This window comes from Streptomyces sp. NPDC058001, from assembly GCF_042886315.1.
In the GTDB taxonomy this organism is placed as follows: domain Bacteria; phylum Actinomycetota; class Actinomycetes; order Streptomycetales; family Streptomycetaceae; genus Streptomyces.
In genome coordinates this window covers 340,462-396,502 of record NZ_JBHVQT010000001.1, presented here as the reverse complement: position 1 = coordinate 396,502, position 56,041 = coordinate 340,462, and the positions used below count along the sequence as shown (strand labels likewise).

Sequence of the window (56,041 nt, the reverse complement as noted above, 5' to 3'; positions counted from 1 at the left end):
AAGATCAGCTTGGGCCGTTCGGCGAGGGCGAGATCGCGGACCTGGTCGAAGTCGATGAGGCCGGTGTCCTGGCGGACGCCGTACTGGACGCCCCGGAACCACTTGCCGGTGGCCGAGACGCCCCAGCCGTGGGTGAGGTGGCCGCCCATCGGCAGGGCCATGCCCATGATGGTGTCGCCGGGCGCGGCGAAGGCGAGGTAGACGGCGAGGTTGGCCGGGGAGCCGGAGTAGGGCTGGACATTGGCGTGGTCGACGCCGAAGAGGGCCTTGGCGCGGGTCGCGGCGAGGCGTTCGACCTGGTCGATGACCTGTTGGCCCTCGTAGTAGCGGCGGCCGGGGTAGCCCTCGCTGTACTTGTTCTGGAGGACGGTGCCGCCGGCTTCGAGGACGGCGGTGGAGACGTAGTTCTCGCTGGGGATCAGGCGCAGCGTGTCGGCCTGGAGCTGTTCCTCGGCGGCGACGAGGGAGGCGAGTTCGGGGTCGGTCGCGGCGAGTGCGGGATGCGAGAGGGGAAGAGACATGGCGTCCTCCGGGGCGAGCGGTCAGTGTCCGGTCGTGGTCCCGGGGTGCCCAGGCGGGCGGCACCTCGAAGGCGGGCGGGCGTCGGGACGCCCGTACCGCGTACGGCTTCCCCAGGGTCGCTTCCCTGCGCGCCAGTCGCCGCACGTGAAACCCACCCTAGCCCGACCTTCGGCGGGGAAGGTTTCGTTGTCCGGCATTCGAGCGACCATAGAAAGACGTCCGATCGACGTGAGGAAGGCGATAGAAAGGGGCGCCACCCCGCCCGCCCACCGCAGGATGAACGGAGAACCCGTGTCCACCACCGAAAATCCGACCGCACAGGTCATCGCATCGGCCGATGCGCACAGCGCGCACAACTACCACCCGCTGCCCGTCGTGGTCGCCACCGCGGAGGGCGCGTGGATGACGGACATCGAGGGGCGCCGTTATCTCGACATGCTGGCGGGCTATTCGGCGCTGAACTTCGGCCATGGTCACCGGCGTCTGATCGATGCCGCGAAGGCGCAGCTGGACCGGGTGACGCTGACGTCGCGGGCGTTCCACCACGACCGGTTCGCCGACTTCTGTACCCGGCTCGCCGAACTGTGCGGGATGGAGACGGTGCTGCCGATGAACACCGGCGCGGAGGCCGTCGAGACGGCGGTGAAGACCGCGCGGAAGTGGGGGTATCGGGTCAAGGGCGTCCCGGACAACATGGCGAAGATCGTGGTCGCGGCGGGCAACTTCCACGGGCGTACGACGACGATCGTCAGCTTCTCGACGGATCCGGAGGCACGGGCGGACTTCGGCCCGTACACGCCGGGTTTCGAGATCGTTCCGTACGGCGACGCGACCGCGATGCGTAACGCGCTCACGGAGAACACGGTCGCCGTGCTGATCGAGCCGATCCAGGGCGAGGCGGGGGTACTGGTGCCGCCGACGGGCTATCTCCGGACGGTCCGGGAACTGACCCGCGAGCGGAACGTGCTGTTCATCGCCGACGAGATCCAGTCGGGGCTCGGCCGGACGGGTCAGACGTTCGCGTGCGAGTACGAGGGCGTGGTGCCGGACATGTACGTGCTGGGCAAGGCGCTCGGCGGTGGTGTCGTACCGGTGTCGGCGGTGGTGTCGAGCGAGGCGGTGCTCGGGGTGTTCCGGCCCGGTGAGCACGGGTCGACGTTCGGCGGGAACCCGCTGGCGTGCGCGGTGGCCCTTGAGGTGATCGACATGCTGAGCACCGGCGAGTACCAGCAGCGGGCGGCCGAGCTGGGCGATCACCTCCACCATGAGCTGCGGCTGATGGCGGCAGGTCCGGGCAGCGCGGTGCGGGAGGTGCGCGGACGGGGTCTGTGGGCGGGCGTCGACATCGACCCGGCGCGCGGTACAGGTCGGGAGATCTCGGAGCGGCTGATGGACAAGGGGGTGCTGGTGAAGGACACGCACGGTTCGACGATCCGGATCGCGCCGCCGCTGGTCATCAGCAAGGAGGACCTGGACTGGGGCCTGGACCGGCTGCGGGAGGTGCTGACCGCCTAGAGTCCCTTCGTGCCTCTTGGAATGATTTGCGCGCTCGGTGCGGCGGTCTGCTTCGGTACGGCGTCGGTGTTGCAGGCCGTCGCCGCGCGGGCGGCGGAGCCGGGGACCGGGTCCGGGGTGGATCCGGCGCTGCTGCTGCGGGCGTTGCGGCAGTGGCGCTATCTCGCCGGACTCGCCCTGGACGGGATGGGGTTCGTGCTCCAGATCGTGGCGCTGCGCTCCATCCCGATCTACGCGGTCGGCGCGGCGCTCGCCGCGAGTCTCGCCGTCACCGCGGTGGTCGCGGCGCGTCTGCTCGGCGTACGGCTGAGCGGGCGTGAGTGGGGTGCGGTGGCGATGGTCTGCGCGGGTCTGGCGATGCTGGGCCTGGCGTCGGGGGCGGAGGGGACGCGTACGGGCTCGGACGCCCTGCGGTACGCGATGCTCGGCACCGCCGTGGCCGTGCTCGGGCTCGGTGTGGCGGCGGGGCGGCTGCCGGACCGGGTGCGGGCGGCGGCGCTGGGGCTCGGGGCGGGGGTGGGGTTCGGGGTGGTCGAGGTCGCGGTGCGGCTGATCGATGATGTGGCGCCGGTGGCGTTGCTGACGAATCCGGCGACGTATGCGCTGCTGATCGGTGGGGGTGCCGCTTTCCTGCTGCTCACCTCGGCGTTGCAGCGGGGTTCCGTGACGACGGCGACCGCCGGGATGGTCATCGGCGAGACGATCGGCCCGGCGCTCGTGGGTATCGCCTGGCTCGGTGACCGTACCCGCCCCGGTCTCGCCTGGCTGGCGGCCGTCGGCTTCGCGGTGGCGGTCTCGGGCGCCCTGGCCCTGACCCGCTTCGGCGAACCCCCCGCACCCCCGGCCCCCACGGAACCCGCCGAGCCCGCCGAACCGCTTCCGCGCTGACCCACTGGCCCACTGACCCCAACCGTCCGAGAAGTGGCCAGATAGTTGCGGCACTGGCCGATCGCGCCATTTTCCGTAACAACCTCCCGACCCCCTCGCCCACGCGGCTCCCGCGTCGGCCGCGTGCGGGCTTGTTCGGGAATGGGGTGATGTAGGCGTGCGCTGGGGCGACTTGTCGACATGTGGTGCGGTGGCTGAAGATCGACCAGTGCGGGGTGGGCGCGTGGACGGACTTGATCAACAGGGCGCGTCACCCGCTAAGCTCCTTTGTGGTGCGCCTAGTTGACGCGATGCAAACCCTGTCGTGTCCCGCAGCGCGGGCCATGCCTGTCGTGCAGGGGGATCACATCCGGTGGTCCGAAACGTGCCGCCGAACCGCGCGCCGGTAACACGACAGGGGCCCCACACGCTTCTCCCTCTGTTTCGATTGTTCGATCGCGTTGGTTTTGAGGATGCTGATGGAACTTGCCACTCCGCCACCGGCGGTCAGGACTCCGGCTGCCTGGCACGCCTGGTGGCTCCTGCCGCTGGGACTCGCCGCGGGCACGGTCACGACCGTGGTCGCGGGCCCCGACGGGGCACGAATACCCGGGCTCGTCGCGGGGGTGGTGGCGACCGCGGCGGCGGCCTTCTGCGTCCGGCTCCTGCTCCGTTCGCGGGCCGAGCTGCGCCGCGCGGCGGCCGGATTCCAGACAACGCAGGCACATCAGCTCCACCAGTGGCAGCAGCGTGCCGCCGCCCAGGATCAGCAGTGGCAGGAGCGACTGGCCACGCTGGAAGGCACGTTGGAGGCGGAGCGATCGGCGCATGAGGCGCGGATCGCGGAGGCCGCCCGGGGCGGGCAGGACGTGGCGGAGCGTCAGCGGGTCCTCACCGCCCGGCTGAGCGGTGACTATCTCCCCAAGGCGCTGGAGCGGTTGCGGGCGGGCGACGCCATCGACGACGTGCTCGCGCCGTTGGGTGAGGACGCGGACGCGGCGGCGACGCCGGAGTTCCGCGCCGAGTTGCGCAAGGTGTTGCGTGCGGCGCTGATCTCGGTCGAGCAGGAACTCGACCGCAGTACGTCGGCGGAGCAGGCGGTCATCAGTATCGGCAGCCGTATTCATGTCCTCACCAGCAAGATCCGGGGTCGGCTGCACGAAATGCAGGGTGAGCACGGCCGGTTGCCGGCGGTGGCGCGCGGACTGATGGAGCTGGACCAGGCGATCGGCCCGGCGGACTGTCTCGCGGCGAGTATCGGCGTCCTCGGCGGCTCGGACCGGCCCGGACGGCAGTGGCAGGAGCCGCAGCGGCTGCTGAGCGTGGTGCGCGGCGGTATCGGCCGGATCAAGGACTTCGACCGGGTCCAGGTGCGTCATCTGCCCGAACTCGGCGTCGACGGCGGCCTCGTGGACCACCTCACGCTGGTGTTCGCGCAGCTCCTCGACAACGCGGCGCGTTACTCGCCGCCGAGTGAGCCGGTGGTCGTCTCCGGCAAGGAGGTGCCCAACGGTGTGGGCATCGAGATCCAGGACGCCGGCAAGGGCCTGACCGAGGAGAAGAAGCGGCAGGCCGAGCAGGCGCTGCAAGGGATCGCGGAGGGCCCGGGTCTCGGCGGCCTGTCCGAGGACGCCCATCTGGGTCTGCGCGTGGTGGGGGCCCTGGCGCAGAAGTACGGGATCCGGGTGACGTTCGCGGACTCACCGTGGCTCGGTACGTCGGTGGTGGTGGTCGTCCCGCACAAGTACTTCACGCCGCTGCCCGTACTGCGCCCTTCAGGTGCGTCCCAGGTCCTGGACGACGACCTTTCCGTCAGCGCGGCGTCCCTCACCGCCCCGGACGTCCTTCCCGCCGACTGGCGCACCGACCGCACCGACATCACCGCGGACGACCTCTCCGTCGACGCCCTCGCGCATCACACCGAGCCCCACACCCAGCCGTTCCCCGGCACCCGTACCTTCACGGAGACCAACGCCGGTACGGACACCACCCCCGGCGGCCTGCCCAGGCGCCGCAGCAAGCGGGACACGTACGAGGCCGCGGACGCCGACCAGCAGCCGGCACCCGTGACCGCGGCGACCGCCGCGACCACCACGGCCACCGTCGCTGTACCACCCGACGCGTCCTTCACCGGCCTGGCCGCGTTCGCGACCGCCGGAAGAGAGACCGACGAGCCCCGTAACGAAGAGAGCGACTAGCCACAATGACGCAACACGGAACCGACGTGAGCTGGGCGCTCCGCGATCTCGTCGACAGCATCGAGGAGATCCGTTTCGCGCTCGTGGCCTCCAGCGACGGCAAGGCGATCACGTCCTTCGGCGCCGACGACCCGGACGACGTGGACCGTTTCGCGGCCGTCGTGGCGGGGCTCCAGGCGCTGGCGCAGCCCGTGGCGGAACAGTTCCCCCAGTTCGGCGGGCAGTTGCGCCTCGCGATGATCGAGGTCGACGGCGGCCATCTGTTCGTGGTCCGCGCCGGTCTGGAGACCTACCTCGGTGTGATCGCCCGGGAAGGGCTCGACCAAGGACTCCTCGGCCATCAGATGCGCGATCTGGCCCGCAGGATGGGCGAGTTGCTCGGCACCACACCCCGTCTGGAAGAGCATCCTGGATGACTGACCCCCACCGGCCCACGGAACCGTCAGGTCTTGAGCGGTACTACGTCCTCACCGGAGGTCGCAGCGGACCGGGCGGTTCGGCGTTCAGCCTGGACGTGGCGACCCTCATCGTGTCCCGTACCGCCCCGGTCGCGGGAATGCAGCGCGAGCACGAGGAGATCCTCCGGTGGTGTCGCGATCCGCTGTCGGTGGCCGAACTCGGTGCCCATCTCGGATTGCCGTTCAACATTCTCGCGGTGCTCGTGACCGACCTGCTGGACGCGGGCCGGGTGGAAGCGCGTAACCCGCTGTCGGCGTCCGCCGGTCACGGGTCGGATCTCGCGCTGCTTGAGGAGGTACTCAGTGGACTTCAACGGCTTTGACCGCCCGGACCTGCCGTCGGCGGTGGGCGGCGTGGACGCCGCGACCCGCTCGGTCAAGATAATGATCGCCGGCGGTTTCGGCACCGGTAAGACGACCATGGTCCGTGCGGTGAGCGACATCAGACCGCTCACCACCGAGGAGACGCTGACGCAGGCGAGCGCCGACGTCGACGACCTCATCGGTGTCGCGGACAAGCAGGAGACGACGGTCAGCCTCGACTTCGGACGCATCGCGATCAACGAGCGCCTGATGTTGTACTTGTTCGGTACGCCGGGCCAGGAGCGGTTCTGGTTCCTGTGGAACGGGCTGTTCAAGGGCGCGCTCGGCGCGATCGTCCTGGTGGACACCCGCCGGCTGGCGTCGAGTTTCCGGGCGATCGAGGAGATGGAGCGGCAGAAGGTGCCGTTCGTCATCGCCCTCAACGTGTTCCCGGACTCGCAGCACCATCCGGTCGAGGAGATCCGCGACGCGCTCGACATCTCCCCGCACACACCGGTCGTGGCCTGCGACGCACGCGACCGGGCGTCCAGCCGCGATGTGCTCATCGCCCTGATCCAGCACCTCAAGGATCGCTCTGCTCTCGCCCTGGAGCCCCGATGACTGACGCGCCCTCCCTCACGGACGCCCCGGCGAGCGGCGGGCGGTGCCCGGTGTCGACCGGTCCCGACGGCCTGGTCCGGCTCTACGGTCCGGGCGCGGCGACCGACCCGCACGGCATCTACGCCCGCCTGCGCAAGCAGTACGGGTCGGTCGCACCGGTCCTGCTCGAAGGCGACGTACCGGCGTGGCTGGTCCTGGGGTACCGGGAGAACCGGCGGGTCCTGGACAACCCGCGCCAGTTCGCCCGGGACTCCCGTATCTGGCGGGACTGGAAGGAGGGGCGGATCGACACCATGTCGCCGCTCATCCCGATGGTGGGCTGGCGCCCCGACTGCGTGTCGCAGGACGGCGAACCGCACCGGCGGCTGCGCGGCGCGGTGACGGACAGCCTCCAGGCGGTGGCGGGCCGGGGCATCCGGCGGCATGTCACGCACTTCGCGAACAAGCAGATCGACGCGTTCGCGGACGAGGGCCGCACGGATCTGGTGAGCGAGTACGCCGAGTACCTCCCGATGCTCGTCCTCACCAGGATGTTCGGGCTCGGTGAGGACCAGGGCCGTCGACTCGCCGCGTCCTGCGCGGAGTTGATCAAGGGTGGCGCGGACGCCGTCAAGCACGACCGGCTGATCGGCGAGGTCCTGACGGAACTCGCCGCGCGCAAACGCGCCGAACCGGGCTCCGACTTCACCACCGGTCTGATCGAGCACCACGCGGACCTGGACGACGACGAGATCATCAGCCATCTGCGGCTCGTCCTGATCGCCGCGCACACCACCACCAGCAATCTGCTGGCGCGGGTGCTGCAACTCGTCCTCACCGACGCGGACCGGCTCGCGGGCCTGGTGAGCGGGCAGTTGAACGTCTCCTCGGTGGTCGAGGAGGTCATGTGGAACACACCGCCGCTCGCGGTCTGCCCCGGACGGTTCGCGACCGCCGACCTCGAACTCGGCGGTCAGCGCGTCAAGGAGGGCGACCTCCTGGTACTCGGCCTCACGGCGGGCAACCTCGACCCCGAGGTACGCCCCGACGCGGCCGTCGCCCTGCACGGCAACAAGGCCCACCTGGCCTTCAGCGGCGGCGCCCACGAATGCCCAGGCCAGGGCGTAGGCCAATCCATCATCGAAACAGCGGTGGACGTCCTACTCCACCGCCTCCCGGGCCTACGCCTCTCCGTCCCGACAACGGGCCTGACATCAACAGCGTCAACGTGGGAATCCCGCCTGGACACATTGCCGGCAGAATGGACAACAACGCCATAGTTCCCGCTGCGACAGCGCCCCGTAAGGGGCGCGGGGAACTGCGCGACCAGCCACCGACAACCCGCACCTTTTCCACCGACCTTCCCGCGCAGCGGAAAGGCCCCGCGCAGCGGAAAAGGGCGGGCGGGTGAGGATATCAGACGGTCAGCAAATCATCCGGCGCCGAACGGCTCGCGGCTCCGGAGGAATACCGCCCCGTGGTCAAGGCCCACTCATAGTTCCCGTTGATCCAATGCCGCGCCGCCTCCACCCCCATCCACACCCGCTGCCGTTCCTCCACGCCGAGGCCCAACTCCTCGCACATCAAGGGAACCCGCGCCTCGAACTCCACGTACCGCCGAAGGCCCTCCGTAGTCATGGCCACCGCCTCATCCACGGCCGACTCCCAGGAGAGCCCCCGCTCCCGGCGCAGCACTACGATCAGGTTGTGCCCGTCGCCTCGGCGCTTCTCGCGCTCGAAGGAGTGGATGTCGTTCATGAACCCGATCGTGTCGGCGGCGGCATCCCGCAACCCGATCATCACGGGATGCGCCTGCGCCTGCGCGGGCACCTCGAACCGCCGGCTCCGCTCCCCCGCGTCGATGCTGTGGTGAATCCCGACGGTACGGCGCCGGAACGCCGCGTACTCCTCGACCCCCAACTCCACGCCCCCGCCCCCCGCCGCGAGGTCGACCTCCTCGCAGTGGGCCACCAGGAACCGCCCCCAGGACGTCGCGAACCGGCCGACCCACGTCGGTGACATCCCGTCGGAAAGCTGATCCCACACCTCGGCCCAGGCCAGCGTGATGGGGCAGACCACCCGGGGAGCGCTACTGGGGGGCCGCAAGGGCGTCGCGACGAGTTCCCGGGCGACCTCCAGGACCCGATCCGCCCGGTCCGGTATCTCCGCGTCGAACTGGTCGTCGAAGAGAAAGGCCAGCGAGAACCAGTTCATCAGGACGACCATGTCGTCGGCCGAGGCGTACGGATAAGTACGGACGGCGGCCTGCGCCAGATCCCAGGACTCGTACTCCTCGAACCCTGCCTGGCTGCGCACGAGCCCCATCTCCCGTACCCACCGCAGATGTTGCTCGCGCGCCGGCGCCAGATGTGCGCTGACCGGGGTGCTGAACGGGATGTCGAAGCGCATGTCCTGCGGCATCTTGTGTCTCCTCGGGAGGGCCCACAGGGCCCCGCTCCCCGCAAGCAGTTGATCAGTCAAACATGCGGCAGAAGGCTGCCCGAGGAACGATCAATCTATGCGCGTGGACGATCAACTCCCGCCTTCGGCACACGTGTTCAGCAACACACCCACACAACCTCCAACACCCTTACGAAGATCACCGAATCGTGCTAATCGCACCCGTCATCCACATCAAGGCAGTACCCGCGTCAACGCGTCCAACGCCCCCGCCCAAGCACTGTCCGAAGGCGTCCCGTAGCCCACCACCAGCGCGTCCGGCGACTCCGCCATCGCCTCCGGATGCCGGAACCTCCGCAACCCGTGCACCGCGAGCCCTTGCCAGACCGCCGCCCGAACCACCGACTCCTCGGTACCGGGCGGGAGTTCGAGTACGGCGTGCAACCCGGCGGCGATCCCGGAGACCCGAATCCCGGGCGCGCGGTCGGCGAGCGCGGCCACCAGCAGGTCCCGGCGCCGCCGATACCGCAGCCGCATCGCCCGTACATGCCGGTCATAGGCGCCCGAGGTGAGGAACTCCGCCAGCGTGAGCTGGTCGAGGGCGCCGGACGGCCGGACGGTCCGCGCCTCGGCGACCTCGGCCGCGAGCCGCGCGGGCAGCACCATCCAGCCGAGCCGCAGTCCGGGCGCGAGGGATTTGCTGGCGGTACCGAGGTAGACGACGTGCTCCGGGTCGAGCCCTTGCAGTGCCCCGACGGGCTGGCGGTCGTAACGGAACTCGCCGTCGTAGTCGTCCTCCAGGATCAGCCCGCCGGTGCGCCGCGCCCAGTCGACGGCCGCCGCCCGCCGGTCGGGCCGCAAGGGCACCCCCATCGGGAACTGGTGGGCGGGCGTGAGCAGCACGGCACCGGGCGCGAGATCCGCCAACTCACCGGTATCGGTGCCGAGTTGGTCGAAGGGCAGCGCCCGCGTACGGAGTCCGGCTTCGCCGAGCACATTCCAGTGGAAGTCGAGCCCGTACGACTCGACGGCCACGTCCCGTACACCGCGCCGGCGCAGCACCTTGCCGAGCAGCGCGAGCCCTTCGAGGAAGCCCGCGCAGACGAGGATCCGGTCGGGATCGGCCCGTACGCCCCGGGCGCGGGCGAGATACCCGGAGAGTGCGGTACGCAGCTCGACGCGGCCACGCGGGTCGCCGTAGCCGAAGGCGTCGTTGGGGGCGTCGGTCAGGGCGCGGCGGGCCGCCTTGAGCCAGGCGGCGCGCGGGAACGACGCGAGGTCGGGGGTGCCGGGCGTGAAATCGTGGGTGGGGCCCGAGTCGGCGGGTCGGCGGCGGGCGGGGGTCTCGGGGCGCGGTACGGCGCGTTCGGTGACACGGGTGCCGGAGCCCTGCCGGGCGGTGAGCCACCCTTCGGCGACGAGGTCCGCGTAGGCGTCGGCGACGGTGTTACGGGCGATGCCCAGGTCGACGGCGAGCGTACGGGACGACGGCAGCCGGGTCCCGGGCGCGAGGCGTCCTCCGCGCACGGCGTCCCGCAACGCGTCCGTGAGCCCTTTCCGCACCCCGGCCCCACGGGCGTCCACATGCAGATCGAACCCGGAAGTGGCCCAAGATTCCTCCATGGAAATGGACCATACCTCTGGGTGACCCCGCGCCTAGGCTCGGCAGCATGACGACGGAGACCAAGCACGAGACGAAGAGCGACACGAAGCACGAGACTACGAACGAATCGAGGTATGCCCCCGAGCACACCCCCCGCCTGGCCTGGGCCGAGCACGCCCCGGAGGTCTTCAAGGCGATGGTCCGCCTGGACGCGGCGTCCCGGAAGGGCGTCGACCCGGTGATCCTCGAACTGGTCAAGATCCGCGCCTCGCAGCTGAACCACTGCGCCTTCTGTCTCGACATGCACACGAAGGACGCGATCGCGGCCGGCGAGAGCGTGGAGCGGATCATCCAGCTCAGCGCGTGGGAGGAGTCCCGGCACTTCTACACCGAGCGGGAGCTGGCGGCGATCGGGCTGACCGAGGCGGTCACGGTCCTCACGGACGGCTTTGTCCCGGACGAGGTCTGGGACACGGCGGCGAAGCACTTCGACGAGCCGGAGCTGGCGGCCCTGCTCGCGTCGATCACGGTCATCAACGCCTGGAACCGCTTCGGTGTGACCTGCCGCAATGTCCCGGGCCACTACCGCGCGGGCGACCACCGGTGACCCGTACCGCCCCACCGGTGACCCGTACCGCCACGTTCCGCGCCCTGCACGACACGAGCAGCCCCGCCGCACCCCTCGTACTCCCGGGCCCCTGGGACGCGGCGAGCGCACGCGTCTTCGCGGAGAGCGGTTACCCCGCGCTCGCCACCCCGAGCGCGGGAGTGGCCGCGTCCCTCGGCTACGAGGACGGCCACACCCCGCCAGAGGAGATGTTCGCGGCGGTGGCGCGGATCGTACGGTCCGTGGACGTGCCGGTGTCGGCGGACATCGAGGGCGGCTACGGGTTCGCGCCGAAGGAGTTGGTGGACCGGCTCCTGGACACCGGCGCGGTCGGCTGCAACCTGGAGGATTCCGGGCCCGACAAGGTCCTCAAGGACCCGCACCGGCACGCCGACTGGCTGGCGGAGGTACGGGCGGCGGCCGGGGACCGGGTGTTCCTGAACGCCCGCGTGGACACGTTCATCCGGGGTGTCACGGACCCGGAGGCGGCCGTCGAGCGGGCCCGCCTGTATGTGGCGGCGGGCGCCGACTGCGTCTACCCGATCGGCGCCCCACCCGAGGCGGTCGCGGTCCTGCGGGCGGCGATCAAGGCCCCGATCAACGCGGGCGCCCGCCCCGAAGCGGCCTCGATTCGGGAGCTGGCCGCATCGGGCGCCACCCGCATCACCTTCGGCCCCGGCCTCCTGCACCGTACGACAGCGGCCCTGACCGGGATCACGAGGGAACTCCGCCCCTGATCAACCGGGATCTCTGCCCCCTGATCCGGGCGCTCTCAGGTCCCCAACCACCCCCGCCATGTCTCCTCATGCTCACCGACCCACTTCTCGGCCGCCTCCTGCGGGCTGAGTTTCCGGTCGGCGATCAGGAGGGAGACCTCGTTCTGGTCCTCGGTGGTCCACCGGAAGTTCTTCAGGAGGGCAGCCGCCTCGCCGCCCGCCTTCGCGAAGTCGGCGTTGAGGTATTTCTGGAGCGGTGTCTCCGGATAGGCGCAGGCCACCGCGTCCGGGTCGGCGTCGCACCCCTCCTTGTACGCGGGGAGCTTCACCTCCGTCATCGGCACCTTCTCGAACAGCCACTGCGGGGTGTACCAGTACGTGAGGAAGGGCTTGTGCTCCTTCGCGAACTGTTTGATCTGCGTGATCTGCGCCGCCTCCGAACCGGAGAACACCACCTGGTAATCGAGGTCCAGGTTCTTCACGAGCGCCTTGTCATTGGTGACGTACGACGGTGAGCCGTCCAGGAGTTGGCCCTTGCCGCCGCTCTCCGGCGTACGGAACCGGTCCGCGTACTTGTTGAGGTTCTTCCAGTCCGTGACGTCCGGGTGCTCCTTCACGAAGTACGTCGGTACGAACCATCCGATGTGTCCGGTGACGCCGAGGTCACCGGCGCCCACGATGGTCTTCTTGTCCTTGACGTACCGCTGTTCCTGGTCGGGGTGGCCCCAGTCCTCCAGGATCGCGTCGACCCGGCCCTGACTGAGCGCGTCCCACGCGGGCACCTCGTCCACCTGCACGGTGTCCACGCGATAGCCCAGCTCGTGTTCCAACAGGTACTGCGCCACGGCGACGTTCGCCTGCGCGCCCACCCACGACTGCACGGACAGCGTCACCGTCTTCGCGCCCCGGGCGTTCGCGAACGGCGACGCCTCCTTCGTCATGTCGGCGGCCCCGCACCCGGACACCGCGACCAGCGCCAGGGCGGCGAGGACCGAACCGGCCACCCGAACTCGCGAACCGGTCACCCGTACTCGCGAACCGATTACCCGTACTCGCGAACCGATTACCCGTACACCCGAACCGGTCACCCGTACTGGCATGTCACGCGCCCTTCTTCGTACGGCGTTCCGTCGGCTGGGTCACCCGGTCGAGCATCAGCCCGAGGCACACGATCGCGGCACCGGCCACCAGTCCGGTCGCCAAGTCGCCCTGCGCGAGCCCGAACACGACGTCGTACCCGAGTGCGCCCCCGCCGACCAGGCCGCCGATGATGACGACGGCGAGGACCAGGACGACTCCCTGGTTGACGGCGAGCAGCAGCGCGGGACGCGCCAACGGCAGCTGAACCTGCCGGAGTTGCTGCCCGGTACTCGCCCCGAGCGACCGCGCCGACTCCAGCGCCGCCGGGTCGACCTGCCGCAGCCCCTGCGTGGTGATACGGACGACGGCGGGCAGCGCGTACACGACGGCCGCCGCGACGGCGGGTGCCCGGCCGACCCCGAACAGCGCGACGACGGGGATCAGATACACGAACTGCGGCATGGTCTGGAACACGTCCAGGACCGGCCGGAGCACCCGTTCCACGCGTGTGCTCCGGGCCGCCGCGATCCCGACCCCGAACCCGATGACCAGCGTGACCGCGACCGCCGCGAGCACCTGGGACAAGGTGTCCAGGGACGGCTTCCACACGCCGAGTACCCCGATCGCGGCCATCGCCAGGACGGCCGTGAGCGCGGTGCGCCAGGTGCCGATCAGCCAGGCGAGCGCGGCGACGATCAGCAGCACGGACCACCAGGGCAAGACGTGCAGCCCGTCCCGCAGCGGATCGAGCACCCACGTCGTGAACCGGCCCGCCCAGTCCGCCGTGCCGCCCACATAGGGCACCCCGGAATACAGGTGGTCGGTCATCCAGTCGACGGCTCGGTTGACGGGCTCGGCGATGTTCACGTCCCAGGAGCCGGGCCATTCGAGCCGGCCCGCGAACCGCGCGGCGAGCGCGACGGCGACGGTGCCCACGGCCGCGACCGCCCACCCCCACACGCCTCCCCTGGACAGCCCCGAACCGAGCCGCGCCCCGGCGGCTCCGGTGGTCCGGTCGAGGACGACGGCGAGCAGCACGATCGGGATGCCGGCGGCGAGCGCGGCGCCGACATCGACCGAGGCGAGCGCCTGGTAGACCCGGTCGCCGAGGCCGCCCGCGCCGATCACGGAGGCGATGACGGCCATCGAAAGGGCCATCATGATCGTCTGGTTGAGGCCGAGGAGGAGTTCGCCCCTGGCCAGCGGCAGCCGCGCGGTGAGCAACCGCTGCCTCCCGGTGGACCCCATCGAGGTGACCGCTTCCATCACACCCTGGTCGGCGCCACGCAGCCCGAGCGCGGTGAGCCGGGCCATGGGCGGCGCCGCGTACACGACGGTGGCGAGTACGGCCGCCGGAACGCCGATCCCGAAGACGAGAACGACGGGCAGCAGATACGCGAACGCGGGCAGCACCTGCATGGTGTCGAGTACGGGCCGCAGCGCACGGTACGTACGGTCACTGAGCCCGGCCGCGAGCCCGAGAACGAGTCCGACAGCGACGGATACGACAACCGCGACAACCATCAGCGCGAGGGTCTGCATGGTCGGCACCCACATACCGAGCAGCCCGCACGCCAGGAACGCGAGCGCGGTACCGACCGCGAGCCGCACCCCGGCGACCCGCCAGGCGACCAGCCCGGCGGCGGCGGTGACCCCGGCCCACCCGGCGGCGAGGAGTACGAGGTACACACCCCGCACGGAGAGGGTCACGAGGTGCGAGACATGCCCGAAGAAGTAGAGAAACAGCGGATGACTGTCCCGATTGTCGATGATCCAGTCACTCGCCCTACCGAACGGCCCGGACAGATCGACAGTGAGCACGGAGGGCCAACTACCGCTGTTCCAGAGGGAATGAGCGACGGGTACGAGCACGCCTCCGGCGACGGCGAGCAGCAGAAGCTTCCCCAGGGACCGGTTCCTGACCAGCGCTGCGAAGCGCGGCGGGCGCCGTAGGCCGGAGGCGCTGACGACGGCCATCAGACGCCCTCACGGCCGGTGACCGCAGGCGCGGACGCCCCTTGATCGACGTGATCCGCTTGATCCGCCTGATCCGCCTGATCCGCGTGCTGCACCCGATCCAGGTGCTCCACCCCGGCGACCACGCTCAGCAACCGCTCGTGGTCCACCACGCCCAAGCACCGCGGACCCTCCATCACCCGTGCCGCGACGCCCGTACGGGACACCGCTTCGATCGCCTCCGACACCGTCGCCCCGGGCGACACGGCGGCACCTTGGGCCGCCTCGTCACCCACGGCAGGCCGCATGGCGGTGCGGACCGTCAGAACCGTCTGGCGCGGCACGTCCCTGACGAAGTCGCGGACGTAGTCGTCGGCGGGTGAGCCGACGATCTCCTCGGGGGTACCGAGCTGGACGACCCGGCCGTCCCGCATCAGGGCGATCCGGTCACCGAGGCGCAGCGCCTCGCTGAGGTCGTGCGTGATGAAGACCATGGTGCGCCCCTCATCACGGTGCAGCCGCGCGACCTCCTCCTGCATGTCCCGTCGGATCAGCGGGTCGAGCGCGCTGAACGGCTCGTCGAACAGCAGCACTTCGGGGTCGACGGCGAGCGCGCGCCCGAGCCCGACCCGCTGCTGCTGACCGCCCGACAGTTGCGCGGGCCGGCGCTGCTCCATGCCCTCCAGGCCGACCTTGGCGACGACCTCGGCGGCCCGCGCCCGACGCTCGGCGCGCCCCACTCCCTGGATCTCCAGGCCGTACGCGATGTTGTCGAGGACCGTGCGGTGCGGCAGCAGTCCGAAGTGCTGGAAGACCATGGCGGCCCGGTGCCGTCGCAGGGCGCGCAACCGCCCCCGGTCCATGGCGAGTACGTCCTCGCCGTCGATGGAGATGGCCCCGGAGGTCGGCTCGATGAGCCGGGTGAGGCAGCGCACCAGCGTGGACTTGCCCGACCCGGACAGTCCCATGACGACGAAGACCTCGCCCTTGCGGACCTCGAAGGACACGTCACGGACGGCGGCGGTGCAGCCGGTACGGGAACGCAGTTCGGCGGGTTCCAGGGAGGCCAACTCCGGGTCACTGGGCACCCGTTCGCTCTTGGGCCCGAATACTTTCCACAGCCGGTCGACGGCGAACACGGGTGCCGCGCCCCCGTCGGCACCGGAACTGGCACCGGCGCTGACACCGGCACCGGCGACCTCGGACGCGCTCACCGGCGATCGCCCCCGCCGACAAGCATCTCGGCACATTTCTCGCCCACCATCAACACCCCGATCATCGGATTCACCGCGGGCATGGTCGGAAACACGGACGCGTCCGCGATCCGGATACCGTCCAGACCCTTGATCCTCAACTCCGGGTCCACGACGGCGAGTTCATCGCTCATGTCACCCATACGGCAGGTTCCGGCCGGATGGTAGACGGTGTGCGCGACCTGTCGGGCGTACGCGCTCAACTCCTCGTCCCCGGTGACCTCGGGCCCGGGACACACCTCCCGCGTGAGCCACCCGGCAAGAGGTTCGGTCTGCGCGATACGCCGGGCGATCCGGATGCCGTCGACCAGGGTGCGCCCGTCGTAGTCGTCCTCATCCGTGAAGTACCGGAAGTCGAGCGCGGGCTTCTCGGCGGGATCGGCGCTGGTCAGGTAAAGACGCCCACGGGAACGGGGCTTAGGAATATTCGGGGTCATCGACACACCGTGCGGGGGCCGTTCGTACCCGATGCGCTCGGGATTGTCGGTGAACGGTATTTGGTAGAAGTGGAACATCAGGTCGGGCCCGGCGTGATCGGGATCGCGGCGGACGAAAAGACCGGCGTCGCTGTCCATCGCGGAATTCTCCGGAATAGGCCCGTCCGTCTCCCAGACGATGACCGACTCGGGATGGTCGAGCAGATTCTCACCGACACCCGGAAGATCGTGCACGACAGGTATCCCGAGCCGTTCCAGATCGGCCCGGGGGCCGATCCCCGAATGCAGCAGCAGCCGGGGCGAATCCACGGCACCGGCACAGAGCAACACCTCATGCCGGGCCTGTACGAGAATGTCCTCCCCGTCCTTGGTTCGCACCCGTACGCCGGTGGCCCGAGCGCCCTCCAACTCCAGCCGATAGGCCCAGGTTTCCAGCATCAATGTCAAATTGGGCCGATCGAGGAAAGGATGAAGATAGGCGACGGAGGCACTGGACCGCTGATTGTTCTCGGGGTGATAGGCAAGGTCGAAGAATCCGACGCCGTCACTGAACGGCTCCCGGTTGAACCCCTCCACCCGAGGCACCCCGGTGGCGGCCTGGGCGGCGTCCACGAAGTCCCGCGCGATGGCGTTCCGGTCCTTCTCGTCCACCGGCACGATGTTGTTGAGGAGCCGCGCGAAGTACGCCTCCATCGGCACCGCACCCCAGCCGCGCGCCCCTGCGGCCTCCCACTCGTCCCAGTCGGACGGCAGCGGCTTGAACGCGATCAGCGTGTTGTGCGAGGAGCATCCGCCGAGGACGCGGGCGCGGCTGTGCCGGATGTGTGAATTGCCGCGTGGCTGCTCGGTGGTGGGGTAGTCGTAGTCCAACTCGCCGCCGAGGAGACCCATCCAGCGGCGCAACGTGAGTACGTCGTCCCGGCCGACGTCGCTGGGGCCGCCCTCGATGACGGCGACGGTGATGTCGGGGTTCTCGGTGAGGCGGGAGGCGATGACGGAACCGGCGGTGCCGCCACCGATGACGACGTAGTCGTATGTGGGGTGAGCCATGGGGGAACTCCTGCGAAAGGTATCTGTTGGGTGGGTGGGTGGGAATCACCGGCAAGCAACTCACCGGCACCCCCAAGGCCCCGTACCTACCCCCGGAACCACCGAACCGGTACGGCCGCCAGGTTCTGATAAACGTGCTTCGGCTCCCGGTACTCCGCCAACCCGGAAGGCCCCAGTTCCCGCCCGACCCCGCTCTTCCCGAACCCACCCCACTCCGCCTGGGGAAGGTACGGATGGAAATCGTTGATCCACACAGTTCCGTGCCGAAGCCGCGCGGCGACCCGTCGGGCCCGCCCGGAGTCAGCGGTCCACACGGCCCCGGCAAGCCCATATTCCGTGTCATTTCCCAGGACAACGGCCTCGTCCTCGGTACGAAAGGTCTCGACGGTGAGAACGGGCCCGAAGACTTCCTCCCGCACCACCCGCATTCCACGATGGCACTGATCGAGAACGGTCGGCTCATAGAAGTACCCGGTAGCGGGCCGCACGTCGGACGGCTCCGGCCGCTTACCCCCGCACCGCACCACGGCACCCTCGCCGATCGCGGAGGCGACGTACTCCTCGGTCCGCGCCCGCTGCTGTTCGGATACGAGGGGCCCGCACTCGACCCCGGCCTCGGTACCGCGTCCGAGCCGGATCTTCCCCGCGCGCCGGGCGAGTTCGGCGACGAAGCGTTCCCGTACCGACTCCTCGATGATGAGCCGCGACCCGGCGGAGCAGACCTGACCGCTGTGGATGAAGGCGGCGTTGAGCGCCTGGTCCACGGCGGTGTCGAAGCCGTCGGCCGTGGCGCACGCGTCGGCGAAGACGATATTGGGGTTCTTGCCGCCGAGTTCGAGGGCGACCTTCTTGACGCTCGCGGCGGCGGCCTGCGCGACCTTGGTCCCGCTGACGAGCCCACCGGTGAAGGACACGAGGTCCAGATCCGGATGCTCGGCAAGGCGGGCACCGACCGTCTGCCCAGGGCCCGTGACGATGTTGGCGACCCCGGCGGGCAACCCCGCCTCACCGAGCAGCCGTATCAGCGCGACCGTCGTGAGCGGCGTGATCTCACTCGGCTTGATCACGAAGGTATTTCCGGCGGCGAGCGCCGGCGCGATCTTCCAACTCGCCTGCAACAGCGGATAGTTCCAGGGCGTGATCAGGGAGCAGACGCCGACGGGCTCGTACACGACGACGCTGTGGATGTCGGAGGACCCGGCATCCACGACCCGACCCGCACCCTCCCCGATGACAAGATCCGCGAAGTACCGGAACGCGTCGGCGACACAGTCGACATCGACGCACCCCTCCTCGACGGTCTTACCGGCGTCCCGGCTCTCAAGCAGCCCGAGCGACTCCCGGTCGCGTACCAACAGATCGGCCGTGCGCCGCAGCACCGCGGCCCGCTCGGCAACGGACGTACGGCGCCACGGCCCGTCCTCGAAAGCGGCACGTGCCGCGGCGACCGCCGCGTCCACATCCTCGGCACCCCCCTCGGCGACCTGGGCGAACGGCTTGGCATCCGAGGGGTCGATGATGTCGCGTGCGGCGCCGGAGAGTGCATGACGCCACTCCCCGCCCACGTGGATGGTGTGTTGTACCGACACGTCCTGTATGCCTTCCGTTCCGTAGCGCGACCGCCGCGTCCCACCCGACGGGGGTGAGCACCTGCCCTGAGGAACGAAAACCATGCGAAGTACCGCGCGGAACGTGAGCGGGCTCACCGACCGGCGCCATCTGCATCCCCCTCTCAAGGGAGGCGTTAATCTGGCCCGACACCCCAGATCGAAAGGGACTTGATGAAGGTCACGTGTACCGGCGCTTGAGTACCCGCCGACGGATGGTCGTCGTCTGGGCGGCCCTGTGCCTGGCCGGCATCGCCGCCACCTCGGCCCTCACCGCCGAACCGGACACGGACAAGCCGAAGTCCCCCACCGAAGAGCCGACGGCCACGCGCCCGGTCGACTGCGAGGAAATCGCCGACCGCCTCGAACAAGGCCGCGCCGAGGGCGAGCGCGCACGCCAGGAAGCCCTCAACCCGACCGCGACCCCTACGCACCGGGGCACCCTGACCGTGACAGACATGGCGGTACAGGAAGAGTGCATCGACGTACTCAAAGACCGCGGCCTGACAAAACGCTGACCCAGCGGCGAACGCACCTCAGATCGGCAGATCCCAACCCGGCCCGTCCTCCGCACCGATCCACACACACTGCCCGGCGGCCGAAACGGTGACACCGAACCCGTCCTGATGAGGCTCGCCGGCGGCCTGCCACAACTGAACGGCCCGCTCAACCCGATCCCACAACCGCACGGGCCCACGCTGCACGACGGTCCAACCCCCGTCGGGCTCGGCACGCAGAGAACCAGAGGTACTCACGCGTCGGATCCTTTCTGTAGCCGGTCAACGAGGGCCTGGGCGATGACACAGGGCGTATCACATTCCAGCCCAAAAAAGCTCTGCCCCGCCTCCTTCGCTGAGGTAGGCGGGGCAGGGCGCGTGGTCCGCAGGCTGGGTGGGGGCTCGCTCAGCCGCGTCGGAGATTCATGTGGGCCCGCGCGCAGGCCAGGTCCGCGTCGTCGTTGTTGTACGCGGCGACGGAGATCCGGAAGTCGCCTCTCGGGATTTCCTTGTTGGCGAACAGGTCGCCGTAGTAGATCGGCAGCGAGATGTTCCCCGGCTTGACGGGGACCTGGACGGGCGCGTCACGGGCCTTGAGTTCCTTGGCCAGGTCGAGGGTCTGGTGCTGGAGCGTGACCAGGCCAAGCTTCACCGTGACCTGGACTGCGGCGCCTTCGCGGATCTCTTCCGTGAGGTGTCCGTGCACCGTGATCGTCAGGGGCTTGCCCGGCTCCAGCGGCTTGGGCTCGGCGGTGATGCTGTCGGTTCGGAGGATGTAGGACTCGTCGGAGCAGTCCTCGACCGGCCAGCTCTCCGCCGCCCTGGACGCCTGCGCTGCGATGTGTGCCGTTCCGGTGGGCGATGTGGCGTGTGCCGACCCGGCGATCGAGGCGGTCAGCAGCAGACTCAGCGCGCCCGGTACCGCCGCGCCGACTCGTCGTGAAACCCGCATGTGGTGACCCTCCGTGTGTGATCGAGTGTGATCGCAAGCCCCCTGCCCCGGCCTCACCTGGCCCCAACGGCCCAGTCGGGTGACACCGGCCCGTCTCCAGGCCGGGAGCCGGGCCTGTTTCGTAGTGGGTGTGGCGGTCTAATTCCGTTGCTGTTCAGGCATGTTGGGGGTCATGATCCGGCGGTGAGTCGAGGCAGTGCGCGGGATTTGGCGGACAGCGGTTCGGACATCGTCGCCGTCTTCGTACGGTGGACCTGGTCGCGGGCGATGTTGCACAACGGGTGGTGGCTGGTCACCAGTGTCTATCTGGTGGTCGACGCCCGGCTCAGCGCCGCCGAACTGGTCTGGGTGGGCGCGCTCCAGGGGATCACTGGTCTGGTGTGCGAAGTGCCGGCCGGGGTCGTCGCGGACACGATCAGCCGGAAGTGGTCCCTGGTGGTCTCCCATGTGCTGATGGGAACCGCGATGGTGGCCACCGCCCTGGTGACCGACTTCTGGGCGGTGGCGGCGACGCAGATGCTGTGGGGTCTGTCGTGGACGTTCGCCAGCGGTTCCGATGTGGCCTGGGTGACGGACGAGTTGGCCGATCCGGAGCGGACGCCGGGGGTGCTGGTGCGGGCGGGCCGGGCCCAACTCACCGGTTCGGCGGCGGGGATGACGGTCCTCGGCCTGTTGGCGACGGTGACGGACCGACGTACGGCGATGGTGGCGGCGGGCGGGGCGATGCTGCTGCTCGGGGGGTATGTGGTGTACCGGTTCCGTGAGGAACGGTTCGTACCGACCCGTACCGACCGGTGGTCGGCGTCGTGGGCGATCGTGCGGCGCGGGTCGGCGCTGGTGCGGGGCAGCAGGGTGATCCTGATCGTGTTCGCGGCGACCTTCCTGGTGAACGGCGCCGCCGACGCGTTCGCCCGGCTGTATCCGCAGCGCTTGTTCGCGGCCGGCTTCCCGTCGGAACCGCTGCTCTGGTTCACGGCGTTGGGCGTGGTCACGCTGGTGGTGGGGGCGGGGGCGCTACGGGTGGTGGAGGCGCGGGTACATGAGGGGCGCGCGGCCCGGCGGGGGTACGTGTGGGCGTGCGCGGCGGGCGCTTTCGGGCTGGCGGTCCTGGCGGTGGCCCCCGACGGGGTGACCGCGAGCGCGGCGGTCCTGCTGATCGCCGGCACGGCGCTTCCGCTGACGCGGACGATCGGCATGATCTGGGTCAACCAGCGGACGACGGGGGATGTCAGGGCGACGGTCCACTCCTTCCTGGCGCAGGCGGAGTACCTGGGCGAGATCCTGTGCGGGGCGGTGTTGGCGGGGGTCGCGGCGGCGGCGGGCCTGCCCTACGCGCTGGCGTGCTGCGGTGTGTTGTTCGCCGTCACCGCATACCTGATCGGACGCCCGGCACCTGCTGAGACGACGGGGAAATGACGGACACGCAGCAGTTCTGAACATGAGTGCAGATCAGAGAGCACAGAGACCCCGCACGGCAGTTGATCGAGCCGCACGGGGCGTCTTGCTGTCTGCCCGCTTGCCACGGGTTACTACGGAATGGGTAGCTGGTCCTCGGGTGTCGGCCCCGCGCCGAGCGCTACGACGTGACTCGGACACGCGTACAGGGTCACCTCGGTACCGCTGATACACCCGACGTACCGAACTGCCACGGGTGCGTAAGTCCATTTCCAGCAACAGCAGCAGACGGCACCCGAGCGGGAAACGGGCTCGGCGATGAGTCCGTCGCGGGTCATGCGCTCACCCCGCCGCTACGAAAGCGGAGCGGGGAAAGGGCGCGCCCGGGTAGGTGTACGGGAGGTCTACGCCGCGCGTGGCGTAGTAGAGGGCCCGTCGCCGCTCACGGTGGAGCCGGAGTTCCGAGGCGGTCTTTGCCTGTCGCCGGAAGTACGCGGCGGCTTCTTCCTTGGTCGGTCCGGTCCACGGGCGGGACCAGGGCGGTACGGGGGCGGGTTGGGGGGGCTGGGCGGCGAGGTATTCCGCGCTGTGGCGTCCGGGCCGGGGAGGAATGAGGACGGAGAGCACCCAGAAAAGGGCGCGGGCGATAGCATCGCGCATGGTCGTTCAGCTCCTATGCAGCTGTTCGGCAAGCCCCGGCGAACCGGTCCTAAGCGGTTTGTCGGGGCGTCTTCGCATCTGACGGTAGAGCAACTCCTCTACCATCGTCTACCTACGTATGAAAACGCCCTCCAGCGTGGCCGGTTGTCTACGCTCTCCCCTATGAGCCCGAGCATCGACTACGACGCCCCGACACCGCCGTATCAGCAGATCGCGGCGGAGATCATCCGGGACATCGAGTCGGGCGCGCTCGCTGTGGACCGTCCGATTCCGTCGGAGTCCGCGCTGATCCAGCGGTGGGGCGTAGCTCGGGACACGGCACGGCGGGCGGTACGACACCTTCGGGAACTCGGATACGTCTACACGGTGCCGCAGCGAGGGACGTACGTGCGCGACCGCAGCGGCGCGGACGAGGGCCAGGACAGCTAGTCCCGCTTCCTGCCCAGCCGCTTCATCAGCTGTGCGCTTTCCGCGAGGGCCCTTCGGCGCAGCGATTCGGTCTCGGGGTCGAGCACGTTCCACGAGTGTTCGCGGGCGTGGTCCCGGTAGAGCGTGCACGCGTCGCCGTCCGGCCCGCCCTCGGTCTCGCACCAGGGCCGGGACTCGAACCGCATGGCGCCGCCAGTGTCCCAGCGGGCCCACAGCGGCGGTGCCATACCGTCGGGCCAGTCCCATACGTGGTCGGCGTGCTCGCCCTCGTGCCAGAGTCCGAGTTCGCACCGGACCCGCAGGGGCGCGTATTCCAACTGGCTACTGAGGGCTCGCCCTTGTCCAGCGAGGACGGCGAAGAGCAGGGCGGCGGGGGGGTACATCGGCTGTGGCTTTGCATTGACGCATAGCTGGTCCTAGGGGGAGAGACGAACGAGCCCCGCCCGTATGCCACGGGGGCAGCACACCGGCGGGGCCAGGTTGCGCGGGTCCCTTATGCGCTGAGATTCCCTGGTTCGCTGGGGCTTTCGGTCCGTGCCCGCAAGTCCGCCAAGGAACGCTGATAGAGGGTGTGCCCCGCGTAGTGCGCGTGGGCCGGAGCCGGCGAGGCATTCTCGATCACATGCTGTGCGGCGGCTTTGAGTACGGCGCCCCATGCCAAGACGTGTTGCTGTGCGGGACGTCCGCACTGCTGCGGCTCTCCGGGGAGGCACAGCGGAAGCTCCGGGCCGACCTTGTTGGCTGCCTGCCGTACGAACCGCGCCACTTGCAACCAATACTCTTCTGTCCGGTGCGCTGTGGCGCTTCCGTCGTCTCCGCACCAGGCGCTGAAGTCGTCGCCGTGATCGTGCATGCTCACTGTCTCCTGTACCGGGGTTAGATGGGTGGGCCGATGGTAGGTGCGTCCGGTGAGCTGTGCTTCTCCTGCGTGTCGCAGTGCCCAAAAGAGGGGACGCAAGGCTGACAGGGTTCGCACATGGGCAGGAACTGCGGCGGGGTGCACGACTGGACACCACTTCCGTGCACCGCCTCAATGTCTGCGGTGACCTTGGCCATCTGCTCCCCGCCCCATATATCGGCGAGCGGCGTTCCCCGGACGTTCCCCAAGGTCAGGTGCCGTCCCAGCACGCACGGCCATACGTCGCCCGTCGGGCCGATAGCGCACTTCTCGTGAGCGCAGTGCCCACACAGATCGCCGATGGTCGGGGCCGCGCCCTTGCTCGCACGGCCGAACGCCCGGGTCCGGTCACCGCCGACCGTTTCGACGCCGAGCGCCAACAGGTCTTGCGCGGCTTCCTGCGCGCGCTGCCCCTGATTTACGGAGATGACTCCGCCTCGCAGCGGAATACCGAGTTCCAGCGCCTTTGCGACGTTGGCGCGCGTTCTCCGGTGCGAGCCCCGGAGTTGCGTCACCCGATCGTGTTCCTGTGCTTCGTCCGAGTAGTACGACGTGGCCAGCTTGACGCCGAAGCGCCGGAACGCGTCCCACAGGGGGTCGCGGATGTGCGTCATGTTCGAGAACACTTCGATGCCGAGCCCTCGCACGTGGGCGTATTCGAGCAGGTGGGGCAAGTGCGGGTAGAGCGTCGGTTCTCCGCCGATGAACTGAACGTCCAGCGTGCCCATGTCCGCGAGCTGGTCAATCAAGTTCAGCCAGTCCTGCACGGTCATGGACCCGTGAGTTCCCTTGGGTCCGCTGTCCGCGTAGCAGTGATCACAGAACTCGTTGCAGAGCCCTGTCACCTCCAGCCACGCGAACTTGAGTAACGTCGTTGCTGCCATGAGTGATTCCTGTCTCTGTCTCGGGGTCTTCTGGTGCACGGTCCGGCGGGGAAGCGCCTACTTCCCCGCCGGACGCCAAGGGCGTCTACTCGTCGTCTTCCGGGATCCCGTACAGGCTGTCCGGGGTGTGGTGACGTACGCGCCGGTCCATGAGCGCTCCTTGTGTCTGGTCAGGACGCGGGGCGGGCTTCTTGATGTCCCGCTTGATGGCTGCCGCAGCAGCCGCAACCGTGTTCTTGGCCTTGCTCATCGCACCGTTCTCCGTCGGCCGGTATGGGTGGTCCCGGTCGGCTGCCGACCGTCACTCAGACAGCCGAGCGGGGGTAGTGCCCGCCCCTGCCGCAGAGCGCATCCATGTGACGGGGGCCGAGTCTCAGGGCCGTGCCCCGGTGCCGACCGCGTGCGCGGCGGTCGGGTTCCCGGCGAGCACGTACAGGGGTTGCGTCAGACTGCCGATCCGGCGACGTATCGGCTCCGGCGACACCGGGTCGCCGGCGGGCAGCCGGACCGGCCGGACGGAGAGGGTGTACGTGCAGTCCGCGTCCGGGAACCTGGCGAACAGCGGATGCCCGGCCTTGATGTGCTCACGCGCGGCGCGCTGTTCCTCCGGGTCCTCGGCCCACGCACGTAACTCCGCCGGGCAGTCAGGCACGGGCAAGGTCGCCTTGCGCATGGACGGCCTCGCCCATGCCGAACGCGTCGGGTCAGGATCGAGCCGGTCCGCGATACGCACTGCCTGGCCCCGGAACCAACGGAGGGCGAGTATCGGGGAGATGGTCTGGGCGGTGCCCAAGACGTGCTGCACGGTTTCGCCGGTGCCGTACACAGGTCCTTCGGCGCGCACTTCGGACCAGTAACCCGAAGGTTCCGCAGAGCAGTTCACGCGGGACCCTCCCGCCACATCACCCAGGGACGCTCGATGACCTCGGCGTAGCTGGTGTGCTCGGGGTGAGCGCGCAGGTGGGTGAACGCCCAGGTCTGGGGCTCGGTCGGGTCGGCGCTCGGAGGCGACTTCGCCTCGCACTCGGTGTCGTCGTCGTTGAGCGTGAGACATCGGAAGGCGTACGTCAGTGGCGGGGCGTCGTCGTCCTGGTCGGGTCGAAATGTCCACCGGATGAAACCGAATACGCGCCGGCGCGTAGCGGCCAGGTGTTCACCCTGACTCCGGGCGTTGGCAAGGACGGTTCCGATGGGCAAGCACTGTTCGGTCGCCGCCGGCTCTACGTTCTCAGGCTTGGCGGTCCATTCCTTCCCACCACCCACCGGACGTAACGACCATTGACCGGCCCACTCGCCGCGATACTCGCCGAGCCGATCAGTCCTGGTGTCCATCAGTAACGCACCGACTCGTGGCGGCCGAATCACCGTGCACCCCCGGACTTGGGGGCGCATCCCTCCGATTCCCTCGCGGAGCGGGGCGAGGGAACCGGGTACGGGTGGCGGGACGTGGGCCACAGACCGGAGGCGGCGTCCAATAACGCGCGTCGGCGGGCACGATCGGCGAGGCTTCGTCGGCTCATACGGTGACGCTAGAACCGTCACGAAATCGCTGTCTGTGGCACTTCGACTACTCGTTGTGCTGAAGTGCCACGTTCACACGCTTAGTTGCAGCGTAGACGCCATGCTCCGCATTTCCGGAGTGAGCGTCCGTCGCCCCGTCATGATGGCTCGCAAAGCGTCCCGTGCCGGTGTCTGGTTGGGGAACCACTCGGGGGACCGTGCTTGAATCTCGCTCAACTTCCCGAACGCCTCTGCGAACTGGCCGAGCCGCGCATATGCGTTAACCACGTCCAGCCCGTGCCGGTTCCGCACGCTGATGGTAGGGCGCACTGTGGACCACGGCATGCGTTCGGCCAGGCGCAGCGCCTTGTCCGGCTGGTCGTGAATTACGGCGTCTTCAACCGAGAGCATGCGGACGGTCGTGGGTCCGAAGGTGCGCACGGTCTCGTGTTCGACTTGGACCTCCCGCCCGATTGCCGTTGCGGCACTCCGGGCAAGTCGCTTCATGTCCGCCGCGGTCTCGGGCTGGTTGTTGCGTACGGCGGCACCGGATGCCCGCAAGAGCAGGAGGCCCCACGCGGAGAGTTCGGAGGCTGTCGCACGACTGATTCGCGGTTCCAAATCGTCCGCCCAAGTCGTTGCCAGCGTCAACGCATCGTCCAGCTGACCTTGGCGGATCAGCAGCCACGCAAGCGTGTTGACGCTCGCGGATGCCTCTAGCCGATTCTGCGCGTCCGCGAGGGAACGACGAACCACCATTTCCGCGAGGTCGAATTGCCGTGTGTGCGTCAGTGCGCCCGCCGCAAGTTGCAGCACCCGAACCCGGACGCCTCGCCCATCGTCGGAGAGGCTGTCAGCGTCTCGCAGCAGCGCGGGCAGCACCGCGGCCAGTTCCGCGAAGTGGTGGGTCCGGTAGAGCGGGACCGCATCGGCCAGTACGCGTTCGACTCCGCTCGGGGTGGCAGGCTCGTCGCCTTCCAGCCCCGGGGGCCGCATCAGTTCGGCCCGGATCGGCGCCCACAGTTCACGCGTCCCGGGGATGGCCCCTTGTTCTCCCGGCTCCTTGACCAGCGCCATGGTCGGGAGTCGTAAGGACTTGGCCAAGGCGTGCAGTGTCTCCATACGCGCGCCGTCGCGCTCCCCCTGTTCGAGCTTCCGAATCGTAGAGATCGAAACCCCGGAGTGGTCGGCCAACTCGCGCTGAGTGAGCCCGCGTAGCTTGCGGGCCTGCTTGACTTTCTTCCCCGCATCAGTCATACGGCCAGGGTACGACCGCCGAGAGCGTCCCGTCACGGAGAGCGAAAACGGAAAAGCCCCGCCATGCCGTCCCGGACGGGCCGAACCGGTACCGCGCACCTCTCACCGTCGGGTCAGCGGCATGTGCCGCGCCGATCGCTGCCGGCCCCGCATCCGCCGATGGTTGCAGGGTGGTCGGCCGAGAGACCCGCTACCAAAGATCACCGCGGACGTGTTCTCCGAGCGATTCGGCCGCCGCGTGACCACGTATGACCTTGGCCATGGGAACTCCCCCGACCTTGACCGGCCGCTGACCTACAGCCCATCGTTCCAAGAGACGGTCGAGTCGGTGACCGAACCAGGGAGAGCGGATATGGACCGCAGGAAGTTCCTCGCCGCGTCACCGTTCGTGGCAGCGGCAGGGGTGGGCCCGTCGCGTGACTGGTTGTTGGCCACCCTTGATCAGGAACCCGAACCAGGCCCCCGCGTCAGACTGGAAGACGTTACGAGCGTCCGGAACATGTTCGGGACGTTCCAGGAAATGGACGTGATGCAAGGTGGCGGATCCGGCCGCTTGGTACTCACGGAGTACATGAACCAGCACGTGTACCCCCTTCTTCGACGCACACACTCGGAAGATGTTCGGCACGCTCTGTGCAGCGCTGCCGCAGAACAGACGTACCTACTTGGGTGGATGGCGTTTGACAGCGGAGAACACGGCACGGCACAGCGGTACTTGATTCAGTCTCTACGGCTCGCGGAGGAGTCGGGTGACGTGGCGCTGGGTGCACATGTGCTCGCGGGCATGGCCGACCAAGCGACGCTGCTCGGCGATCCCGGCGAGGGCCGCCGTCTGACGCAGGCCGGACGGCAGGGGCTTCGCAACTCCCACTCGCCGGCATGCCTCGCCGATCTGTGGGCGCTGGAAGCCCGCGCGCTCGCTGTGCTCGGAGACGAGCGGGGAACTGCCCAGGCAGTGAACAGGTCAGAGCGCGCCTTTGCTCGCGTCGTCCGCGAGGACGAACCCGAATGGGCCAAATTCATCGATGGCGCCTACCTTCACGGCGAGCACGCGAACGCGTTCCGTGACCTCAATCAGGCCGACCACAGCGCGGAGCACGCCCGGGAGTCCATCGAGTACGCCCGTAGGCAGAACAGGGCACGCCGGGGAGCAATGTCCCATGCCGCGCTCGCTGTGTCTCACCTCCATCGGGGAGACCTCGAAGCCGCACACGCAACGGGTGTCCGCACGCTGGAACTGGCACGGCAGGTGAAATCCTCGCGCAGCGTAGAAGCGGTGCAGGACGTACAACGACGCATGATTCCTTTTGGCCAACATGCGCTTGTGGCCGACTTCAACGAGCGCGCCCGACACCTCGTCGCTGCCGCGTAGCACCAGGACACGTGGGAGTTGCACAGGGCACGACGAAAGCCCCGCCACCCCCGAACTGGGAGGCATGGCGGGGCTTTACTCACGATGCCCGGCACAAGAGAAATTCGACCAGCGCGAGCACCAGACGCACGGCGAGGAACGGTGTCACTTGGTCTCGACCTCGCCCGGAACGTCGTGTGCCGGACTCCCTCTCGGAAACCGATCTGCCCGGCTCGGCCCCACAGTTCTTGTCCAGCGTGCCGACCACTCGCCGCCGCACGCGAGGACCGGCGTCGTCAAGACCGTCCTCCAGACATCGGACCCTGTGCCCGGACACTGACACCGGCAGGAAACCCACCCGAATCACCAGATCCCACCCGGGCCTCCCTTCCGTAACATCCCTACGCGTTGGCCTTGGCGCAGACGCCGATCCGGAGCGGACGCCGGGGGGGTACTGGTGCGGGCTGGGCCACGCCCAACTCACCGGTTCGGTGGCGGGGATGACGGTTCTCGGCCTGCCAGCGACAGTGGCGGACCATGTTGCAGCGCTGAGCGAGCCTGACTTGCGAAAGCCCTGCCCGCCTGCGCAGTTGTCGCAGTGTCTCGGCCAGGTCCGCCTTGGACTGGCCCGACTGCTGTGCCTCAAACGTCAAAACCCTTCACGTACTCCTCGAAAGGCGCCGATTCCGCGATGGCGGTTCTCTGGAGTTCCCGGAACGGTTCCGGGTCGCCCTCGTAGACCTCTCGGCTGATCTGGGTGCCGTCCGGCTCGTAATGCATGAGCACGATGCGCGACCGGTCGAACATCCAGAAATCCCCGGCGCCGGACAGTGGGTTGGCCCGGTCCGTCACGTCGAGGATGCGGATGTCTTCGCCCGCTTCGACGTTGTGCCGGTAGTGAGCGAACTCGAACCGCAGATAGTCCGTGAGCGGACGGGTGATCACGTGGACCCTTCCCACGGTCCTGCCGTCGGCCTTGTACCCCTCAACCCGGTCGAACCAAGGCTGCGTTGCCTCCCGGGTCACCGGCTCCCCGTCGAGGTAACGGCGCATGGCGTCCGCCTCCTGCGGAACCCGGTAAACGGGCAGAGTTTCGAGCCGCCATGCCTCGTGCCGCATGGAATCGAAAGCATTCCGCCAGTCCTTACCATCCAAGAACACGAACGGCCTCCCTCATTACCGCTTCCGGGATCTCCACCAGGGCCTCACCCTCGGGCGGCGTGAAGGCCGACGATAAATCTCCCTGCACCAGGAACGAACCCGTGGCGGTCCGGTAAACGTTGGGGCAGTCATCGCCACCGCAGGGCGGATCGTCGCCGTCGCCGCTGCCCGCGCCGGTAAGTCGGGTCAGTGCCTCGCGCGCCATGGTGCCTCCTGTGACATCGCGATGCAGGGCTGTTCCCTGCCTCTGTCCGTCGACGTTAAGGCGGTCCGCGAGAGGGCGTCCATGACGCCACCGGAATATTCCGGTAGTGGGGTAGATGATCACGGTGGCGCGGTGAATCCGTCGGCAGGTGGCGCTCAGAGGGCTGTTGGTTTCTTTGTGGGGTGCGGGGTGTCCGGTAGCAGGCGGGGGACGAGGCGTACATAGGCGACCATGCCCAGGACCTCGATCAGGGTTTGGGTGACCACGACGACCGCCGCGACCGCCAGGGCGTCCGGTAGGGCCAGGGCCAGGGGCAGGACGACGAGGGAGTTTCGGGTCGCGCCCGTGAAGACGATCGCCCTGCCGGCGGGAGCGGCCAGGTGGAACAGTCGGGCCACGGCCTTTCCCGCGAACGCCATGACGATCAGGAACACCACATAGAACGGGACGACGGCGGCGACGTCTGCCAGCCTGCCGCCCAGCTTCGGGACCTGCGACCCGACCACGACCAGGAGCGTCGCGGCCATCAGCGGGACCATGGTCGTGGTCGCCGCGTCGGAGACCGTCCGGCCGGCCGGGCGTCGCCCGGCCCACGCCTGTAGGGCCCACGCGAGCGAGAGGGGAATGACGATCAGGTAGAGGAACGCCTCAAGGAAGGGGCCGACCTCCACGATGTCGGCCAGCTCCGAGCCCATGAACAGGTACAGGAACCCCGGCAGCAGCAGCATCTGCGCGACCAGCAGCACCGGTGTCGCGGCCAGCAGACGGCGGCTGGATCCGCCGGCCAGGCCGGAGAAGACGATCACGTAGTCCACGCAGGGGCAGAGCAGCACCAGGAGTACGCCGAGCCTGACGGCCTGGTCACTCGGGAGGAGCGCGAACATCGCGGCGACCACCAGGGGTACCACCACGAAGTTGACCACCACCGCGGCGGACAGGAACCGGGCGTCGCGCAGTGAGCGGACCAGTTCGGCGGCCGGGACCTGGAGGAAGGTGACGAACAGGAGGGCGCCGAGTACCGGGTTGATAGCGTGCTCAAGTCCCGGCCCGAGGCCGGGGGCCGCCCATCCGAGCGCCGCGCCTACCGCCATCGCGGCCAGGTAGATCGCGACCTGATGGTGTTCCATCCACTCGACGGGACCCTGTGGTCCGTGCCGTTCCTGTGGTCCCTGCGGTTCCTGCTGCGACACCCGAACTGCTCCTTCACACCGTTCCGACCCTAACCGCACCGCCGGTCCCGCCTGACCTTGACCTTGCCCTTGACCTTGACCTTGGGAGAAGTCCCAGCCTGTCCGTACGGAACGCGGAGCACGGTACGCGGAGTACGGAGCAGGGATGACGGCAGGGAGGGGCGGGGGCGTGGCGGGGCTCGGGGAGATGGGGGTGCTCGGTGAAATGGGGGTGCTGGGCGCGGCGGGGGTGTTGGCCGGAGTGGTCGGCACGGCGGGCGGCATCACCTCCCTGATCTCGTACCCGGCATTGCTGGCGGCGGGCCTTCCGCCGCTGTCGGCGAACGTGACCAACCTCGTCGCGGGCGTCGCCTGCTGGCCCGGCGCGGCCCTCGCCTCGGGTCCCGAACTCGCCGGACGGGGACCGTGGTTGCGCCGCTGGATACCGTTGTCCGCGCTGGGCGGTGCGGTGGGCGCGGTACTGCTGCTGTGCACACCGCCGGGGGTCTTCGCGAGGGTCGTGCCGTTCCTGGTGGCGGCCGGTTCGCTGGCGCTGCTCGCCCAGCCCCGGCTGACCGCTCTGCACCAGCGGCACCGGACCGGCGCGCTCCTCCCCGTCGGGCTGCTGACGGTGTCGGTGTACGGCGGCTATTTCGGGGCCGGTTCGGGCGTACTGGTCCTCGCCCTCCTCCTGACCACGGCCGAACCCCACCTGCCCAGGGCCAACGCCCTGAAGAACATGCTCATAGGCGCCCCGGCACTGATCTCGTCCGTGGCCTTCGCCGCCTTCGGCCCCGTCAACTGGACGGCAGCGGCACCCCTGGCCCTGGGCATGTTCACCGGCTCCACACTGGGCCCGCGAGTCGCCCGCCACCTTCCCCCCACCGCGCTCCGCCACCTGGTGGCGCTACTCGGCCTGGCTCTGGCCGCCCGCCTCTGGCTGACACCGACCGGCTGAACCCCGCCTCACGCATAGAAGTCGCACCTGAGCCCCGCTACTCCCCCACGGGTAGCGGGACTCGGGCGTTCTCGGGGTGTCAGCGCCGGTGTGAGCGCCGGTGCCGGTGCCTATGCCGGTCCCAGTGCCGGTGCCGGTGCCGGTCCTGTTGCGGGAACTTCCAGGTCAACGGTTCTCCGCCGATATCCGTCCACTGGATTTCCGGGACTTCGCGCGTCAGCGGCAGACCTTTGCTTCCTTGCTTCCCTGGCTGGCCTGCTGCCACTTGTTGCTGTTGTTCGACCAACTGAAACCGATACTGGACTTGCCGAGAGAGATACCGGTCATGCTGCTCGACTTCCAGGAATGCCCGTACTTGGAGTACGTCTGCACATTCCAGCAGCCCGACTTACTGGCTTTGAAGCGCACCGACATACCGCCCTTGTAGCCCTGCATGTCCACCTTGCTGACCAGCTTCGGCCCCTCGTTGAAGGTGAAGCCCACGCCGTACGCACCGGAACTCTCGGCCTGGGTCATCGTCTTCTGCTTGTAGAACTCCCTGCCCGCGTACCAGAGGGAGTGGTCGATCAGCGTGACCTTGTTGTTGAAGGTGATCGCGAAACCGTCGCGCCCCTTGACGTTGCCGGGGATCTTCTTCCACTTCCAGGTAGCGGTGGCGATGTACTCCCACTTCTTCAAGACCTTGTAGATTTTGGGGCGATAGAGGGTGATCTCATCGCTCGGATTCCCCATCGTCACGATCTCGTCCGCGCCGGCCCCCGTGTCCACCCGCTCCACGCAGTAGTCCTTCGCGAGGCGGGCGTCGATCTGCCGCTCGGTCAGGCCCTTGGCCTCCAGCTTCACGACGGCGTCGGTGATGTCCTCACCCGCGTCACTCTTGGCTTCACACTTCGCCTCCGCCTTCGCCGCCGTATCAGCCGAAGCCGTCGTATCAGCCGAAGCCGCCGAAGCCGCCGACCCCTTCGACGCGGCTGACCCGGCCGACCCCTTCGACCCCGTCGAGTCGTCCGCGCCACCCTCGCTGCCGCAGGCCACCGCCGTCAGACCGAGCGCCAGCACCGTGACCGGCACCATCGTCCGGGCACGCCAATTCGCCATGGTCACTTCGTCCCCCGTATCCCCGTGCTTTTACTGGTACTTCTCTGCACCCCCACTTTCTCCGGCCGTCCGACCGGCTGTCTTGGCACGGAGTGCACAGTCACTTGACAATGCGTCCACCAGGTCGCCCGCGCCGTCCCGCCCCCGCCGCAGCGACTCGCTCCGGTGATCCCGCGGCGCGACCCCGTACCGCGCCCGGAACGCCCGGCTGAAGGTCGCCGGGTCGCCGAAACCCCAGCGGGACGCGATCTCCCCGACCGTCACCTCCGCCAACGCGGGCTCGCCCAGGTCGCGACGGGCGCGCTCCAGCCGCTGGGTACGGATCCACTGGGCGACGGTGATGTCCCGTTCCTGGAAGATCCGGTGCACATAGCTGACCGAGATGTGATGCGCCGCGGCGATCATCGAAGGGCCGAGCCCGGGGTCGGACAGATGCCGTTGGATGAAGGTCTGCACCCGCAGCCGCAAGGACCGTTGGACGCTCTCCCCGGCCGGCCCGTCCTCGGCCTCCAGGAGGTGGGCGAAGAGCGCGGTCAGCAGGTCCAGGACGACCGTCGCGAGCCGTGGCCCGTCGGAGGGACGGTAGGCGTCGAGGTCCGTCGTCAGTCCGGAGAGCAGCCCGGACAGCAGCGCGCCCACGCCCGTACGGCCGGGGAGGCGCCGGCCGAGTACGCCGTCCAACTCGTCCGGCGGCAGCGGCAGCAGCGCCCTCGGCACCGCCACGGCCGCCGCCCGGAAGGACCCCTCGCGCCGGGACACCGCGTCGCCCGGCCCCCGGAAGGCGCTGGTGAACGGCCGCGAGGAGTCGTGCGCGTACATCTCACCGGCGCCGCAGGCCACTTCGCCCCGCCCTGCCCAGGTCGAGTGCATCGCGCCCCGCAGCGGTACGGAGAGTTGCAGCACCTCCGGATCGGAGCGCCGGATCAGCTTCGGGCCGCGTGACACGGTCAGCGGTGGGAAGGTCGTCGACCACACATGGACGGCGCCCAACTCCCGTACCCGCTGGTGCGCGTGGAAGTCGTCCGCCTGGTCGCTGCGCATCACGACCGGCGCGTGGGTGTCGCAGATACGGGACCGCCAGCGCTCGAAACGCTCCCGCGCCGGGACGTCGTCGGTCCAGAAAACGGTCTCTCTCACAAGTTCCCCCGGTGACGGTTCGCCATCCCCCTGCCGTCCCCGCACGGCCGTCCGCACGACCGTGCCCGGCGCCATCAGCAGCGTTCCGCACACTTGCGACAACGACGGACCCTGATCGATCATCGGAAGCCCCCGGCCGTTTGCCAACGGATACGCCCTGGCGTCATCACGCCAGGCACCAACTCGCCCGGCAGCTCACAGAACAAACAGGGGAAGGGGAACGTGTGGACCACGGGGACGACTCCCTCCTGGAAACCGGTGCCGTACACCCGGAAACCGGCGACGCCCGCCCGGAAACCGGTGCCGTGGACGAGACCACCGCCCTGGTCTACCGGCTGCGCGTGGTCCATCCGACGGACTCCGTCGAGGAGTTGGCGGCCCGTGCCGGGCTGACCGAGGAGCGGGTCGCGCGGGCGCAGGACCGGCTCGCCGAACTCTGTCTGCTGCGGGCCACACCCGGCGGCGGCTGGACCGCGATCAGCCCGGAGACCGCCGCGGAGACCCTGTTCGCGCCGACCGAGCGTGACCTGCTGCGCCGGCGCACCGCGATGGCCGCGGCCCGCGTCCAACTGCACGCGCTGACCGGCGACTACGTGGCCGCGCGCGGGATGCGCTTCGCCCAGAGCCAGGTCGAGGTCATCGACGGCATCGACAATGTCCGCTCCCTCATCGACGACCTGACCCGTACCTGTACGGAGTCGATGGACTCCATGGCGCCCGGCGGCGGCCACAGCGACAGCGCCCTGCGGGCGGCGCTCCCGCTCGATCTCGCGCTGCTCGCCCGGGGACGCGCCGTACGGACGCTGCTCCTGCACAGCGCGCGCGGCCACGCGCCGACCGCCGACTACGCGGAGAAGATCGGCGCGGCGGGGGCGCTGGTCCGCAGCACGGGCGTCCTGCCGTCACGGATGCTGATCTACGACAGGAACACGGCGGTCCTGCCCGTCGACCCGGAGGTGACGGCCGCCGGCGCCGCCGTGGTCCGCGAGCCGACGCTGGTGCGTTTTCTGGCCCGTATCTACGACCATCACTGGGACGGCGCCGTCGAGTTCGCGGCCCCCCAGGAGGACTCCGGGCCCGAACTCGGCGCGCTGGAGCGGGAGGTGCTGCGGCTGATGGCCGCGGGCAAGAAGAACGAGGTCATCGCCCACACCCTGGGCATGTCCCCGCGGTCGGTCAGCCGGGTCGTCGCGGGACTGCTGGCCCGCCTGGACGCGGAGAGCCGTTTCCAGGCGGGCGTCCGCGCGGCGACGAACGGGTGGCTGGACCAGTGACCCGCCCCGCCACCACGGTCAGGTCAGGCACTCACCGGGGAGCTTCTTGACCTCCGAGCCCTTGATGTACTTCTTGTCCGCGACCTTGAGGTAACCGTTGGTCGCCACGCTCGCCCTGAAGCGGTCGCCGACGTAGGCGTATCCGACGACATTGGCGAGGCCGCCCGGGTCACGGCGGTACACCGTCTTCACGGTGACCTCGTACTGACACCGGGCCTCGGCGAAGGGCGAGACGGAGGCCAGGGCGGAAGCGGCGGGCGGTGCCGCCTGGACGGCCGAGGCACCGCCGAGCAGAGTCACGGCGGCCAGCGCCACGGAGACAGCGGGACGGGACATGCGCATGGGTACTCCCGTGAGTGAATCGTGAAGGGATCAGGAACCAGGACAGGTACGGCCGCCGTTGCCCAAACCGTACGCACGCTCACAGACCTGGTCCTTGGCGCAGAGTCGACAGTGCTTGTCGATCCGTCCACGACACGACACCGCCCCCGGCCGGTTGTCCGGTCGGGGGCGGGAGAAAGGGAGACCGCAGGGGGTCAGATCAGGCCCAGGCCCTGCACCGCTTCGCGCTCCTCGGCGAGTTCCTTGACCGAGGCGTCGATACGGGTACGCGAGAACTCGTTGATGTCCAGACCCTGGACGATCTTGTACGTGCCGTTCTCGGTGGTCACCGGGAAGGACGAGATGAGGCCCTCGGGCACGCCGTAGGAGCCGTCCGACGGGATGCCCATCGACGTCCAGTCGCCGTCGGCGGTGCCGTTGACCCAGGTGTGGACGTGGTCGATGGCCGCGTTGGCCGCGGAGGCCGCCGAGGACGCGCCCCGGGCCTCGATGATCGCGGCACCGCGCTTGGCGACCGTCGGAATGAACTCCTCGGCCAGCCACTTCTCGTCGTTCACGACCTCGGCGGCGTTCTTGCCGGCGACGCTCGCGTGGAAGATGTCCGGGTACTGAGTCGCGGAGTGGTTGCCCCAGATCGTCAGGCGCTTGATCTCGGAGACCGGTACGCCGGTCTTCTTCGCGAGCTGCGTCAGCGCCCGGTTGTGGTCGAGGCGGGTCATCGCCGTGAACCGCTCGGCCGGTACGTCCGGCGCCGCGGCCTGCGCGATGAGCGCGTTCGTGTTGGCCGGGTTGCCGACGACGAGGACCTTGATGTCGTCCGCCGCGTGGTCGTTGATGGCCTTGCCCTGGGGCTTGAAGATGCCGCCGTTGGCCTCCAGGAGGTCACCGCGCTCCATGCCCTTGGTACGGGGGCGGGCGCCGACCAGGAGGGCGACGTTCGCACCGTCGAACGCGACGTTCGGGTCGTCGGTGATGTCGATGCCCTGGAGCAACGGGAAGGCGGAGTCGTCCAGTTCCATCGCCGTGCCCGCGGCGGCCTTGAGCGCCGGGGTGATCTCCAGGAGGCGCAGTTTGACCGGCACGTCCGCGCCGAGCAGCTGGCCGGAGGCGATGCGGAAGAGCAGTGCGTAACCGATCTGGCCGGCCGCGCCGGTGACGGTGACGTTCACGGGAGTGCGGGTCATGGCGTTCTCCGTAGGACAGCGGGTTCGACGATCGATCTCTTGGCGTCAAGAGAGATCCGTCGGCCAGGCTATCGCGCCCCCGCCGCACCGGACGGGCTGACCCCTGTGGGCCACCCCACAACCATCCCCCGGTCACCCGTGCGTGGGCCGTCCGCCCCCGGGAGCGGCGGCCGTCTGTCCGGGAGAGGAAATGACGGACGGCCGCCTGTGGGGGTGGTGACCACTCCCGTGGGGGGTACGGATCGTGTGCCCCGTACCCCGCCGGGCATGCCACCCTCGCCGGAAGAAATCGCTCCGCGCCAGAAAATCGCTACTCCGTACAGCTCGCCGTCCGGTTACTCCGTGCAGCCCGTCACGCCCGACTGGAGCGTGGCGCACGCCTTCGCGTCGGCCGCCGCCGACACCGCCACCATCGGCGTGTACGCGTCCGTGTCCTGCGTGGCGCCCACGGCACTCTCCTGCTCGGCGGCCCCGGGTGCCGTGATGCGTATCGCGTCGCCGCCCGCCGCCTGGGTGATCCGCGCCCACGCGGCGCCGCATGTCTTGCTGTAGCGGACCTCCACCAGGCTGGTGCCGACCCGGACGCTGCTGGTCGTCTTCACGAACTCGCCGCCGCAGCCCATGCTTTCGGGGTCCTGTCCGGTGCAGTCCTTGCCGCTGCACTCGACGCCCGCGGGCAGCGCCGTCTTGCTGGGCGTCGGTGACGCGGACGGCGAGGGGTCGGTGTCCGCCTTGGCGTCATCGCCCCCGCCGGTGAGGAACACGGCCGCGCCGATGACGACGGCGGCGCCGACCGCACCGGCCAGGAACATGCCGATACGGCGCTTCTGCCGCTGCCGGTCCGGCGCGGCGCCGGTGGCGGGGCGGGCGTCCTGGGGTTCGCGGGGGCGCGGCGGCGCGACGGAGCCGTTGCCGTACGGGGCTCCGGGACCGCCTTCGTACCGCACGCTCTGGAAGGTGACCCCGTCACCCTGAGCGGCCTGGGCACCCTGACCGCCCTGGGCACCGGGACCGCCACCGTGCCCCGGACCGCCGTTGACCCCCGGTGCACCTGGTCCGTCTGCTCCATACGGCCTACCGCCACCCGGAGCAGCCGCCCCCTTACGGGCCCCTCTGCCCGCACCGGCACCCGCACCGGGACCCGCACCCGCACCCGACTCCCCCAGCGCGGCCCGCGCCTGCGAGATCCGGATGGCCTCCATCGTCATGTCGTGCCGCATCTCGGACCGGCTCCACGACCGCTCCGCCAACTCCCACATCGTGGTGAGGTGCAGCGGGTTCGTACCGGTCACCTCGGCCAGGGCGACGATCGCGCCCTTGGGCGCGAGCAGCCGGCCGTTCAGATACCGCTCCCACGACGTCTTGCTGTAGCCGGTGCGGTCCGCCACCGCGGCGATGCTGAGCCCACCACGGTCGACGAGCCTGCGCAGTTGTTCGCAGAACTCCTTGATCTGTGGGTCCAGCTCGTCCGGCAGCGCCTTCCAACGAGGCATTGTGCCCCCCTATTCCCCATTCCCCCGAATGTGCCTGTTCGCCCCGCGCCCGTGCGTAGCCCTCGTCCTGGCTACCCATGGGGATGCCCCCGGCCAGGATGTCAGTTCCCCACTCGGGGGCGCACGGGAGCGTTCGGATCGCCCGCACCCCCCGTCGCGCGCCCGGCGATCCGCCCTCCGCGCGACCCAGTCTCCCATCGCCCGGGGCCCAAACGATACGGAAGCTCGCATTCACTTTCGGGTGGTCGCACCGATGTCCGCGCCCGATTACCGTGCACCGAATTCCGCGCACCGATGTCCGCGCCAGATTTCCGCGTACGGGCTACCCGGCCCAGCACACCCGCTTCCCGTCGCGCGGCACCAGGCAGATCCGGGCGCCGCGCACCTCGTCGGTCGCGGTCATCGCCGTCGCCAGATAGCCCCGGGTCGCGGCCGGTTCGTCGGCACGCAGCGCCTTGATGCGCGCCCCCGGCACGCTCAGTTCCACGCGGTCCCCGAGCCGCAGCCGTGAGGCCCGTACCCACAGGGCGTGACACACCTCACCTTGGCGCAGTTCGATACGGCGACCGTCGACGGTCCGGGTCGAGGGCGTCGTCACCATCGACGCGCCCCCGCACCCCATTTCCGCCGGGTCCTGACCCTCGCACGACCGGCCGGTGCACCCGACGGCGTACGTCGTGCCGGTGGTCCCCACTCCCGACGCCGCCGATGACGCCGACGGGGATGCCCTCCCGATGATGACCGCCGCCGCGCCCGCCGCGCCCGCGAGCAGCACGCAGGCTCCGGCCACGAGGACGGCGGTACGCCCGGCCCGCCACCAGGGCACCGGCGTCGGCACCACGGCCGACCCGTCCGCCGGTGCCGCCGTATCCGCCTCCGCAAACGTCTCCGCAGACGTCCCCGCAGACGTCTCCGCCGCCGTACGCGCCCGCCCGCTCCACTCCGCATCCGCCAACTCCCAGAGCGCGAGGAGCCGTTCGGGCCGTTCCCCGGCGACCCGGCACAGCGCGAGCACCGCGTCCCGGGGCACCGGCTTGGCACCGGCGAGATACCGCGCCCACGACGACTTGCTGTACGGGGTGCGCGCCGCGAGCCCGGCCAGACTCAGGTCCGCCGCCCGGCGCAGCGCGCACAGACCGGCGACGAGCCGGGCCGCCTCCGCGCTCACCCGCGTAACTCCCGCCAGGTGTCCGGGCCCACGATGCCGTCTTCGACCAGGCCCTTGGACCGCTGGAACGCGCGCGCGGCCGACTTGGTGCCCTCGCCGTAGAGGCCGTCGGCGCGGCCCGCGTCGAATCCGTGCTCGGTGAGCAGGCACTGGGCCTCGACCACGGCCCAGCCGGTGCTGTTGGTGTCGAGCAGCACGGCACTGTCGTCGCTGTGCCCGGCGGACAGCGCTCCCCCCTGGCGTTTCACGTGGCACGGGTACGCGTGTCCGCGCTGGTAGTTGTCGTCGGTCGTCGTGACGTGCCCCGTGGCGGCGGGCGTGTCCCGGGGCCAGGCGAGCCCGGCGGCGAGTCCCGCGCCGAACGCCACGAGCACGGCGGCGACAACCCCGGCGACCAACGGCCACCGCGCCCCCGTCCTCCCTACTCTGTCTGCCCTGCCTGCCCTGCCTGCTTTCGGCGCCGGATGGTCACCCTCCTCCAGAACGGAAGCCTCCGGGACGGGCGCCTCCGCCTCGGGTTCGGCCCCCTCCCCCGTACGCGGCGGTCGCGGCCCGTCCCCCGCCGACTCCGCCACCTCCTGGAGGACGAGCAGACGGGTCGGGTCCGTACCGCAGACCCGGGCGAGTTCGCCCACCGCGTCGCGCGGGATTGGCTTCTTGCCGTTGAGGTAGCGCTCCCAGGACGAGGAGCTGTAGGTCGTACGGGCCGCGAGGGCCGCGAGGCTGAGGCCGCTGCGGTCCTTCAACCGCCTCAGCTGTACGACGAGTTGACGTTCCCTGTGGTCAAGTGTCGCGGGCAGTTCCTTCCAGCGCGCCATGGGCCACCCCCGTGAGTTCCGGCGCGTGCGTACTTCCGTCGTACCTCCGTGGTACACCCTGTCCCCGCCGCGTCCCACACCTTTGTCCGCGCCCGGCGCGTCTCCCCAGGTCGGAAGCGGTCCCGTCCCACGCCGTCCCCGGCCCACCGTCGTCCCTGGCCGCCGGGACGCCCCGCACGGCACGGTCGGTGACGAGCCGTTCGGCACCGACCGGCCGAACGGAAACCGAAACGGGAGGACTTCACCATGATCAGCCGCAGTCTCCGCACCCGAGCCGCCCTGTCCGCCGCCGCCGTCGCAGCGGCGACCCTCGGACTGACCGGCATCACCGCCGGCACCGCCGACGCCCGGGTGGGGGCGCCCGTACTCAACACCGGTTCGTCCGGCAGCGGTGTGTGGTGCGTGCAGCGCATCATCAACCGCAACTACCCCGGCTCACTCACCGAGGACTCCAAGTACGGCAGCTACACCAAGGCGTGGGTCAAGTACTTCCAGGAGCGCCACGGTCTGACGGGAAGCAACGCCGACGGGATCGTCGGCCAGAAGACCGGCAACGCCCTGCTCAAGTCGGTCGGCGGCGACAGCTACTGCTACAAGTACCTGCCGACCACGTACTAGTCCCGGCACTGGTCCCCGTACTGGTCCCAGTACGGGGAACGGAGACGGACGGGGCCCGCACTCCTCAGGGGGGTGCGGGCCCTCGTGCGTACGGTGAACGGTGCCGGGGGACCGGCTACTTGATCGTGAAGTGCAGGGTGTCGTCCAGGAACGGGATCACCAGCCAGGGTTCCGGCTGGGCCATCAGCGCGAGCAGCACGATGGCGATGCCGAGAATCCCGTACGTGACCAGGTCCGTGAAGCGGGAACGCACCGCGAGCATGCCGACGGACGGCAGCGCCCACCGCATCACCCCGGCCATGATCAGCGCGACCCCGATCAGCATGATGCCGATCCGGAACACGTCGAGCGCGGTCAGCAGCAGACCGAGCCCGGTGGTCGACAGGACGGCGAGCATCGGCCACTGGCGGGCGGGCGCGGGGGCGTCGCCGGGTGCCGCGCGTCCGCCGCCCTCGGGCCGTGCGGTGTCCCGGGTGATCGACGGGAAACGCCGCCCCTTCCGCTTCCCGGACCGCGCCGCGACCCCGGCCACGATGCCGGACTCCGCTCCGGCTCCCGGCTCAGCCGACACCGTTCGCGTCCCGTTCCGCCGCCTCGACGACATTGACGAGGAGCTGGGCGCGGGTCATCGGGCCGACGCCGCCGGGGTTCGGCGAGAGCCAGCCGGCGATCTCGGCGACCCCGGGGTGGACATCGCCGACGATCTTCCCGTTCTCGTCGCGGGAGACGCCCACGTCGAGGACGGCGGCGCCCGGCTTCACGTCCTCCGGCTTGACCAGGTGGGGTACGCCCGCCGCCGCGACGATGATGTCCGCGCGCCGCAGATGCGCCGACAGGTCCCGCGTACCGGTGTGGCACTGGGTCACGGTGGCGTTCTCGGAGCGGCGGGTGAGCAGCAGCGGCATCGGGCGGCCGATGGTGACCCCGCGGCCGACGACGACGACCTCGGCGCCGTTGATCTCCACACCGTGCTGCCGCAGCAGCCGGATGATGCCGTACGGGGTGCAGGGCAGCGGTCCCGGCTCGTTGAGGACGAGACGGCCCAGGTTCGTCGGGTGCAGTCCGTCGGCGTCCTTGGAGGGGTCCATCAGCTCCAGGACACGGTTCTCGTCGATGCCCCGGGGAAGCGGGAGCTGCACGATGTAGCCGGTGCAGTCGGGGTCGGCGTTCAGCTCGTGGACGACCGCCTCGATCTCCTCCTGGGAGGCGGAGGCGGGCAGCTCGCGCTGGATCGAGGCGATCCCGACCTGGGCGCAGTCGCGGTGCTTGCCCGCGACGTACTTCTGGCTGCCCGGGTCTTCGCCGACGAGGACGGTGCCGAGCCCCGGGGTCACCCCCTTCTCCTTGAGGGCCGCCACGCGGGCGGCCAGATCGGACTTGATCGCTGCTGCGGTGGCCTTGCCATCGAGAATCTGGGCGGTCATGCCCCCATCTTCGCGGATGGCCGGTGCGGGGTTCCAATCCGGTCCTGTCACGGTCCGCGCGGGGGGCGCCGGGCCGGTGACGGAAGTGGTTGGCGCGATCATCGATGTTGCACTTGCACAACGCCCCACTTTGCGGCTGGACAAATACGCCCATGCTTTAGAACGATGATGGGCGCAGTACGCGGGCAGTGTTGGGGGGGCAAAACCGCTCAAACAAACCAATACCTCCGCGCGACCGCGACGTCCCCGCATGTCAACGGAGGAAACCCGCCATGAGCTTCGGCGACCCCAACAACCCCTACGGCACTCCCCCGGGCGGCCAGCAGCCCGGTCAGCAGCCCGGCTACGGCCAGCAGCAGCCGGGCTACGGCCAGCCGCCGCAGCCGCCCCAGCAGGGGTACGGCTACCCGCAGCAGGCCCCGCAGGGCGTCCCGCCGCAGCAGGGCTACGGCTATCCGCAGCAGGGCCAGCAGCAGCCCGGCCAGCCGTACGGCGCGTACCCGCAGCAGGGGCAGCAGCCGGCCGGCTACGGGTACGGCGGCGAGCCGCCCTACGCGCACTGGGGTCTGCGGTTCGCCGCCACCCTCGTCGACGGTCTGATCTTCGCGATCCCCTACGCGCTGGTCCTGATCGGCCGCGACACCCCGGTCCTGGCCCTGGTCGGTGCGCTCGCGCTGCTCGGTATCGCGATCTGGCAGCTCATCCAGGAGGGCAAGACCGGCCAGACGGTCGGCAAGAAGGCGCTGAACATCCGTCTGCTGCGCGAGAGCGACGGTCAGCCGCTCGGTGTCGGCATGGCGTTCGTCCGCCGTATCGCCCACTTCCTCGACAGCATCGCCTGCTACCTGGGCTGGCTGTGGCCGCTGTGGGACGCCAAGAAGCAGACGTTCGCGGACAAGGTGTGCTCCTCGGTGGTCGTCCGCTCCCAGTGAGCGACGGGTTCGGGACGAGTGACGGGTTCCGGATGAGCGAAGAGTTTTCCGGCCGGGGCTGATTTCCGGCCGTCGTGGGCCGACGGGCCGTGCATCCGCAAAGGTTGCGCGGCCCTTCGGTGTGCCCTCTAACCTGGTGGCGGGTGGCATCCGGGGGACGGGGGCAGGACCTTGTACAGCATCATCGTGGTTCCACCGACGACCGAGCGGGCCGAGTGCACGGGCCAACTGCGGCTGGCGCCGGGCGAGAAGCTCAGCTTCGGCCGGTCGACGGCGCACAACGATCTGTCGATCACGCACGACGGGGTGTCCCGCGCGGCCGGGGAGATCGCCGCGACCGGCACGTTCTGGACGCTGACCAATCTGAGCCGCGGCCAGACCTATGTGGTGGAGAACCCGGAGGGCGCGGGCGAGCACATCAAGGTGGGTCCTGGACGGGTCGACGCGCCGGTGCCGTTCGAGTTCGCGCGGGTCGTTCTGCCCGCCGGGCACGAACTGCTGAGCTTCGACGTGTGGGCGCCGCGCCACGACTATCTGCCGGACGGCGCGTCCGGCGAAGGGGCCGCCACCGCACCCGCCTTCCCGCTCGACCGGGCGAAGCGGTACTTCCTCGTGCTCACGGCCCTGTGCGCGCCCCGGCTGAGCGGCGACCCGCACGCGCCGCTGCCGACCACGGACGAGGTGGCGGACCGGCTGCGCGCCCGCTGGCCCGCCGCGAACCGTACGTCGGTGCAGTGGAACATCGACTACCTCGCGGTGAAGCTGCGGCTGAAGCCGGGCCCCGACGAGACCCCGGCGGGCGGCCCGCGTCTCAACGGCAAGAAGGAGACCCTGGTCTCGCTCGCCCTCCGCTTCGATCTCGTACGCGAAGAGGATCTGGAACTCCTTGGCACCGGAAACGGTCCCCGATGACCTCACGGCCGGGCGCTCCGCACACGGTCACGGTCCCCGGCGGCTACCGCGTCGGCCCCTGGGAGGTGCGGGAGCCGCTCGCGTCGGGAGCCTTCGGCAGCGTGTACGCGGCCCGGCACACGGCGCCCGCGAGTCAGCGCCCGCCCGACGTCCCGGCCGAAGTCGCCCTGAAGTTCCTGCCCACCGGCACCCGCACCCCCCGCCAACTGCGCCATCTCCAGGAGTTGGCCGAGCGCGAGGTCGAGGTGCTGCGCCGGCTGCGGCGGCCCCGGCTGATCCGGATGTACGACGCCCTGACGGTGGACGATCCGTCGCGGGCCGGACTCGACGGCGCCACCGTCCTCGTACTCGAACGGGCCGAGGGCTCACTCGGCGAGTTGCTCGACCAGGCGCGCGACCGGACACGGGGGCGGTCCGCCGCGCGGGCGGTGGCGCTGCCCGGCGGGCCCTCGCTGCTCGCGCAGGTCTGCGAGGGGCTCGCGCATCTGCATCACGCGGGCTGGGTGCACGGCGACCTGAAACCCGCCAACGTGCTGCTGATGGCGGACGGTTCGGTCCGGCTCGCGGACTTCAACCTGGCCGCCGAACTGGAGGGCACGCACGCCTACGCCCCGGCCTTCGCGACCTCCGACTACACCCCGCCGGAACTCCTCTGGTCCGAGATCGGCGAGCGCGGTTTCCAGACCCGGCCGACCGCCGACATCTGGGCGTTCGGCGTCCTGGTCCATCTGGTGCTGACCGGCACCCTGCCCCTGCCGGGTGCCACACCGTCCGCCCGCCGGGACGCGGCCCTGCGGTACGCGCGCGGCGACGACGAGCTGCGTCTGTCGCCCGAACTCCCCGCCGCCTGGCGGCAGATCGTCACCGACTGCCTCGCGCCCGGCCACGAGGAGCGGTCCCCGCACACCGCGCGGGCACTGCTGCGCCGAGTGGAGACGGCCGCCGGCGCCGCCCGCTCACCTCGACTGCCGCGGCTCCGGAAGCGGCGCGGTCCCCATCCGGCGGTGCTCGGCGCGGCGGCCCTGGCGGCTGTGTCCCTGCTGGGGACGGGCGCCCTGTTCACGCTGCAGGGGGATCCGCCAGGGTACGAACGGTGTGTGCCCGGTCATGTCTGCCTCTTCAGTGGCTCGGACGGGCGCGGTGAAATGTGCGCCTGGTACGACGACGACCGGGACTTGCTGAGCGGCATCATCGTCTGCGACTTCGCGAAACGGGCCTCGCCCAAGTCTGCCTTCAACAACGGCTACGCCGACGACCCGCTGCACCAGGTCGTGATGTACGAAGGCGCCCACTTCGGGAACCCGTCCCGCTGTCTGCGCTCCGACGAGCGGGCCAACTACGGCGACAGCAAACCAATCCTCTCCCTGAAGTGGACCCAGCGCTGCTATCCCGCGCCCGACCCCCCTATGACTTCCGAGGTACCGCCCCCGGCACCGCTCCCGCAGAGTTGATCTGTCGCCACACGGACACGACGGACACGACAGACACGGGGGAACGAACCGATGAGGTACTACACGGGGGTCATGGGGGCCACGGGGGCGGTCGCGCTGCTGCTGGGCGCGGCCATCGGCCCGGCGCAGGCGGATGTGCAGGCGCAGGCGGGCGTTCAGGCGAAGCCGAAGTTCCAGATGCCGTTCGCGTGCGGCACCAACTGGCAGCTCAACACCTACGGTGGCAGGCACAACCCGGCGCTGGACATCGTGGTGAAGGGCAACACGGGGTCCGACGGCAAGAAGCTCAAGGCATCGGCCAAGGGCACCGTCGCGAAGGCGTTCTCGGACCGGGGCGCCGGAAACGTCGTCATCATCAAGCACAGCGGCGGCTGGTACACGGCGTACTACCACCTGAAGGACAAGGCCGGGGTGTACGTCAAGGCCGGCACCAAGGTGAAGCCGTCCACGACGATCGGCCGGATCGGCAAGACGGGTGCCAACAGCGGGGGTTGGGCGCATCTGCACTACGAGCAGCGGTACCGGGCGTCCGGCATCCCCACCGAGTCCCACCGCAAGGCGGTCGACTTCAACGGCAAGCGCTACACCGGCGTCAACCGCCAGTGGTCGAGCGTGAAGAGCGCCAACTGTCCCTGAGGGGGATATTCCGGACCGTGTGGGCGAGGGCCCGCCGACTGCGACGGCGGCGGACACGGCCGGAAGAGGCGCACCCGGCGCCGTACGCCCCGGCGCCGGGCGAACTGCCCCGGCCGCTCTACCCGGGCGGCCACCACGAGAGTTGATCCACCAACGGGAGGACAGTCATGACCAGCAAGCGGAAGAACGGGATCCGGATGGCGCTGGCGGGGGCCACCGTCGCAGGACTCACAATGATCGCGCTGCCGAGCCCGGCACAGGCGGCGACGGGGTACGTGCGGTGCAACAAGGGCGACATCTGCTTCTTCAGCGGGTACGACGGCGGCGGGAAGATGTGCGCCTGGACCGGCAACGACACGGACTGGCAGAAGGGCGCCGAGAAGTGCTCCTGGTCGAAGAGCACCAAGGTCAAGTCGGTCTACAACCGCGGCTATTCGGGCGGCAAGGACACCGTCGTCTACTACAAGAAGGCGGGGCAGAAGAAGCAGGACCGGGGCGGTTGCACCACGCCAGGCAAGAAGGGCAACTTCCAGGCCGCGAAGTACCTGCGGTCGCACAAGTGGGTCACCAGCTGCTGACCACCGCCCGCTGACAGCCTGTGGGGCCGACGGTACGTACCGTCGGCCCCACAGGCGTCACTCAACGGCATCAGTGGAAGAAGTGCCGCGTCCCCGTGAAGTACATCGTGACGCCCGCCTTCTTCGCGGCCTCCACGACCAGTTCGTCACGGACCGAACCGCCCGGCTGGACCACGGCCTTGACGCCCGCGGCGGTCAGGATCTCCAGGCCGTCCGGGAACGGGAAGAACGCGTCCGACGCGGCGAACGCGCCGTGCGCCCGCTCCGCACCCGCCCGCTCGACGGCGAGCTTCGCGGAGTCCACACGGTTGACCTGGCCCATGCCGACGCCGACCGACGCGCCCTCCTTGGCGAGCAGGATCGCGTTCGACTTCACGGCCCGGCACGCGCGCCACGCGAACGCCAGCTCCTCCAACTCGCCCGGGGACAGCGGGTCCCCGGTGGCCAGCGTCCAGGACGCCGGGTTGTCGCCGTCGGCCTGGAGCCGGTCGGTGACCTGGAGCAGCCGCCCGCCGTCGATCTGCTTGACCTCGACGTCCCCGGCCGGGCCCCGGTGGGCACGCAGGATGCGGATGTTCTTCTTGCGGGTGAGGACGTCAAGCGCGCCGTCCTCGTACTCCGGCGCCACGATGACCTCGGTGAAGACCTCGGCGACCTGCTTCGCCATCTCCTCCGTCACCGGCCGGTTGACGGCGATGACCCCGCCGAACGCGGACAGCGGGTCACACGCGTGCGCCTTGCGGTGCGCCTCGGCGACATTAGCGCCGATCGCGATCCCGCACGGATTGGCGTGCTTGATGATCGCGACGCAGGGCTCGTCGTGGTCGTACGCGGCCCGGCGCGCGGCGTCGGTGTCCGTGTAGTTGTTGTACGACATCTCCTTGCCGTGCAACTGCTCGGCGTCGGCGAGTCCCCCGCTGCCGTCGACGTACAGGGCGGCACCCTGGTGCGGGTTCTCGCCGTACCGCAGGGTCGAGCGGCGCTCGAAGGTGGAGCCGATGAAGTCGGGGAACGGCGAGGCGTCCACGGGCGCGTACAGGCCGGAGAACCAGGAGGCCACCGCGATGTCGTAGGCGGCGGTGTGCTGGAACGCCTCGGCGGCCAGGCGCTTGCGGGTGGCGAGGTCGAAGCCGCCGGAGGCGACCGCGGTGAGCACGTCGGCGTACCGCTCCGGGCTGGTGACGACCGCGACGGAGGGGTGGTTCTTGGCGGCGGCGCGGACCATCGAGGGGCCGCCGATGTCGATCTGCTCCACGCACTCGTCGGGGCTGGCGCCCGAGGCGACGGTCTCCTTGAACGGATACAGGTTGACGATCACCAACTGGAACGGCTCCACACCCAGCTCGGCGAGCTGCGCGCGGTGGCTGTCGAGGCGCAGGTCGGCGAGGATTCCGGCGTGCACGCGCGGGTGCAGCGTCTTGACCCGGCCGTCCAGGCACTCGGGAAAGCCGGTGACGTCCTCGACCTTGGTGACCGGCACCCCGGTCGCGGCGATCTTCGCGGCGGTGGAACCGGTCGAGACCAGTTCGACGCCCGCCTCGTGCAGCCCGCGCGCGAGGTCTTCCAGACCGGTCTTGTCGTAGACGCTGACGAGTGCCCGGCGGATGGGCAGCTGCGCACGGTCGTTCGTGCCTTCGGCGGTCACGGCGGTCACGGGATAACTACCTTTCGTCCCTCGATCGAGAAGCCGTCGCGGGCCAGACGCCCCACGACATCGACGAGCAGCGTTCGCTCGACTTCCTTGATGCGCTCGTGCAGAGCGGCACCCTCATCCGCGTAGTCCTCGTCCCTGACCTCGACCACGCCCTGGGCGATGATCGGGCCGGTGTCGACGCCGTCGTCGACGAAGTGGACGGTGCATCCGGTGACCTTGGCGCCGTACGCGAGCGCGTCCCGCACACCGTGGGCCCCGGGGAAACTCGGCAGCAGCGCGGGGTGCGTGTTGATGAACCGGCCCCCGAACCGGGCGAGGAATTCCTTCCCCACGATCTTCATGAACCCGGCCGAGACGACGAGATCCGGCTCGTACGCGGCCGTCGCCTCCGCCAGCGCGCGGTCCCATGCCTCGCGCGTGGGGTGGTCCTTCACCCGGCACACGAAGGTCGGAAGCCCGGCGCGCTCGGCCCGTTCCAGACCGGCGATACCGGCGCGGTCGGCGCCGACGGCGACGATCTCTGCCCCGTACGCCTCCGCTCCGAGCGCCGCGACGGCGTCGAGCAGAGCCTGAAGATTCGTACCTGATCCGGAGACCAGCACGACGAGGCGCTTCGCGGCCACGGTGAAGGCCCTTTCTCACGGGAGCGTTCTGAGCACGGCCGCCGCGTTCTGTACGTTCACCTGTACGTTCATACGAAGGCTTCGGGTCCCTGGATACGGGGAACTCTACGAAGCGGCCGACCGTCAGCAACGATACCGGCACAGCGACGGGACCCCATGGGACGGGGGCGTGGCCGGAAGGTAGCGTCAGGGGAGGATCCCCTCACCGGAACGGAGGATCCGTCCACAGGAACACCACAGGGACCCGGCACGTTGACCTGGGGACGACCGGATCCAGCGCCGGATCCACCGCCCGAGTACGCCACATCCACCAAGGGGAAGACGCACACCTGATGCCGGACCTGAGCCTCCGACTCCTCCCGCTCCACCCGCGGTCTCCCCGACTGTTCCGGGACCGCCGCCCGACGCCGCCCCGCGAGGACCAGGACCGCTCGGACAACCCCTTCGCACCGCCGCCGGAGGGCGCCCCCGACCAGCCGTGGCAGCCCCGCCACCGCCCGGAGAACGGCGGGGACGGCGGCAATGGCGGAGACAGCGGTGGCGACAGCGGCGACGGCAAGGACAAGCAGCACGGACCGTCCCCCTGGGGCGGCCAGTGGAGCGACCAGCAGCCCGGCCGTTCCCCCGGCGGCTTCGGCGAGCGCCCCGGCCAGCAGGGCGGCGGCGGCCCGGAGGGCCCGCGACCCGGCATGCGCTGGGACCCGACGGACCCGGCCCAGCGCCGCGCCCGCTATGCCCTGCTCACCGGCATGTGGGCCTTCTTCTTCGTCCTCTTCAACTGGCCGTACGTGGCCCTGCTCCTCGGCGCCCTCGCGGTCTACTGGGGCACGAGCGCGCTGCGCGCCAAGCCGCGTACGCCGGACCCGGACACCCCCGCCGCACAGCAGCAGCCACAGACTGCCGGCAGACCGCAGACCACCGCTGCGATCGGCGGCCTGGTCACCGGCTCCCTCGCCCTGGCCATGGTCGCCGCCACCTTCACGGCCCAACTGGTGTACCGCGACTACTACACCTGCGTGAACGACTCACTGACGACAACATCAAAGCAGTCATGCAACGACCTACTCCCAAAGGAACTACGCCCGTTGCTCGGAGTGAAGGACTAGTTGCCGGTCCTGTTGTGGGCAGGCGTTCCGCACGGCGGGACGGGTGGGCACAACCCAAGTACCGGGTCACTTCTCAGTAGACGGCAACGAAGATCCGTCCAGCACCAGATCAAGCAACGGCACGGAACCCTTGGCAGCGTCGGAGACCTTTGGCTTGCGAAGTCGCCACGCCCGCACGGCAAGTGCGACCGGCACCCCGACCACGGCGACCCACCCGACGGCGGCCCCACCCACCGCCCACCACACCGGCCCGAACCGGGCCAACGCGTCAACCCCGAGCGCACCCCCGGCCCCCGCCCCCAACACCCCGACCCCCGCACCGCACAGAACCGAACCCCCCAGCACACACAGCACGGTCCGCCGCCACCCCCACGCGGCATCCCGTTCCCCGAACGCCGGCGCCCCCGCCTCCACCACGAACCACGCGACGACGACCCCGGCGACGACCGGCACCCCCAACGCGGCCCAGGTCCAAGGCGATCCCGCCCCCGCGTCAGGCACCGCCGCCAGCAGCGGAAACGGCGGCAACGAGGGCCCCGACGCCGCCCCGAGCGGCCCCACGACATGCCCCGTACCGAGCAGAAACCCCGGCCCGAGCGCGTAAGAGGCGCCCCAGACGGCCGCGTTGGGCACCATCGCCAGGGCGAGCAGCAGCACAGCGAACCGCCCCGACCATCCCTCGGTGAGCGCGAGGAACCCGCCCCGCGTCGCGTCCCCGTGCACCACGAGTGACACCGCGACGAGCAGCGCCCCGCCGCCGACCAGGGTGAGCACCCCGGCACTCGCGGCCCGCACCGCGGCCGACGCCCAGCGCCGCGCCGCTGCCGCCGCCGGTCCCTCGCCGGCGATCCGGCCGACCGGTTCGGGCAGTGCCGTGACCCACTTCCGTACCCTCGGCGGCAGCGGTACCCGGGAGCGGCCGTGCGCCGCCCACACCCCGGAGGCCGCACCGACCGCGGCGAGCAAGGGCAGTTGGACGAGGACGCTCATCCAGGAGGGCCGCAGCACACCGCCGGTGGCGTAGAGCGCGGCGGCCCCGCCGACCAGCAGATACCCGGCGACGACACCCCACCACGCGGTCCACGGGGGCGCCCCGGGCCGTTCCCCCGCACCCTTGCCCTCGCTCCCGCCGTCCTCGCCGGAGCCGGAGCCGGAGCCGGGGTCGGGATCGGGGTCCGCCGCGTCCCGGGCCGCACGGTGCACCAGCCACGCGGGCAGCAGCAGGAGCATCAGCGGGGCGACGCCGAGCGGGGCCGGCGCACCGGAGAGCGTGTCCGTGCGAACGAGGTCCACGCCGTGCGCGAGCAGCCACAGGGCCGCCGCCACATGCAGCGCCCCGTCCGGACCGCTGTCCGGATACGGCGAGCTGATCCACAGCACCATCACCAGGACGGCGAACGAGCCGAGCCCGAGCCCGGCGGCCACGGCACCGCCCAGGAGACAGTCGGCGAGGCCCGGGGAACGGTCCCGTACCCGGGTCAGGAGCGGTGGCGATGAAGGGCTGCGCTGGGTCATCTGGGTCACCCGGCCATGCTCCCAACGACACGCGCTTTCTCCGCGTAACAGGCGATTGCTGGATGTGTCGCTCAAGATACGTTTATGTACCTTTCTGCCTTGGGGGACGGCCTCACATGACCCAACCCGATGCCACCCCGCTGCCGTCCCCCAAGGAGCGCCGCAGACTCCGCGAGGCGCGATCGCTGAGCCAGGCGCAGATCGCCGAAGCGATCGGCGTCAGCCGTCGGACGGTGCGCTCGTGGGAGACCGGGCGCAAGGACCCGCGCGGACGCGAGCGCGAGGCGTACACGCGACTGCTGGCGGATGCCGACACCGATACCCCGGCGAGTCCCGCACCGTTGTCCACCCCCGCGTCGGCGTCCGATCACGTGTCGGAGCGGGAACGCGTCGGCACCCTGGTCGGCGCGGGCGCCGTTCCCGTACGCGCGGACGCGGGCGCGGACGCGTCGGCCACCGCGTCCGACGCCGGCGATGGTGCGGGCGACGGTGACGGGGCGGCCGGGGACGACGACGCCCCGCTCACCGCGTTCCCCTCCGCCGACGACCTGACGCCCGCGCAGGCGTTCGACGCGCTGTACGCGTTCACGGCACCCGCCCTCGTACGGCAGACGTATCTGCTCACCGGGCGGCGGACGCTCGCACAGGAGGCCGTGGAGCGGGCGTTCCACATGGCGTGGCAGCGCTGGCCCGAGGTCGCGGTCGACCGGGACCCGGCCGGCTGGGTACGGGCGGCGGCGTACGAGTACGCGATGTCGCCGTGGCACCGCTTCCGCCCGGGTTTCCGGCAGCCGGAGGCGCCCCCGGGGCTGCCCGAGGACCGCGCCCTGCTCGCCGCGCTGCTGAAGCTGCCGCGCGCGTACCGCCGCACGCTGCTGCTCTACGACGGCGTCGGCCTTGGCCTGCCGGAGACCGCCGCCGAGACGGAGGCCAGCACTCCGGCGGCGGCGAACCGGCTGCTGCACGCCCGTCAGGCGGTCTCCGTGCGGCTGCCGTCGCTCGCCGACCCGGCCGCGCTGCACGACGGACTCGAACAGCTCGCGCGCGGCGAGAAGCTGGAGCCGCCGCGCGTCGCGCAGGTCCGCAGCGGCTGCGAACGGCGTACGAAGTTCTGGACGCGGTCCGCCATCGCGTTCACCGTGCTGATCCTGGCCGCGACGGCCCTGACCCTGCGGTACGCGCCCGACCACTACGACCCGCCGCAGGCGCCCGGCGAGACGGTGCGCGGGGTGCCGCCGCGGATGGGTCCCGGGCCGCTGTCCCGCGAGGCCAAGACGCTGCACGGCAAGCTGATGACCAGCGAGGGAAGGGGCCCGAACCGGATCCGGCCGCAGCCCTGGTGATCCGTACCCGGGTGATGTGTACCGGGAGCGCCGGTGGGCCCGCACCCCAGGAAGGGGTACGGGCCCACCGGCGTCGCCTCGCGTGTTACTTGTCGCCTCGCGTGCTACTTGAGGAGTTCGCGGGCCAGCTGCGCGGTCTCGGTCGGGGTCTTGCCGACCTTCACACCGGCGGCCTCCAGGGCCTCCTTCTTCGCCTGCGCCGTACCGGACGAGCCCGACACGATGGCACCGGCGTGACCCATGGTCTTGCCCTCGGGCGCGGTGAAGCCCGCCACATAGCCGACGACCGGCTTGGTGACGTTGGCCTTGATGAAGTCGGCCGCCCGCTCCTCGGCGTCGCCGCCGATCTCACCGATCATCACGATCAGGTCGGTGTCGGGGTCGTCCTGGAACGCGGCGAGCGCGTCGATGTGCGTGGTCCCGATGACCGGGTCGCCACCGATGCCCACGGCCGACGAGAAGCCGATGTCCCGCAGCTCGTACATCATCTGGTACGTCAGCGTGCCGGACTTCGAGACCAGGCCGATACGGCCCGGCTTCGTGATGTCGCCCGGGATGATGCCGGCGTTGGACTGGCCCGGGGTGATGAGACCGGGGCAGTTGGGGCCGATGATGCGGGTTTTGTTGCCCTTGGCCTTCGCGTGCGCCCAGAAGGCGGCGGAGTCGTGGACGGCGATGCCCTCGGTGATCACGACGGCGAGCGGGATCTCGGCGTCGATGGCCTCGACGACGGCGGCCTTGGCGAAGGCCGGCGGCACGAAGAGGACCGAGACGTCGGCGCCGGTCTTCGCGATCGCCTCGGCGACCGTGCCGAAGACGGGTACGTCGGTGCCGTCGAAGTCGACGGACGTGCCCGCCTTGCGGGGGTTCACGCCGCCGACGATGGTGGTGCCGTCACCGAGCATGAGCTTGGTGTGCTTCATGCCGGTGGCACCGGTCATGCCCTGGACGATGACCTTGCTGTCCTTGGTGAGGAAGATAGCCATGGCTGTGGAGTCCCTCGTCCCTTACTTGGCCGCGGCCAGCTCGGCGGCCTTGTCGGCCGCGCCGTCCATGGTGTCCACGCGCTGCACGAGCGGGTGGTTGGCGTCGGACAGGATCTTGCGACCCAGCTCCGCGTTGTTGCCGTCGAGGCGCACGACGAGCGGCTTGGTGACCGCCTCGCCCTTGTCCTGGAGCAGCTGAAGGGCCTGGACGATGCCGTTGGCGACCTCGTCACAGGCGGTGATACCGCCGAAGACGTTGACGAACACCGACTTGACGTCCGGGTCGCCGAGGATGATCTCCAGGCCGTTGGCCATGACCTGCGCCGAGGCGCCGCCGCCGATGTCGAGGAAGTTGGCGGGCTTGACCCCGCCGTGGGCCTCACCGGCGTACGCGACGACGTCCAGGGTGCTCATGACGAGCCCGGCGCCGTTGCCGATGATGCCGACCTCGCCGTCGAGCTTCACGTAGTTGAGGTTCTTCGCCTTGGCGGCGGCCTCCAGCGGGTCGGCCGCGGCCTTGTCCTCCAGGGCCTCGTGCTCCGGCTGGCGGAAGTCGGCGTTCTCGTCGAGGGAGACCTTGCCGTCGAGGGCGATGACCCGGCCGTCGGCGACCTTGGCCAGCGGGTTCACCTCGATGAGGAGGGCGTCCTCGGCGATGAAGGTGGCCCAGAGGGTGACGAGGATCTCGGCCACCTGCTCGGCGACCTCGGCCGGGAACTTCGCCTGGGCGACGATCGCGCGGGCCTTCTCGATGTCGACGCCCTCGTTGGCGTCGACCGGGACCTTCGCGAGGGCCTCGGGGGTCTTCTCGGCGACCTCCTCGATGTCCATGCCGCCCTGCACGGACGCCATGGCCAGGAAGGTCCGGTTGGTCCGGTCGAGGAGGTACGAGACGTAGTACTCCTCGTCGATGTCGGGCGCGGTCTCGGCGATCATCACCTTGTGGACCGTGTGGCCCTTGATGTCCATCCCGAGGATGTCGGTCGCGCGGGCGACGGCCTCGTCCGGGGTGGCGGCCAGCTTGACGCCGCCCGCCTTGCCCCGGCCGCCGACCTTCACCTGCGCCTTGACGACCGACTTGCCGCCCAGTCGTTCGGTGGCCTCGCGCGCCGCCTCAGGCGTGTCGATGACTTCACCGGCCAGCACCGGTACACCGTGCTTGGCGAAGAGGTCCCTCGCCTGGTACTCGAACAGGTCCACGCGCGTCCGTCCCTATCGTGATCTCGCGGTTCGTTGTCTGCGTGGGCGTGCCGCGATCGGC

General features: G+C 69.9%; 56 protein-coding genes (1 of these 56 cut by a window edge). 23 read left to right on the top strand and 33 right to left on the bottom strand.

The features are described from left to right. A protein-coding gene (gene glyA / locus ACFVT5_RS01870; RefSeq protein WP_389880342.1) for a serine hydroxymethyltransferase crosses the window boundary here: on the bottom strand, positions 1–521 show its beginning. Its footprint begins 751 nt before the window's first position; the window shows 521 of its 1,272 coding nt (coding positions 1–521); its start codon is at positions 519–521; the stop codon falls past the left edge of the window. Between the two features lie 277 nt (positions 522–798). Between glyA and rocD the strand changes: the two genes are divergently transcribed. The 7 genes from rocD to ACFVT5_RS01835 all read left to right on the top strand — a co-directional run bounded on the left by rocD (position 799) and on the right by ACFVT5_RS01835 (position 7,743). Then, positions 799–2,037 (top strand): ornithine--oxo-acid transaminase, encoded by a 1,239-nt coding sequence (gene rocD / locus ACFVT5_RS01865; protein WP_389880340.1) that lies wholly within the window; start codon positions 799–801, stop codon positions 2,035–2,037. Positions 2,038–2,058: 21 nt separating this feature from the next. Next, positions 2,059–2,925 carry a hypothetical protein gene (locus ACFVT5_RS01860; RefSeq protein WP_389880973.1) on the top strand — a complete coding sequence of 289 codons (867 nt, stop codon included), beginning with the start codon at positions 2,059–2,061 and terminating at the stop codon, positions 2,923–2,925. 458 nt (positions 2,926–3,383) lie between these two features. Next, the gene (locus tag ACFVT5_RS01855) at positions 3,384–5,102 is read left to right on the top strand and encodes a sensor histidine kinase (protein ID WP_389880339.1); all 1,719 of its coding nucleotides are present in this window, start codon (positions 3,384–3,386) and stop codon (positions 5,100–5,102) included. Between the two features lie 5 nt (positions 5,103–5,107). Next, positions 5,108–5,518, top strand: a complete 411-nt coding sequence (locus tag ACFVT5_RS01850; RefSeq protein WP_389880337.1) for a roadblock/LC7 domain-containing protein — start codon at positions 5,108–5,110, stop codon at positions 5,516–5,518. Beyond that, complete coding sequence (locus ACFVT5_RS01845) at positions 5,515–5,883, top strand: DUF742 domain-containing protein (RefSeq protein WP_389880335.1); 369 nt, start codon at positions 5,515–5,517, stop codon at positions 5,881–5,883. Before ACFVT5_RS01850 ends, ACFVT5_RS01845 begins: the two co-directional genes overlap by 4 nt. Next, entirely contained in the window at positions 5,864–6,484 is a 621-nt protein-coding gene (locus tag ACFVT5_RS01840; protein ID WP_389880334.1) for an ATP/GTP-binding protein, read from the top strand. The genes ACFVT5_RS01845 and ACFVT5_RS01840 overlap by 20 nt, the downstream gene beginning before the upstream one ends. After that, on the top strand, positions 6,481–7,743 hold the full coding sequence (locus ACFVT5_RS01835) for a cytochrome P450 (RefSeq protein ID WP_389880333.1): 1,263 nt from the start codon (positions 6,481–6,483) through the stop codon (positions 7,741–7,743). The genes ACFVT5_RS01840 and ACFVT5_RS01835 overlap by 4 nt, the downstream gene beginning before the upstream one ends. Before the next feature lie 136 nt (positions 7,744–7,879). On the opposite strand, the gene ACFVT5_RS01830 is transcribed toward ACFVT5_RS01835, so the two are convergent. Together ACFVT5_RS01830 and ACFVT5_RS01825 are read right to left on the bottom strand one after the other, a co-directional pair. After that, positions 7,880–8,884, bottom strand: a complete 1,005-nt coding sequence (locus tag ACFVT5_RS01830) for a terpene cyclase (RefSeq protein ID WP_389880331.1) — start codon at positions 8,882–8,884, stop codon at positions 7,880–7,882. A 213-nt stretch (positions 8,885–9,097) separates the two neighbouring features. Then, entirely contained in the window at positions 9,098–10,486 is a 1,389-nt protein-coding gene (locus tag ACFVT5_RS01825; RefSeq protein WP_389880330.1) for a PLP-dependent aminotransferase family protein, read from the bottom strand. Positions 10,487–10,533: 47 nt separating this feature from the next. Between ACFVT5_RS01825 and ACFVT5_RS01820 the strand changes: the two genes are divergently transcribed. Together ACFVT5_RS01820 and ACFVT5_RS01815 are read left to right on the top strand one after the other, a co-directional pair. Further along, positions 10,534–11,073, top strand: coding sequence for a carboxymuconolactone decarboxylase family protein (locus tag ACFVT5_RS01820; protein ID WP_389880328.1), 540 nt, complete (start codon positions 10,534–10,536; stop codon positions 11,071–11,073). A gap of 17 nt (positions 11,074–11,090) precedes the next feature. Beyond that, positions 11,091–11,810, top strand: a complete 720-nt coding sequence (locus ACFVT5_RS01815; protein WP_389880326.1) for an isocitrate lyase/phosphoenolpyruvate mutase family protein — start codon at positions 11,091–11,093, stop codon at positions 11,808–11,810. A 35-nt stretch (positions 11,811–11,845) separates the two neighbouring features. Here the strand turns inward: ACFVT5_RS01815 and ACFVT5_RS01810 are convergent, their stop codons facing one another. The 5 genes from ACFVT5_RS01810 to ACFVT5_RS01790 all read right to left on the bottom strand — a co-directional run bounded on the left by ACFVT5_RS01810 (position 11,846) and on the right by ACFVT5_RS01790 (position 19,154). After that, positions 11,846–12,730, bottom strand: a complete 885-nt coding sequence (locus tag ACFVT5_RS01810; RefSeq protein WP_389880972.1) for an ABC transporter substrate-binding protein — start codon at positions 12,728–12,730, stop codon at positions 11,846–11,848. 160 nt (positions 12,731–12,890) lie between these two features. Then, positions 12,891–14,846, bottom strand: a complete 1,956-nt coding sequence (locus ACFVT5_RS01805) for an ABC transporter permease (protein WP_389880324.1) — start codon at positions 14,844–14,846, stop codon at positions 12,891–12,893. Next, positions 14,846–16,075: a betaine/proline/choline family ABC transporter ATP-binding protein gene (locus tag ACFVT5_RS01800; RefSeq protein WP_389880322.1), complete on the bottom strand. Its 1,230-nt coding sequence runs from the start codon at positions 16,073–16,075 to the stop codon at positions 14,846–14,848. The genes ACFVT5_RS01805 and ACFVT5_RS01800 overlap by 1 nt, the downstream gene beginning before the upstream one ends. Continuing rightward, positions 16,036–17,565, bottom strand: coding sequence for a GMC family oxidoreductase (locus ACFVT5_RS01795; RefSeq protein ID WP_389880320.1), 1,530 nt, complete (start codon positions 17,563–17,565; stop codon positions 16,036–16,038). The genes ACFVT5_RS01800 and ACFVT5_RS01795 overlap by 40 nt, the downstream gene beginning before the upstream one ends. 86 nt (positions 17,566–17,651) lie before the next feature. Then, complete coding sequence (locus ACFVT5_RS01790) at positions 17,652–19,154, bottom strand: aldehyde dehydrogenase family protein (protein ID WP_389880318.1); 1,503 nt, start codon at positions 19,152–19,154, stop codon at positions 17,652–17,654. A 215-nt stretch (positions 19,155–19,369) separates the two neighbouring features. On the opposite strand from ACFVT5_RS01790, the gene ACFVT5_RS01785 reads away from it, so the two are divergent. After that, complete coding sequence (locus tag ACFVT5_RS01785; protein WP_389880316.1) at positions 19,370–19,690, top strand: hypothetical protein; 321 nt, start codon at positions 19,370–19,372, stop codon at positions 19,688–19,690. A 385-nt stretch (positions 19,691–20,075) separates the two neighbouring features. Here the strand turns inward: ACFVT5_RS01785 and ACFVT5_RS01780 are convergent, their stop codons facing one another. Beyond that, positions 20,076–20,621 carry an ML domain-containing protein gene (locus ACFVT5_RS01780; protein WP_389880314.1) on the bottom strand — a complete coding sequence of 182 codons (546 nt, stop codon included), beginning with the start codon at positions 20,619–20,621 and terminating at the stop codon, positions 20,076–20,078. Between the two features lie 183 nt (positions 20,622–20,804). Between ACFVT5_RS01780 and ACFVT5_RS01775 the strand changes: the two genes are divergently transcribed. Next, positions 20,805–22,037: an MFS transporter gene (locus tag ACFVT5_RS01775; RefSeq protein WP_389880312.1), complete on the top strand. Its 1,233-nt coding sequence runs from the start codon at positions 20,805–20,807 to the stop codon at positions 22,035–22,037. Between the two features lie 321 nt (positions 22,038–22,358). On the opposite strand, the gene ACFVT5_RS01770 is transcribed toward ACFVT5_RS01775, so the two are convergent. Continuing rightward, positions 22,359–22,676, bottom strand: coding sequence for a hypothetical protein (locus tag ACFVT5_RS01770; protein ID WP_389880310.1), 318 nt, complete (start codon positions 22,674–22,676; stop codon positions 22,359–22,361). Between the two features lie 162 nt (positions 22,677–22,838). Between ACFVT5_RS01770 and ACFVT5_RS01765 the strand changes: the two genes are divergently transcribed. Next, a complete protein-coding gene (locus tag ACFVT5_RS01765) occupies positions 22,839–23,105 on the top strand; it encodes a GntR family transcriptional regulator (RefSeq protein ID WP_389880308.1) in 267 nt (88 codons plus the stop codon). On the opposite strand, the gene ACFVT5_RS01760 is transcribed toward ACFVT5_RS01765, so the two are convergent. From ACFVT5_RS01760 to ACFVT5_RS01735, 6 genes are all read right to left on the bottom strand, one after another. Further along, on the bottom strand, positions 23,102–23,488 hold the full coding sequence (locus ACFVT5_RS01760) for a hypothetical protein (RefSeq protein WP_389880307.1): 387 nt from the start codon (positions 23,486–23,488) through the stop codon (positions 23,102–23,104). The two genes, ACFVT5_RS01765 and ACFVT5_RS01760, sit on opposite strands and share 4 nt — an antisense overlap. A 493-nt stretch (positions 23,489–23,981) precedes the next feature. Beyond that, positions 23,982–24,887 carry a radical SAM protein gene (locus ACFVT5_RS01755; protein WP_389880306.1) on the bottom strand — a complete coding sequence of 302 codons (906 nt, stop codon included), beginning with the start codon at positions 24,885–24,887 and terminating at the stop codon, positions 23,982–23,984. A gap of 85 nt (positions 24,888–24,972) precedes the next feature. Then, positions 24,973–25,137, bottom strand: coding sequence for a hypothetical protein (locus ACFVT5_RS01750; protein ID WP_389880305.1), 165 nt, complete (start codon positions 25,135–25,137; stop codon positions 24,973–24,975). Between the two features lie 123 nt (positions 25,138–25,260). Then, complete coding sequence (locus tag ACFVT5_RS01745; protein WP_389880304.1) at positions 25,261–25,539, bottom strand: hypothetical protein; 279 nt, start codon at positions 25,537–25,539, stop codon at positions 25,261–25,263. Positions 25,540–25,766: 227 nt separating this feature from the next. Next, positions 25,767–26,084 (bottom strand): hypothetical protein, encoded by a 318-nt coding sequence (locus tag ACFVT5_RS01740; RefSeq protein WP_389880303.1) that lies wholly within the window; start codon positions 26,082–26,084, stop codon positions 25,767–25,769. 396 nt (positions 26,085–26,480) lie between these two features. After that, positions 26,481–27,644, bottom strand: coding sequence for a helix-turn-helix domain-containing protein (locus ACFVT5_RS01735; protein ID WP_389880302.1), 1,164 nt, complete (start codon positions 27,642–27,644; stop codon positions 26,481–26,483). A gap of 211 nt (positions 27,645–27,855) precedes the next feature. Here ACFVT5_RS01735 and ACFVT5_RS01730 point away from each other — a divergent pair, with 211 nt between their 5' ends. Beyond that, positions 27,856–29,016, top strand: coding sequence for a transcriptional regulator (locus ACFVT5_RS01730; RefSeq protein WP_389880301.1), 1,161 nt, complete (start codon positions 27,856–27,858; stop codon positions 29,014–29,016). 621 nt (positions 29,017–29,637) lie between these two features. Here the strand turns inward: ACFVT5_RS01730 and ACFVT5_RS01725 are convergent. From ACFVT5_RS01725 to ACFVT5_RS01715, 3 genes are all read right to left on the bottom strand, one after another. Next, positions 29,638–30,156 carry a DUF6879 family protein gene (locus ACFVT5_RS01725; protein ID WP_389880300.1) on the bottom strand — a complete coding sequence of 173 codons (519 nt, stop codon included), beginning with the start codon at positions 30,154–30,156 and terminating at the stop codon, positions 29,638–29,640. Next, positions 30,140–30,361, bottom strand: a complete 222-nt coding sequence (locus ACFVT5_RS01720) for a hypothetical protein (protein ID WP_389880299.1) — start codon at positions 30,359–30,361, stop codon at positions 30,140–30,142. The genes ACFVT5_RS01725 and ACFVT5_RS01720 overlap by 17 nt, the downstream gene beginning before the upstream one ends. Before the next feature lie 155 nt (positions 30,362–30,516). Then, a complete protein-coding gene (locus ACFVT5_RS01715; protein ID WP_389880970.1) occupies positions 30,517–31,488 on the bottom strand; it encodes an arsenic resistance protein in 972 nt (323 codons plus the stop codon). Between the two features lie 208 nt (positions 31,489–31,696). On the opposite strand from ACFVT5_RS01715, the gene ACFVT5_RS01710 reads away from it, so the two are divergent. Next, positions 31,697–32,488, top strand: a complete 792-nt coding sequence (locus ACFVT5_RS01710; protein WP_389880298.1) for a sulfite exporter TauE/SafE family protein — start codon at positions 31,697–31,699, stop codon at positions 32,486–32,488. Between the two features lie 216 nt (positions 32,489–32,704). Here the strand turns inward: ACFVT5_RS01710 and ACFVT5_RS01705 are convergent, their stop codons facing one another. Continuing rightward, entirely contained in the window at positions 32,705–33,586 is an 882-nt protein-coding gene (locus ACFVT5_RS01705) for a hypothetical protein (RefSeq protein WP_389880297.1), read from the bottom strand. Positions 33,587–33,616: 30 nt separating this feature from the next. Next, entirely contained in the window at positions 33,617–34,723 is a 1,107-nt protein-coding gene (locus tag ACFVT5_RS01700) for a helix-turn-helix domain-containing protein (protein WP_389880296.1), read from the bottom strand. Between the two features lie 224 nt (positions 34,724–34,947). Here ACFVT5_RS01700 and ACFVT5_RS01695 point away from each other — a divergent pair, with 224 nt between their 5' ends. After that, complete coding sequence (locus tag ACFVT5_RS01695; RefSeq protein ID WP_389880294.1) at positions 34,948–35,997, top strand: LuxR C-terminal-related transcriptional regulator; 1,050 nt, start codon at positions 34,948–34,950, stop codon at positions 35,995–35,997. An 18-nt stretch (positions 35,998–36,015) separates the two neighbouring features. On the opposite strand, the gene ACFVT5_RS01690 is transcribed toward ACFVT5_RS01695, so the two are convergent. From ACFVT5_RS01690 to ACFVT5_RS01670, 5 genes are all read right to left on the bottom strand, one after another. Further along, positions 36,016–36,339: a hypothetical protein gene (locus ACFVT5_RS01690; protein ID WP_389880292.1), complete on the bottom strand. Its 324-nt coding sequence runs from the start codon at positions 36,337–36,339 to the stop codon at positions 36,016–36,018. A 194-nt stretch (positions 36,340–36,533) separates the two neighbouring features. Next, on the bottom strand, positions 36,534–37,523 hold the full coding sequence (locus ACFVT5_RS01685) for a malate dehydrogenase (RefSeq protein ID WP_389880290.1): 990 nt from the start codon (positions 37,521–37,523) through the stop codon (positions 36,534–36,536). 335 nt (positions 37,524–37,858) lie between these two features. Beyond that, the gene (locus tag ACFVT5_RS01680; RefSeq protein ID WP_389880288.1) at positions 37,859–39,016 is read right to left on the bottom strand and encodes a DUF2690 domain-containing protein; all 1,158 of its coding nucleotides are present in this window, start codon (positions 39,014–39,016) and stop codon (positions 37,859–37,861) included. 322 nt (positions 39,017–39,338) lie between these two features. Continuing rightward, positions 39,339–40,184 (bottom strand): helix-turn-helix domain-containing protein, encoded by an 846-nt coding sequence (locus ACFVT5_RS01675; protein ID WP_389880287.1) that lies wholly within the window; start codon positions 40,182–40,184, stop codon positions 39,339–39,341. Then, positions 40,181–41,002, bottom strand: coding sequence for a helix-turn-helix domain-containing protein (locus ACFVT5_RS01670; RefSeq protein ID WP_389880285.1), 822 nt, complete (start codon positions 41,000–41,002; stop codon positions 40,181–40,183). Before ACFVT5_RS01670 ends, ACFVT5_RS01675 begins: the two co-directional genes overlap by 4 nt. 246 nt (positions 41,003–41,248) lie before the next feature. Here ACFVT5_RS01670 and ACFVT5_RS01665 point away from each other — a divergent pair, with 246 nt between their 5' ends. Next, positions 41,249–41,620: a peptidoglycan-binding protein gene (locus ACFVT5_RS01665; RefSeq protein ID WP_389880282.1), complete on the top strand. Its 372-nt coding sequence runs from the start codon at positions 41,249–41,251 to the stop codon at positions 41,618–41,620. 115 nt (positions 41,621–41,735) lie between these two features. On the opposite strand, the gene ACFVT5_RS01660 is transcribed toward ACFVT5_RS01665, so the two are convergent. Continuing rightward, complete coding sequence (locus ACFVT5_RS01660) at positions 41,736–42,224, bottom strand: DUF3017 domain-containing protein (RefSeq protein WP_389880280.1); 489 nt, start codon at positions 42,222–42,224, stop codon at positions 41,736–41,738. Continuing rightward, positions 42,181–43,044, bottom strand: coding sequence for a bifunctional methylenetetrahydrofolate dehydrogenase/methenyltetrahydrofolate cyclohydrolase (locus ACFVT5_RS01655; RefSeq protein ID WP_389880277.1), 864 nt, complete (start codon positions 43,042–43,044; stop codon positions 42,181–42,183). The genes ACFVT5_RS01660 and ACFVT5_RS01655 overlap by 44 nt, the downstream gene beginning before the upstream one ends. Before the next feature lie 272 nt (positions 43,045–43,316). Between ACFVT5_RS01655 and ACFVT5_RS01650 the strand changes: the two genes are divergently transcribed. The 5 genes from ACFVT5_RS01650 (at position 43,317) to ACFVT5_RS01630 (ending at position 47,553) form a co-directional block, all read left to right on the top strand. Next, positions 43,317–43,976: an RDD family protein gene (locus ACFVT5_RS01650; protein WP_389880275.1), complete on the top strand. Its 660-nt coding sequence runs from the start codon at positions 43,317–43,319 to the stop codon at positions 43,974–43,976. Between the two features lie 171 nt (positions 43,977–44,147). Then, complete coding sequence (locus tag ACFVT5_RS01645) at positions 44,148–44,888, top strand: FHA domain-containing protein (RefSeq protein ID WP_389880273.1); 741 nt, start codon at positions 44,148–44,150, stop codon at positions 44,886–44,888. Then, positions 44,885–46,339 (top strand): protein kinase, encoded by a 1,455-nt coding sequence (locus ACFVT5_RS01640; protein ID WP_389880271.1) that lies wholly within the window; start codon positions 44,885–44,887, stop codon positions 46,337–46,339. The genes ACFVT5_RS01645 and ACFVT5_RS01640 overlap by 4 nt, the downstream gene beginning before the upstream one ends. A gap of 51 nt (positions 46,340–46,390) precedes the next feature. After that, the gene (locus tag ACFVT5_RS01635) at positions 46,391–46,975 is read left to right on the top strand and encodes a M23 family metallopeptidase (protein WP_389880268.1); all 585 of its coding nucleotides are present in this window, start codon (positions 46,391–46,393) and stop codon (positions 46,973–46,975) included. Positions 46,976–47,142: 167 nt separating this feature from the next. Then, on the top strand, positions 47,143–47,553 hold the full coding sequence (locus ACFVT5_RS01630; protein WP_389880267.1) for a peptidase inhibitor family I36 protein: 411 nt from the start codon (positions 47,143–47,145) through the stop codon (positions 47,551–47,553). 70 nt (positions 47,554–47,623) lie between these two features. Here the strand turns inward: ACFVT5_RS01630 and purH are convergent, their stop codons facing one another. Next, entirely contained in the window at positions 47,624–49,198 is a 1,575-nt protein-coding gene (gene purH, locus ACFVT5_RS01625; protein WP_389880968.1) for a bifunctional phosphoribosylaminoimidazolecarboxamide formyltransferase/IMP cyclohydrolase, read from the bottom strand. A 5-nt stretch (positions 49,199–49,203) separates the two neighbouring features. Next, positions 49,204–49,830, bottom strand: coding sequence for a phosphoribosylglycinamide formyltransferase (purN, locus tag ACFVT5_RS01620; RefSeq protein ID WP_389880265.1), 627 nt, complete (start codon positions 49,828–49,830; stop codon positions 49,204–49,206). 332 nt (positions 49,831–50,162) lie between these two features. On the opposite strand from purN, the gene ACFVT5_RS01615 reads away from it, so the two are divergent. Next, positions 50,163–50,936: a hypothetical protein gene (locus tag ACFVT5_RS01615; protein WP_389880263.1), complete on the top strand. Its 774-nt coding sequence runs from the start codon at positions 50,163–50,165 to the stop codon at positions 50,934–50,936. A 66-nt stretch (positions 50,937–51,002) separates the two neighbouring features. On the opposite strand, the gene ACFVT5_RS01610 is transcribed toward ACFVT5_RS01615, so the two are convergent. Then, positions 51,003–52,451 (bottom strand): DUF6350 family protein, encoded by a 1,449-nt coding sequence (locus ACFVT5_RS01610; protein WP_389880966.1) that lies wholly within the window; start codon positions 52,449–52,451, stop codon positions 51,003–51,005. A 116-nt stretch (positions 52,452–52,567) separates the two neighbouring features. Between ACFVT5_RS01610 and ACFVT5_RS01605 the strand changes: the two genes are divergently transcribed. Further along, positions 52,568–53,794 carry a sigma factor-like helix-turn-helix DNA-binding protein gene (locus tag ACFVT5_RS01605; protein ID WP_389880261.1) on the top strand — a complete coding sequence of 409 codons (1,227 nt, stop codon included), beginning with the start codon at positions 52,568–52,570 and terminating at the stop codon, positions 53,792–53,794. 104 nt (positions 53,795–53,898) lie between these two features. Here ACFVT5_RS01605 and sucD read toward each other — a convergent pair whose 3' ends face one another. Continuing rightward, complete coding sequence (sucD, locus tag ACFVT5_RS01600) at positions 53,899–54,780, bottom strand: succinate--CoA ligase subunit alpha (protein ID WP_389880259.1); 882 nt, start codon at positions 54,778–54,780, stop codon at positions 53,899–53,901. Positions 54,781–54,801: 21 nt separating this feature from the next. Beyond that, positions 54,802–55,980 carry an ADP-forming succinate--CoA ligase subunit beta gene (sucC, locus tag ACFVT5_RS01595; protein WP_389880258.1) on the bottom strand — a complete coding sequence of 393 codons (1,179 nt, stop codon included), beginning with the start codon at positions 55,978–55,980 and terminating at the stop codon, positions 54,802–54,804. Positions 55,981–56,041 lie beyond the last annotated feature (61 nt).

Coding starts and splice junctions, on each gene's coding strand:
- rocD (WP_389880340.1), top strand. CDS start 799: ATGAACGGAGAACCCGTGTCCACCACCGAAAATCCGACCGCACAGGTC.
- ACFVT5_RS01860 (WP_389880973.1), top strand. CDS start 2,059: ATGATTTGCGCGCTCGGTGCGGCGGTCTGCTTCGGTACGGCGTCGGTG.
- ACFVT5_RS01855 (WP_389880339.1), top strand. CDS start 3,384: ATGGAACTTGCCACTCCGCCACCGGCGGTCAGGACTCCGGCTGCCTGG.
- ACFVT5_RS01850 (WP_389880337.1), top strand. CDS start 5,108: ATGACGCAACACGGAACCGACGTGAGCTGGGCGCTCCGCGATCTCGTC.
- ACFVT5_RS01845 (WP_389880335.1), top strand. CDS start 5,515: ATGACTGACCCCCACCGGCCCACGGAACCGTCAGGTCTTGAGCGGTAC.
- ACFVT5_RS01835 (WP_389880333.1), top strand. CDS start 6,481: ATGACTGACGCGCCCTCCCTCACGGACGCCCCGGCGAGCGGCGGGCGG.
- ACFVT5_RS01830 (WP_389880331.1), bottom strand. CDS start 8,884: ATGCCGCAGGACATGCGCTTCGACATCCCGTTCAGCACCCCGGTCAGC.
- ACFVT5_RS01825 (WP_389880330.1), bottom strand. CDS start 10,486: ATGGAGGAATCTTGGGCCACTTCCGGGTTCGATCTGCATGTGGACGCC.
- ACFVT5_RS01820 (WP_389880328.1), top strand. CDS start 10,534: ATGACGACGGAGACCAAGCACGAGACGAAGAGCGACACGAAGCACGAG.
- ACFVT5_RS01810 (WP_389880972.1), bottom strand. CDS start 12,730: ATGACGAAGGAGGCGTCGCCGTTCGCGAACGCCCGGGGCGCGAAGACG.
- ACFVT5_RS01805 (WP_389880324.1), bottom strand. CDS start 14,846: ATGGCCGTCGTCAGCGCCTCCGGCCTACGGCGCCCGCCGCGCTTCGCA.
- ACFVT5_RS01800 (WP_389880322.1), bottom strand. CDS start 16,075: ATGTGCCGAGATGCTTGTCGGCGGGGGCGATCGCCGGTGAGCGCGTCC.
- ACFVT5_RS01795 (WP_389880320.1), bottom strand. CDS start 17,565: ATGGCTCACCCCACATACGACTACGTCGTCATCGGTGGCGGCACCGCC.
- ACFVT5_RS01780 (WP_389880314.1), bottom strand. CDS start 20,621: ATGCGGGTTTCACGACGAGTCGGCGCGGCGGTACCGGGCGCGCTGAGT.
- ACFVT5_RS01770 (WP_389880310.1), bottom strand. CDS start 22,676: ATGCGCGATGCTATCGCCCGCGCCCTTTTCTGGGTGCTCTCCGTCCTC.
- ACFVT5_RS01765 (WP_389880308.1), top strand. CDS start 22,839: ATGAGCCCGAGCATCGACTACGACGCCCCGACACCGCCGTATCAGCAG.
- ACFVT5_RS01760 (WP_389880307.1), bottom strand. CDS start 23,488: ATGTACCCCCCCGCCGCCCTGCTCTTCGCCGTCCTCGCTGGACAAGGG.
- ACFVT5_RS01755 (WP_389880306.1), bottom strand. CDS start 24,887: ATGGCAGCAACGACGTTACTCAAGTTCGCGTGGCTGGAGGTGACAGGG.
- ACFVT5_RS01750 (WP_389880305.1), bottom strand. CDS start 25,137: ATGAGCAAGGCCAAGAACACGGTTGCGGCTGCTGCGGCAGCCATCAAG.
- ACFVT5_RS01735 (WP_389880302.1), bottom strand. CDS start 27,644: ATGACTGATGCGGGGAAGAAAGTCAAGCAGGCCCGCAAGCTACGCGGG.
- ACFVT5_RS01720 (WP_389880299.1), bottom strand. CDS start 30,361: ATGGCGCGCGAGGCACTGACCCGACTTACCGGCGCGGGCAGCGGCGAC.
- ACFVT5_RS01715 (WP_389880970.1), bottom strand. CDS start 31,488: ATGGAACACCATCAGGTCGCGATCTACCTGGCCGCGATGGCGGTAGGC.
- ACFVT5_RS01710 (WP_389880298.1), top strand. CDS start 31,697: ATGACGGCAGGGAGGGGCGGGGGCGTGGCGGGGCTCGGGGAGATGGGG.
- ACFVT5_RS01705 (WP_389880297.1), bottom strand. CDS start 33,586: ATGGCGAATTGGCGTGCCCGGACGATGGTGCCGGTCACGGTGCTGGCG.
- ACFVT5_RS01690 (WP_389880292.1), bottom strand. CDS start 36,339: ATGCGCATGTCCCGTCCCGCTGTCTCCGTGGCGCTGGCCGCCGTGACT.
- ACFVT5_RS01685 (WP_389880290.1), bottom strand. CDS start 37,523: ATGACCCGCACTCCCGTGAACGTCACCGTCACCGGCGCGGCCGGCCAG.
- ACFVT5_RS01680 (WP_389880288.1), bottom strand. CDS start 39,016: ATGCCTCGTTGGAAGGCGCTGCCGGACGAGCTGGACCCACAGATCAAG.
- ACFVT5_RS01670 (WP_389880285.1), bottom strand. CDS start 41,002: ATGGCGCGCTGGAAGGAACTGCCCGCGACACTTGACCACAGGGAACGT.
- ACFVT5_RS01665 (WP_389880282.1), top strand. CDS start 41,249: ATGATCAGCCGCAGTCTCCGCACCCGAGCCGCCCTGTCCGCCGCCGCC.
- ACFVT5_RS01660 (WP_389880280.1), bottom strand. CDS start 42,224: ATGTCGTCGAGGCGGCGGAACGGGACGCGAACGGTGTCGGCTGAGCCG.
- ACFVT5_RS01655 (WP_389880277.1), bottom strand. CDS start 43,044: ATGACCGCCCAGATTCTCGATGGCAAGGCCACCGCAGCAGCGATCAAG.
- ACFVT5_RS01650 (WP_389880275.1), top strand. CDS start 43,317: ATGAGCTTCGGCGACCCCAACAACCCCTACGGCACTCCCCCGGGCGGC.
- ACFVT5_RS01640 (WP_389880271.1), top strand. CDS start 44,885: ATGACCTCACGGCCGGGCGCTCCGCACACGGTCACGGTCCCCGGCGGC.
- ACFVT5_RS01635 (WP_389880268.1), top strand. CDS start 46,391: ATGAGGTACTACACGGGGGTCATGGGGGCCACGGGGGCGGTCGCGCTG.
- ACFVT5_RS01630 (WP_389880267.1), top strand. CDS start 47,143: ATGACCAGCAAGCGGAAGAACGGGATCCGGATGGCGCTGGCGGGGGCC.
- ACFVT5_RS01615 (WP_389880263.1), top strand. CDS start 50,163: ATGCCGGACCTGAGCCTCCGACTCCTCCCGCTCCACCCGCGGTCTCCC.
- ACFVT5_RS01610 (WP_389880966.1), bottom strand. CDS start 52,451: ATGACCCAGCGCAGCCCTTCATCGCCACCGCTCCTGACCCGGGTACGG.
- ACFVT5_RS01605 (WP_389880261.1), top strand. CDS start 52,568: ATGACCCAACCCGATGCCACCCCGCTGCCGTCCCCCAAGGAGCGCCGC.
- sucD (WP_389880259.1), bottom strand. CDS start 54,780: ATGGCTATCTTCCTCACCAAGGACAGCAAGGTCATCGTCCAGGGCATG.